This is a genomic window from Streptomyces atroolivaceus, assembly GCF_000717025.1.
Classification (GTDB): Bacteria; Actinomycetota; Actinomycetes; order Streptomycetales; family Streptomycetaceae; genus Streptomyces; species Streptomyces atroolivaceus.
This window is the reverse complement of record NZ_JNXG01000001.1, coordinates 573942-631612: the sequence shown is the minus strand read 5'-3', so window position 1 is coordinate 631612 and position 57671 is coordinate 573942. Positions and strand designations below refer to the sequence as shown.

Sequence of the window (57671 nt, the reverse complement as noted above, 5' to 3'; positions counted from 1 at the left end):
AGCCGAGACGGGGCAGTGCGCGCTGCACAGCCTGTCCCTGCGGGTCGAGGATCTCCGGCTTGAGCATGACGTCGACTACGACGCGTGCCACTGGCACTCCCGGTGGTGTGGTGCGGCTGTGTCTCCGAGGGGTTCCCCAGATCCCCGCGGGTCCTCTCAGCGTACCTGGCCAGAAATTCTACGCGGGTAGATATCGGAGGGCCCTCATCACGGCGAGATATCGACGGGCGGCGAAGCCCGGGGAAAATCCTGGGAAAAAATCTTCACCCTGATTGCCCGCGGGCACACGGAGGCAACACGCGGATGTAATAAGCCGGGCTTCACAATGCGACGCCCGCCGCTGTACAAATGAATACCCGGGAAAGCACGATTGCCCCGGAACAGTCGACAGCAGTCGATCCGTATCCGCCCAGCCGCCGGAAGGCCGGCATCCGCGCATGTCAGGCGCGACGGTGCCGTAGGAAAGGACCGATATCCGTGGCTCAGCGTGTAGTGGTTACGCTCTCCGACGACATCGACGGGGGAGAAGCGGCGGAAACGGTCACCTTCGCCCTGGACGGGAAGTCGTACGAGATCGACCTGAATCCCGCCAATGCAAAGAAACTGCGGAAGACGCTGGCCCCGTACGTGGCCGCCGGCCGAAAGCAGACAAACACCGGCAAGCGAGGCAGGGCTCCGGTGGCGTACCACCACACGTCTCTCGCGCCGGACCCCGCCGCCGTGCGCGCCTGGGCCCGCTCGCACCGGATGGAGGTGCCGGCCCGCGGCCGGATCCCCAAGAAGGTCTACGAGGCGTTCGCCGCAGCCAGTTGAGGGCGATGCCCGGAATGCTCCCTTCCGTTCCGGTGCCCGACGGGCCCCGCGGCGCCACCTCGGGGAGCCGACTTGCACAACACCCCTGCAGGTCGGCTAGAGTCTGGAGCACGCCGAAGGGCAAGGCCGAAAAGCCGGGTCCGACGCAGCGTGCGGGTGTAGTTCAGTAGTAGAACATCCCCCTTCCAGGGGGAAGGCGCAGTGTGCAATTCCTGTCACCCGCTCTGCACTGCCTTACCGGACCACTGAGTGGATCAGGTAGAGTAGTGAGCGCTCCACCGGTGAAAGCCGAGTGGCGGCAATGCGGACGTAGCTCAGTTGGTAGAGCGCAACCTTGCCAAGGTTGAGGTCGCCAGTTCGAACCTGGTCGTCCGCTCTTGATTCAAAGGCCCCGGTCGATATCGACCGGGGCCTTTGACGTTTCGGAATGTCGACGCATGACGTTTGTCATGAGCAGAGATGACACCGTGCACTGCTCACGACCGCGATCCGGCGGAAGTCTCGGGCCATGACCAGCGACGACTTTCCCCGGCCGGAACCGGGGCCCCGGAGCCGTGATCGGCCGCACGAAGCCCGGCGGCTCTGTGCGGGCGGCTTCGAGGCAGTGAGCGGGATCGCATTCCGGCACACGCGGCGGCCCGTCCCGATCTTCCTGGAGCCAGAATCCGTGACGGCGCTCCTCCCGGGCCGGGCGCCGACGCGTGCCGTGCGGGACAACGGCAGCGGCAGCGGCAGCGGCAGCGGCAGCGGCAGCGGCAGCGGCAGCGGACGGTACTCGCGGTGTCCGCTGTGCGACGGTGGTCCCGGACGGGATCCGCGAGGCCGAGCGGGATCCGCGTGGCCGGGCCCCGACGGGGCCGGGGGGAACCGAGGGGGATGCGGGCCGTGTGGATCCGGGCACAGGTGCTGAGCTGGAAGCGGCGCAGCGGCTTCGACAAGATCGATCTCTATACCCGTGGCACCCTGCACTCCGTGGTGTGGATGACCATCCTGTCCCAGGTGCTGCTGGCGGTGACGAGACCCGTGCGGGATTCCGGCGCACCCGCCGTGCTGATCGCCGGGACGGTGCTGGCCGCTGTGGGGCAGGGCCTCTGCGGGAGGACCCTGGTCGCCCGCGCCCTCGACAACTACCTGGGCGGGCCGCCCGTCGGCCGGCGGCTGATCGTGACCGGGGCCGTCCTCTTCCTCGCCAACGCCTCGGGAGTGCTCGCGCTCTGCTCGTACACCGGCGTCGAGCGGTTTCCCGAACTGCAGTTGGCCCTCGGCGCGGTGACCGTGCCGTTCATGACCTCGTTCGTCCTCCTGATGCCCGTGTGGACGGCCGCTCTGCTCCAGGCGGTCACCGTGGCCGGCATCAGCAGCGGTGTGGCGTCGGCCGGCGGGAACGACTCGTCCGTGCTCTCCACACTTCTCGGCGTGGCCTTCGGGAGCGCGCTGGTCTCGGTCACCGTCCGGCTGTCCGCCTGGTCACTGGACGTGATGTCGAAACTCCGCGACGCCCAGGAGGTGGAGACCCGGCTGGCGGTCGCCGAGGAACGGCTGAGGTTCGGGCGGGACATGCACGACGTCCTGGGGCGGAATCTGGCGGTGATCGCGCTGAAGAGCGAGCTCGCGGTCGAGCTGGCCCAGCGCGGCAAGCCCACGGCGCTGGATCAGATGGTCGAGGTGCAGCGCATCGCGCGCGCCTCCCAGCAGGAGGTCCGCGACGTCGTACGGGGCTACCGGGAGGCCGATCTCGGTACGGAACTGCTGGGAGCGCAGGGCGTTCTGCGGGCTGCCGGGATCGAGTGCGCCGTCCAGGGCCACGGCGGGGAGCTTCCCGCTCCGGTGCAGTCGGCCCTCGGCTGGGCCGTACGCGAGGCGGCCACCAACGTGCTGCGGCACGGCGACCCCCAGCGGTGCGACATCCGGCTGGAGACCTCGCGGGACGGAGTCCGGCTGGTGGTGGAGAACGACGGCGTGACTCCGGACAAGGCCGTTGTCACCGGGGGCGGTTCAGGTCTCCACGGGCTCCGGGAACGGCTGGCCGCGGTCGGCGGTTCGCTGGAGGCGGGGCCGACGGGCGAGGGCCTGTTCCACCTGACCGCGGCGGTCCCGCTGCCCTCGCCACGGAACACCGCACACTCCCCGCTGGAGAAGAGATGACACCCGCACCGGTCCCCGTCCGCGTCCTGCTCGCCGACGACGAGCACCTGATCCGTGGCGCCCTGGCCGCGCTCCTCGCGCTGGAGGACGACATCGTCCTGGTCGCCGAGGCCGCGACCGGACCGGAAGCGCTCGCGATGGCCATGGCGCACCGGCCCGATGTCGCCGTCCTGGACCTGGAGATGCCGGGGGCGGACGGTGTGAAGGTGGCCACATCACTGCGGGACGGGCTGCCCGGCTGCCGCACCATGATCGTGACGAGTCACGGCAGGCCCGGGAACCTGAAACGGGCGCTGGAGGCGGGCGTCCGGGCCTTCGTGCCGAAGACGGTCAGCGCCCGGCGGCTGGCCGAGATCATCCGTACCGTGCACGCGGGAAACCGCTATGTGGATCCGGAGTTGGCGGCGGACGCGATATCCGCCGGGGACTCCCCGCTGACCGCCCGGGAGGCCGAGGTGCTGGAACTGGCGGCGGACGGGGCGCCGGTCGCGGAGATCGCGGAGCGGGCGTCGCTGTCGCAGGGCACGGTGCGCAACTACCTGTCGGCCGCCGTCTCCAAACTCGGGGCGGAGAACCGCCATGCGGCGGTGCGTCTCGCCCGGCAGAGAGGTTGGGTATAGTAGGCAGCGCGCTGCGGCGCCTGCGAACGTAGCTCAGCTGGTAGAGCGCAACCTTGCCAAGGTTGAGGTCGCGAGTTCGAACCTCGTCGTTCGCTCCACACAAGAAGGCCCCGGTCCTCGTGACCGGGGCCTTCTGCCGTCACATCCCCTGGGCCGGCCAGCTCATGCCCGTCAGGAGCTCGTACGCGTCCAGGTACTTGGCACGGGTCGCGTCGACGATCTCCTGCAGCAGCGCCGGGGGCGGCTGCTCGCCGTGGCGGTCCCAGCCGGAAACCGGCGAGGTCAGCCAGTCGCGCACGAACTGCTTGTCGTACGAAGGCTGCGCCCGGCCCGGCTCCCAGGAACCGGCCGGCCAGAAGCGCGAGGAGTCGGGTGTCAGCACCTCGTCCGCGAGGATCAGCTCCTCACCGCCGTCCGCCGTGGGCGCGAAGCCGAACTCGAACTTCGTGTCGGCGAGGATGATCCCCCGCTCACGGGCGATGTCCCGGGCGCGGCCGTAGACGTCCAGCGTCGTCCGGCGCAGCACGGCCGCCGTCTCGGGGCCGACCTCGCGGGCGACCTCCTCGTACGAGACGTTCTCGTCGTGATCGCCGACCGCCGCCTTCGTCGCCGGGGTGAAGATCGGCGCAGGAAGCTCGGAACCGTCGACGAGGCCCTCGGGCAGACCGAGGCCGCAGACCGTGCGCGTCGCGTCGTACTCGGTCAGGCCGGAGCCCGTCAGATAGCCGCGCGCCACGCACTCGACCTGGACCATCCGCAGCGAACGGCAGATCAGGGTCCGGCCGGCCCAGTCGGCGGGTGCCCCGGCGGGGAGCTCCGTCGACAGCACATGGTTGGGGACGAGATCGGCGAGCTGGTCGAACCACCACAGCGACAGCTGGGTGAGCACGCGGCCCTTGTCCGGGATCTCGGTGGGCAGGACCCAGTCGTACGCGGAGATACGGTCGCTGGCGACCATCACGAGGTCGCCCGCCTCGTTCCGGTACAGGTCGCGCACCTTGCCGGTGTGCAGGTGGGTGAGCCCCGGCACCTGCACGGGCTCGGGCTTTTCTACGAAACCGGACACGCTGCCTCCGCGTAGGTTGATCCAGGAGTCGTTCCGATTGTCCCGCATGCGGAGGGGTCGCGACGCCAGGGGTCGGCCCGTGGACAGGGCGGTGCGGGGGACGAGCCCATGCCCGTGCGTCCCGGACGGCCGGTCGGGCGGGTTCCGCTTGTCGTTCGCCCCCCGGGCCAGGCCGCCTGCGGGGACGCGCATCGGTCCCGCTCGCCGACCGGCCGCCTGCCGGCCGCCGCTCCAGCGGTCCGCTGCGGATCCGGGTGGCTGCCCGTCTCCGCTTCTCAGTCCCGCTTGCAGATCCGGTCGAGCAGATTGGCCGTGGCCCGCTGGATACGGGAGTCGACATGACCCGGCCGGTCCAGGGCCGGGGACCAGGCGAAGGTCCCGGACGCGAAGACGAGCGCGCCCGAGGGTGCGCGGTACAGAGAGGTCTCCTGGTGCCTGGTTGCCCCGTCGCCGTCCGCGTACGGGGAGTGCGCGAGCAGCATGCGGCTCTCGTGCTCGGGCAGCGCCGTGCGCGGGAAGTAGCGGTCGGCCTCTCCGGCGACCAGCCCGTCGATCTCGTCGCCCTCGGCCGCGCCGGTGGATTCCCAGAGCCAGTGGCCGGCGTTCCGGACGACCATCGGGTGAGGTTCGGGGACCCGGCCCGCGTACTGGATGCCGAGCAGCTGCTGCTCCGGGCGGTCGATCTCACGCCACAGAGCGGACTTCCCCGGGCCCCGGCGCTTACGGCAGGTGAGAAGGCGGTCGGGGACGCCGGAGGGGGACGGGCCGAGGCCCACCTGCCAGTACATGGTGTTGGCCGAGAGGAAGACGAGCGAGGTCCCGGTGTCCCGGGCGAGCTCGGCGGTGCGGCGCATCGGCACCGACCAGTACTCGTCGTGGCCGGGGAAGACCAGGCCCCGGTAGCGGCTGGGGTCCACACGGCCGGCGTGCAGGTCCCGGGCGTCGGCGTACGCGAGGTCGTAGCCGTAGCGCTCGGCCCAGCGGATGAAGTCGTAGGCGTGGCCGACGTGGAGGGGCAGGCCTGCGCCCGCGTAGGGGCGGTCGAAGGAGATGGTGACGGCTGCGTCCTCCTCACCCAGCAGCCGGCCCTGCTCGTCCCAGGCGTGGTAGAGACTCGCGCCCGTGCGGCCGTCCTCCGGATAGAGGTTGTAGGCCTGCCAGGTGACGTCGGGGAGCAGGAGCAGCAGGTCCGCCGGGTGGTTGTCGCGGACCGTGAAGGGGACGTGCGAGCGATGGCCGTCGGCGGTGGTGAGTACGGCGACGTAGGCACCGACCGACCAGTAGCTGGGGATCTGCAGCCGCCAGGACAGCCACCAGTGGTGGCAGGAGACGGTCCGCTCGGCGGCCAGCGGTGCCGGCTGGACGATGCCGGAGAGGCGCGGGCTCGTGGTGATCTTGGCTGCGCCGTCGCCCGCGTAGTGCCCGATGCGGTAGACGTCGACGGAGAACTGCTGGGGCGGGTCCACGGTGATGTGGAAGTCGATCGCCTCGCCGGGTGCCGCGGCCCCCGGGGACACGAACCCCTTGATCTGCTGGTGCACGTCGTCGGCCGTACGCGTACCTCCGCCGGTGCCGCTGCGGCCGAGAGCGGGATCGGCGTACCAGGGGACGACCTGGCCGGTGTCGTCGAAGTACTTCTCGCTGCCGCGCAGCCAGGGCAGCGGGCCCTGGCCGAAGGGGTCGCTCACGGCATGCGCGAGGGCACCCGATTCCCATCGCCGGATCTGCTCCGCCCCCATCCCGCTCCCCTCCCTCGTCCCCCGGCATGTCTGTCGCGCCGGGATGCCGACACGCCCCCAGCACATCACATTACGCACGCGCTCCGTCACCGTTCGTCGCGATTCGATGGCACCGAAGCCTGATCTTCCAGGTATTGGGCGGACATAGAGGATATTTCGCCATCTAAGAGGACGGACGACCGTACAACTCGAAGGCGGCCGTCGCCTCATGCGCACCGTTCAGCCCAGGCGTACGGGTTTGTCGGTGCGCACTCCCACCGTGGTGAGCCAGGAGAGCAGCGGCTCCGCGTCCCCGTCCTCGACGAGGCTGAGTACGGGGGCGCCGAGGTCCGACCTGCGGCCGCCGTCGACCAGGAGCGCGGGCCCGTCGAGCCAGTCCAGCCCCGGCGCCGCCCCCGCGGTGTCCACGGCGGCGCAGCAGACCATCGCCACCACGTGGTCGGCGAGGAGTTCCGTGCCCGTACGGGGCGGCTGGAGGGGGAAGAGCGGGAGCGGTACCGGGCCCCAGAGGTCGAGTGGGTCGGCGCCCGTCCCGGCCGGGGCGCCGGCCCGGGGCCGCGGTGCCGCCATCTCCTCGTCGCGGGCGACGGCGGCGCCGATACCGGCCGCGAGCGCCTCGCTGTCGGCGCCCGGCGTGGCGAGGTGGTCGATCACGCGGGCCAGGGTGGGCACCGCGGAGCCGTCGGCGGACGGCGGCTCCGGCACCCCCACGGAGACGCCGGCGGCCACTCCCAGGGCGTCGAGCACCCGGTGCAGACGCGCGGCCTCCGTACGCCACTTCCGGTCCACGACCTCTTCCGGATACTGCTGCCAGTCGACCGGGGACCAGCCAGGCCCGGTCTCCGCCGGGCCTCCGTGGAAGAGCCGGGCCGCCAGCAGCGAGGCCGCCTCGTCGGCCGCTCCGGGCTCCTCGATCAGATCGCAGGCGGGGCGCTCACCCAGCCGGGAGGTGAAGCCCTCGGCCAGCCGGTCGCGCCGGGAGAGCTCCGTGAGCGCGGAGACGACCCCTGCGTCGAGCCGGGAGGGCCAGCGGCCCATCCGCCAGGCGGGCAACGCGACCCGGGTCAGCAGCCGGTCCCAGCCGGCGTAGGCCAGGCCGACCTGCTCCTGGGCGACGATCCGCAGCCCGTGGTCCACCTGCTGGGCCCGCCCCGACGCGGCGGCGGCGACGCACCGCTCCATCTCCGCCGCGTGACCACGACAGCCGCGCAGCAACATCCTGGCGATCCGCCCCACGAAGGCCGCGGGGACCCGTCGCACGAACCCCTTGCCGGGCTCGGCGGCGTCGGCGACCGCGGCGTCCAGGCCGCGGACGAAACGGCGGGCGGCGGCTATGTCGGGGTGCGCGGCCGGCTCGGTGCCCGCCACGACCGGGGCGAGGACCGCCCGCAGTTCGGCGACCCTCATCCACCACAGGAAGGGAGAGCCGATCACCAGCACGGGCGCCGCCCGCACCCGGCGGCCCCTCCGGGTGACAGCCGGTCCCTCGGGGCCCTTCACCCTCGGCCGGGCGGCGGGGTGTGTACGGTCCTCCAGCCAGCTGTCGCAGTCCGGGGTGAGCGCTATGGCCGACGGCGCCGGGACGTCGAGCCGGTCGGCCAGGTCCCGGACCAGCCGGTAGAGATCGGGAGCCGCGGCCTCGGTGAGAGGCACGGTCGGGCTGACCGCCGGCCTCGCGCGCGCCACCGCTACGGCGACCGCGGCGGCTGTCAGCAGAACCACGACGGCGATGCCCGTCACCGTCCAGCTGACCGTGGACCACACGCCCGGACCGATGCGTCCCTGGGCCCCCGCGACGAGCAGGACGACGGCCGCGCCTGCCGGCAGGATCGCCAGGGCCGTGGCTCTGCTGCGGATGCGCAGCAGAGCCAGGGCCCTGGCCCGCGCTGCGTGCGCACCCAGCTCCTCAACCGAACCGGTACCGGACACGACCGGACGTCACCCCCTCTGCCCCCGCGACGGTGTTGGTCACTCCCCCACTGTGGCACCCGTCACCGACAACGCAATGCCGGTGGGCCAAGTGCCCGAACGCTTGCGCCGCACCCTAGTTGGGGCCTCGGCGGGCGTCATCCGGATGGCCGAGTCGTCACCCGATGGAATGGCTTTGGGCAAAGCTGCTGACGCGTCGGTGTCCAGGCGTTCGGTGATACCGCGGCCCTCGTCCCCGTGACCGGAGACACGGTCCACCAGCCGGTTCAGGGGGGCCGGACACGCCTGTGCCCGGCGCCTCCGTCGAGGGCCGGGCACAGGGGGGTGGGTGGGTCTCAGGCCTCTGCGGCGGCCTTGCGAGCGATGTCCGTACGGTGCTGGGAGCCGTCGAGCCGGATCCGTCCGACGGCGGTGTAGGCGCGCTCCCGGGCCTGCGTGAGGTCCTTGCCGGTCGCCGTGACGGAGAGCACGCGCCCTCCGGCGCTGACGACGGCGTCGCCGTCCTGCCGGGTGCCGGCATGCAGGACGAACGCGTGCGGTGCATCCTGCGCCACCACATCGGCGAGGCCCTCGATCGGGTCTCCCGTGCGGGGGGTGCCCGGGTAGTTGTGCGAGGCGATGACCACCGTGACGGCGGCGTCGTCACGCCAGTTCAGCGCGGGTGCGACATCCAGGGTGCCGTTGGCCGAACCGAGCAGGATCCCGGCGAGCGGTGTCTTCAGCCGGGCCAGGACAACCTGGGTCTCCGGGTCACCGAAGCGGGCGTTGAACTCGATGACCCGCACGCCGCGGGAGGTGATCGCGAGGCCGGCGTACAGCAGCCCGGAGAACGGCGTACCGCGGCGGCGCAGCTCGTCGACGGTCGGCTGCAGGACGGTCTGCATGACCTCGTCGACCAGCTTCGGATCGGCCCACGGAAGCGGGGAGTACGCACCCATCCCGCCGGTGTTCGGGCCTTCGTCGCCGTCCAGGGCGCGCTTGAAGTCCTGGGCGGGCTGGAGGGGGAGCACCGTGGTGCCGTCGGTGATCGCGAAGAGGCTCACCTCGGGGCCGTCGAGGAACTCCTCGATGACCACGCGGTCGCATGCCAGGGCGTGGGCACGCGCGGCCTCGACGTCGTCCGTGACGACGACGCCCTTACCGGCCGCGAGACCGTCGTCCTTCACGACGTACGGGGCGCCGAAGGCGTCCAGGGCCTCGTCGATCTCGGCGGGCGTCGTGCAGACGTAGCTGCGGGCGGTCGGGACGTTGGCACCGGCCATGACGTCCTTGGCGAACGCCTTGGAGCCCTCCAGCTGCGCGGCCTCACGTGAGGGGCCGAAGCACGGGATGCCGACGGCGCGGACGGCGTCGGCGACACCGGCGACAAGCGGTGCCTCCGGGCCGACGACCACCAGCTCGGCACCCAGCTCGGTGGCGAGGCGCGCGACGGCGTCACCGTCGAGCGCGTCGACCGGGTGCAGTTCGGCCACCTCTGCGATTCCGGCGTTGCCGGGTGCGCAGTACAGAGCGGTGACATCGGGGTCGAGGGAGAGAGAGCGGCACAGGGCGTGTTCGCGGGCGCCGCCGCCGATGACGAGGACCTTCACGGGGTGCAGCCTAGCCGCCGGGGGCGGGAGGCCTCGACGGGCGCCGCTCCGTGGACACCCCTCGGACGGTCCGGAGCGGGGAGCGCGCTACTCGTTGGTGAATTCCTCGACGACCGTGGCGCCCAGCTCGCGGACGATCAGGTCGTGCCCGGAGAGCGCGGAGTCGACCAGGTCGGGATCGTCCGCCTCCGCGGTGTCGTCCTCGGGCGCGACCGAACGCGGGGGCTCGGGCGCCGCGCGGTCGTACGAGGACGGCTCGGGCCGCCCGGACTGCTGCGCGGGGGGCTGCTGAGCCGGTGGCGGGTCCTGCGGGGCCGGGGCGGCCGGCCGGGGCTCGTAGGACGGGGCCGGCGCGGCGGGCGGGGGCTGGTACGGAGCGGACGGGGGCCTGCCGCCACCGCCGCCCTGCGAGGGCTGGCCGCCCCCGCCCGACGGGTCGACGACCGCGTCGACCCGCCACTGGGCGTTGAACTGCTCGGCGAGAGCCTGCTTGAGCACTTCCTCGCTGCCGCTGCTCGAAAAGGTGTCGCGGGCTCCGGCGTTGAGGAAGCCGATCTGCAGGGTGCTGCCGTCGAAGCCGGTGACCTGGGCGTTCTGGCTGAGCAGGATCCAGGTGAACCGGCGGCGGTTCTTCACCGCCTCCAGGATGTCCGGCCACATGTTCCGCACCTGGGCGGCGCCCTGCGCCATGTCCTGCCCGCCCGCAGCGGGCGCCCGCTCGGCGGGGGCAGGGACCGGGGCCGGGGCGTGCGGGGCGGGCGCCTGAGCCTGCGGTACGCCGCCGCCGGGTGCGGAGGCGGTCGGCCAGCCGCCGGGCCGGCGCTCCGCTTCCGCGCCGCCCGCTCCGGCTGCCGCGGGCCAGGCGCCGGGGCGCTGGCCTGCGGGCGCCGGTGGCTGCGGTGCCGGTGGCTGCGGTGCCGGTGGCTGGGCGGGTGCCTGTTGGGCCGGTGCTCCCTGTGGTACCGCGGGCCGGGGCTGCTGGACAGCAGGCGGGGCCGAGGACTCGGCGGCCACCGGTGCGGCCACGGGGACGTCGGCGGGCGCACCGCCCGGAATCTCGCCCCGGGCCGCCGCGCGTGCCGCGGCGGGGCCTCCGGGCATCCCGACACCCGCGCCGTGCGCCTCCGGCCCCGGTACGTACCCCACGGCGGGGCCGGGACCGGCAGCCGCGGCGAAGGACGCGCCGCGCTCCAGCCGGTCCAGCCGGGCCTGGAGCGAACGCTCGTCGTCGAAGGCGGCGGGCAGCAGCACCCGGGCACAGATCAGCTCCACCTGGAGCCGGGGCGAGGTCGCCCCGCGCATCTCGGTGAGCCCTTCGTTGACCAGGTCGGCGGCGCGGCTCAGCTCCGCGGCACCGAAGACGGACGCCTGGGCCTGCATCCGCTCCACCACGTCGGCGGGCGCGTCGATGAGGCCCTTCTCCCCGGCGTCCGGCACGGCGGCCAGAATCACCAGGTCACGCAGCCGCTCCAGCAGGTCCGCGACGAAACGCCGGGGGTCGTTGCCGCCCTCGATCACCTGGTCCACGACCTCGAACGCAGCCGCCCCGTCGCCCGCCGCGAACGCGTCCACGACGGAGTCCAGCAGGGACCCGTCCGTGTAGCCCAGGAGCGAGGTCGCCATGGCGTACGTCACACCGTCGTCGGCGGCGGAGGCCAGCAACTGGTCCATGACGGACATCGAGTCACGCACGGACCCCGCGCCGGCCCGCACCACGAGCGGCAGCACGCCGTCCTCGACGGAGCTGTTCTCCTTGCCGCAGACCTCCGCGAGGTAACTGCGCAGCGTCCCCGGCGGAACCAGCCGGAAGGGGTAGTGGTGCGTACGCGACCTGATCGTGCCGATGACCTTCTCGGGCTCGGTGGTCGCGAAGATGAACTTGAGATGCTCCGGCGGCTCCTCGACCACCTTCAGCAGGGCGTTGAACCCGGCCGGGGTGACCATGTGCGCCTCGTCGATGATGTAGATCTTGTACCGACTCGACGCGGGCCCGAAGAACGCCTTCTCCCGCAGGTCACGGGCGTCGTCCACACCACCGTGGGAGGCGGCGTCGATCTCGATGACATCGATCGAGCCCGGCCCGTTGCGCGCGAGGTCCCGGCAGGACTGGCACTCCCCGCAAGGTGTCGGCGTGGGCCCCTGCTCGCAGTTCAGACAGCGGGCGAGGATGCGCGCACTGGTCGTCTTTCCACAGCCACGCGGCCCGCTGAAGAGATACGCGTGGTTGACCCGGTTGTTCCGCAGGGCCTGCTGCAGCGGGTCAGTGACATGCTCCTGACCGATGACCTCGGCGAAGGACTCGGGGCGATAGCGGCGGTACAGCGCAAGGGACGACACACATACGAGGTTATCGGGGCGGACCGACAACCTGCCCCGCCCCGGCCCGGGCGCCCGGCGGGACACCACACCCCGGACACGCAAGGGCCCCCCACGCACCCGCCAGAGCCAACCTACCCTTGCTGCCTTCCGGCCCTGGGGGAGTTCAGTCAGATAGCGCCACGTGAGGGGCTGACGCCCACCTTAGCCGATCCCCGCCCCCTGCCGTCCACCCGCTCCCCGCCCGCACCCTCCTCGAGGACGGTCCGGAGTGATCTCCGGGGAACGTGTTCGCGAGCACCCTCCAACGTCTTGTATTGTTTGCCGCGGAGGATTCGCCTAGTGGCCTAGGGCGCACGCTTGGAAAGCGTGTTGGGGGCAACCCCTCACGAGTTCGAATCTCGTATCCTCCGCCATTGCTCTCACCGGGCAATACGTTGAAGGGCCCCACCGTTCGCGGTGGGGCCCTTCGGCGTTGTCTCACCCCTCGTTGTTCTGGTCTTTGTCCATAGGGGCGTTCGGTGCGGGCCCCCAGATGGCGTCTGCGAGCTTCTGCGCCACTTCCTTCAGCATGGCGTCGGGCACGTGCAGGTACCGGGCGCGCATCCGCGAGGACGTGCCTGCCTCCCAGCCCATGATCTGGTCGATCACACGGTCCAGGATGCCGAGCAGCATGAGGACGGTGGCGGCGGTGTGACGGGCGTCATGCAGCCGCGCGTCACGTACCCCGGCGGCCTCCAGCAGCTTCTTCCAGTCGTGATAGTCGGTGTTCGGGCTAAGCGGACCACCGAGGGGCTTCGTGAACACGTAGTCGGACTCGGTCCACAGGTTGCCGGCGGTCTTGCGCTCCCGCGCCTGGACCACCTTGTGCTTGCGCAGCATCACGACCAGGGGGCCCGGCAGGGGAACGGCTCGGCGGCCGGCGCGCGACTTGGTGTTCTTCGTCTCGCGCCGCACCTGCTTGCGGTCGGGGCAGTAACCGGCCTTCCTGCCACAGGGGGCTGCCTCCTTGCACCCGTGCTCGTACTTGGGGCGCAGCCGGTTCCGGCGCAGCTTCAGGTACTCGTGGTCCAGGTCTACATCGACCCAGCGCAGCCCCAGCGTCTCCCCCTGTCGCAGGCCGAGAGCCAACGCCAGCATCCAACGGGCGCTGTTGCGACGCTTGTTCACCTCAATCAGCAGGCTCTTCACCTCCTCGACCGAGTAGGGGTCGATCTCCTCTTCCGGCTCTTCCACCCGCGGCGGCTTGGCCAGGGCGGCTGCGTTCTTCGCGGCGTGGCCACGGCGGACCGCCTCGCCGAGGGCGGTACGGGCAGTGCGGTGGGCCTGGTGAGCGGTGGCTGCCTTGCTGCCGTTCTTCTGCATCCGGCGGTACAGGCTCTCCAGGTGTTCCGGTTCCAGGCGGTCGATGCGGTGCTTGCCGATCCCGGGTACAAGGTGCACGCGAACTGCTACTTCGTACCCGTCGTAGGTGTTCTCGCTGACGACGTCCTTGGCGATGTTCTCGACCCAGTGCCACAGCCACTTCTCGACTGTCCACAGCTTGCCGGGCTGCTGTGCAGTTCCCTGGTCGCGCTGCTTCTCCAGCCGCTTGACCTCTGCGGCCAAGGCGTCCTCGGTCGGGCGGGTGATGTGCCTGCGGTAGGGCTCGCCGTTGTCCTTGTAGCCCATTGGCACCCGGGCGTGCCAACGGCCGTCCTTGCCGAAGTAGACGGCCGTTTCGCCGTTTGCCCGGCGAGTGCGCTTCTTCTCCGCCACGGGCGGTCTCCTTCGAGTTCAGGTGTGAGCACGGGACGCCGCCCGGCGGGGGTGGCGTCCCGTGTGTGGGGTGGTTCAGGCAGCGTGTTGCTCGGCTCGGCGGCGTGCGAGGTACGCGGCCGGGGCGTCGGCGGGGATGCGGCGGAGGGTGCCGATCGTCAGCGATTCCAAAGCGCCCGAGCGGATCAGGGCGAAGCAGGTGGTCCGGCCGACGCGGAGGCGGCGCGCGGCCTCCTCCACGGTGAGCAGGATCAGCGTCGAGTCGTCCGCCGCCTGGGATGCGGCTGCATGGATCTGGTGCACGGGTTCGCTCCTTGGCGGTGAGGTAGCGCGCGATGTGTCCGAGGCTGTGATTTCTGCGTCATCGCGTCATCCGCGTCACTCGTGGCGGTGACCTGCGGTTATGTGATGACGCAGAGGGTTTGGGGTGCGTCATCGGTGACGCAGGCGTGCGTCATGGGGTGACGCAGGTGACGCTGGGTGACGCAGCCGAAGCCGTTCTGCGTCACCTCGATCGCCGCAGCTCAGAGGTGGTTTCGGGGCCTGTGGTGACGCGGGTGACGCAGCCTTCTCTTTCTTAAGAGAAAAGAGAGGGGGTGTCTGGTGTGATGTGGTGCGGCTTCGAGCGTGAAGTGGGGAGCCGCTTCGCGGCGCGACCCTCGGGCGGCGTTCCGCCGAACAGCAAGAGGAGCACCCGCCACCATGGCGCGTGGTGCTCCTCTTGCTTGTCCGTACCCCCGGTCTCTGGCGCGGGTCAGAGCGACTGTTGCTCGTGGGTCGGCAGGGCCGGGCGTCGGGTCATTTCGATGTACCGGCCTGCTTTGGTGCGGCCCCAGTCGACGAGGACGCCCCGGGCGGCGAGGGTCGGCTGGAGACGCTTGAGGCGGTCGGAGAGGACTTTCCCAGTTGTGGGCCACCCTTTGGGCAGCGGACGGCAGTCGTCGCCGCTGTAGAGGCCGCTGAGGAGGTGCAGCCACTCCGAGGACGTCATCCGCGTCTCGGTTCCCGGGTCGAGGCCAGCGGCGTGCTTCAGGACGGTCTGCGCGAGGAGATCCCCTTCGATGACGTCGTCGTTCAGCTCGTCCAGGCTGCCGCGGTAAGCGGGGAGCGCCCGGAGGCTGGTGGCCGTGTCGAACTGCGCGCACAGGTGCGCGAAGTCCGCCATCCGCAGATCACTCGGAATGTCCGCCTCAGCAGCCCGGACCTTGACCGCCAGGTCGAGGACAGAGCCGAGAATCACGGGCAGTGCCGCTTCGAACTCCCGCCACAGCTCCGCTTCGGTCCGACGCACCCTCGGGCGTTCCAGACGCAGCGGCAGAAGGCGTTCGGCAAGGTCGGGGCGGATGACGCCGACGTCGATCCCGGTCAGCAGGAGCGGGCGGCGGTAGCGGGAACGGACGACATCTCCGTCACTGAACAGGGCCCGCTTGATGCTCTCGGCACCGGTGACGATGCAGCACATGAGGTCGGACAGGTCCGGGGCCAGGTGCGAGAGGTTGTCCAGCGCGGTGACCCATCCTGCGGCGACGGCCGTGATCAGGTTCTCTTCATCCTTCGGCGCCCGGCGCAGGTCGCCGGTCATACCCTCGATGATCCGCACGAGCATCCGGCCGGCCGTGGACTTCCCCGCTCCTTGCGGGCCGGTGAGGAACGGGGCCGGGACGGGGACAGAGGGGCCGAGGCAGCCGATGAGCCAGGCCAGGGCCAGGCTCTCGGTGTCGGCGGTGGCGAAGTTCGTCAGCCGCAACAGCTGGTCGATGCCCTTGCCCTCGGTGTCCCGTGCGGGCATCGGGAGTTCTCCGGTGAGCTGGGTACGCCGCCAGCACACCTCACGCGGGTCCGGAACCTTGATCTCCCACCCGTTGGGGTGGATGCGGACGGACAGCCCGTCGTCGCGCCCCAGGTCCAGCCACGTCGCCCCGTCGAACCCAGGGGCCACCCGGATATGGGTGGGCTGCACGTCCTGACTCAGCGCGAGTGCTTCGATCAAGTCCAACGCCTCCTTGAGGGAGGTCCCGTTGAAGACGCCGACCCCGTCGTTGAAGAGGTCGACCATGAGTTCCTGCCGGTGGCTGCCCGTGGTGCCCTGGGAGCGGATCGGGCGGGCCACGGGGTGGCCGAGCCGCTGGGCGTAGACGGTTCCCTCCGTGGTGCGGAAGTACCGAAAGTGCGACTGCGCGTACTCGGTGATGACCTCACGCGCCGGAGTCTTCTCGTCCTCGGACATGACTCACATCCCCAATGCAGCAGAGGCGTTGGACCACGCATCCGAGCAGTGCCGGGCGCTCTCGCCCCTGGCCTGGGCGGCGGCGAACAGCCGCGCCGCGTGGGCCTCGGTGAGGCACCCGCACCGGCCGTGGGCGGACAGCACAGCGAGGAACGTGCAGTACACGGTCGCGTGCACCCCGCTGGCCGCCTCGGCGATCCGCTCCTCAGCCATCGCGATGCCCCGCTCCAGATAGACGGGTGTGCGGTGACGGCACCCCCCGCCCCCGGCGGGCATGGGGGCGGTGACGGGCCGGACCGGTGACGGCTTCTTGACGACCAAGGCCCGCACGACGTCGGGTAGGGCGGTCATGGTGCCGGTGCCGGGCCCGAGCCATCGGGCGTAGGACATCGTGGACTTGACGTCCACGCCGTCGCGGACGGCGTTCGCGGACTGCATGGCGCCCCGGTAGATCCAGTGCTCGCCGCGTGTCGTGGGCACGGTGCGGGTGGCGGGGAGCGTCTGGCGGGCCCAGGCGATGGCGGCGGCGTGGTCGAGGTCGACGACGGTGAGGCCGGTGCCGCCGGGGTGGTAGGCCACCGCAGCGGTCTGCGTCCAGGCCGACGCCCATGCGGGCCCGGTGAGGGTGGCGGGGTCGGTGGTGGCGGCGGCCCAGGCGTGGCAGGGGCGGGGGCACTGGCACGGCCCAGCCGTCTTCATGGTCGGCCGGCCGCCACAGGCGTTGTCCCGGCAGGCAGGGCAGTTCCCGAACGGGAGCTTTCCAACTCGCAGCGGCAGGACCGGGACGTTTCGTGTGGCCAGGATGAGGGCGGTGGTCAGGAGGGGGTTCATGCTGCGGCCTCCTTCTCGTAGGTGAGGAACTGCTGGCCGATCCATTGGGTGTACGCGGGGGGCACGGCCTGGCGGGCTTCGGTCTTGTTCATCCAGGTGCAGCCCATGGCGTCGGCGTAGGCGCGCTCGCCTTTGTGCTCGAAGGCCAACAGGCCCTTGTGGTGCCAGCAGGGCGGGAGCAGGTCCCCGCCGCCGCCCCAGGACGTTTCGAAGGCGCGGTGGCGGCGGACGTTGAGGCCGAACTGCGACCCGCACAGCAGGTAGTCGGGGCGCAGGGCGCCGCACCAGGACGCTTCGGGGACGTTCTCGATGACCCAGGGGCGGCCGGTGGACTGCATGGCCTGGCGGCCGGCCGGGATGAGGTTTTCGTGGTCCTGCCGGTTGCCGCGCCAGGCGGTGACGCGGGCGAAGTACTGGCAGGGCCAAGACCCGTGGATGAGGTCGAACCTGGAGCCGTGTTCGGCGACGTAGTCGACGGCGTCGGCCTGGACGAACTCGAAGGGGTAGTTCGGCATCGGGTTGGTGTCGACGCCGACGATGTCGTATCCGGCGAGGTAGTAGCCCATGGACAGGCCACCGGCTCCGCAGCAGGCGTCCAGGAGCCGTAATCCGTTGGGCTTGCGCAGGGGCAGGACGCGGGCATTCACGCAGCCACCCCCGCCGGTCGGGCGGCGGTGAGCAGGGAACGGCCGATGTGTTCCGAGAACGCCGGGGGGATGGCTTCGGTGAGTTCCTCGCGGACGTCGGTCCACGTGATGCCCATCGAGGTCTGCATCTCCGGCACGGTGGCTTTGCCGCCGCCGGCGCCGTACGGGGCGACGTAGGGGCCGTCGCGGTAGACGCCGTGGCGGTAGCCGCGCACGTAGCCGCGGTGCTTGGGGTGTTCGGGCTGTGGCATGCTCCAGCCGCCGAGCTCGAAGTTTCGGTGGCGCAGGACACCGAGGTGGAACATCTCTCCGCACAGCCACACGTCGCGCCGTACGGGGGCTTTTCCGTTGGGCTGCTCGATGACGTACGGCAGGCCGGACGCGTCGAGCAGGGTGCGGAGTTCGGGGATGAGCTGGACGTGCTTACGGCCCCAGCCGCGTGAGGCGTTGGTGCCCACGGTCAGGGCGCATCCGGCCTGGCAGGGCGGGGAGGTGTGCACGGCCGCGTACTGCTCGATCTCGCCGGACGCGATGAGGGCGGCGAGGTATTCGAGCGCATCGGCCCGGTGGAAGGTGAAGGGGTAGTTCGGGCGGTCGACGATGTCCACGCCGGTCACCTCGAACCCGGCACGGTGATAGCCCATGGCCGCGCCGCCGGCGCAGCAGAAGAGGTCCAGTAAGCGGGGCTGGTGGCCGGGTGCTCGCCGGATCGGGACAGGTTGAGTCATGCTGGATGTCTCCAGTTCTCTGATGAGGATTGCTGGACGAGAGCGGCCCCGGATCATTGGCGTGAGACAGGGGCCGCTCTCGGCGTAGCTAGCTGTGGAAGTGGTTGCGCTTGATGACGGCCTTGCGGATGTTCACCGTCGTGGGCCCGTGCCGGCGGCCGGCGGTGAGGACCTGGATGGCGATGAAGCCGCCGAAGATGACGGCGGCCAGGATGATGAGCTGCTGGACCAGGGCGGCCAGTGCGGCGATGAACGTGGTCAGCAGGACCAGTCCGCCGCAGACGGCACCGAACCCGATCCCACCGAGCGCGATGTTCACCGCCGCGCGGGAGACGACCGGCTTGGCGGTGACCGGCTCGGGCCGGGTGTGGTCGATGGCGTAGCCGGTGATCACCCGCCCGTCCGGCAGCACGATCGACGCAACCGACGGGACGCCACCGTGCTGCACCGGGACGACCGGAGCGGCCGGGTAGGGCGCGATGGGGGTGGGCTGGTGGATGGTCACGGCCTGCTCGGCGGCCCGGTGATCGGTGTTCTCGGGGAACATGCGGAATCCCTTCCTCTGCTGGTTCAGGGAGGCGGACGCAACCCCTGCGGGAGGCGCGTGGAGAGGGCTTTAAGGGTGCTGATCTGGGGCGACTCCCTGCCTCCCTGAACATCATTTGTGCAGGTCAGGTCCAGGGAGGCGGGTCAGGGAGGCTGTCAGGGAGTTCTCCCTGCCTCCCTGACCCGCCAGGGATGCGCTCCCTGCATTCAGGAAGCGGAAGCGGAACCGTCGGTGTCCCGGTTCGCGAGGGCGCGGGCGATGCGCTCACGCCCGATGACCATCCGGCCGTCAGACTTGTACGGCTCGGCGGCTGTGCCGTCGAGGACCCGCTTGAGGTCGGCGTGCGTCCAGCTCCCGTAGCTGTCCTCGGAGAGCACCGCGAGGCGCTGCAGCACGTCCTGGGTTAGGACCCGGTTCGTGTCGCCGATGACGGTGGCGATGTCGGCGAGCGGGTCCCGCTCCTCGTCCCGCTCGATGACGTGGAGGGTGGTGACGCCGTCGCGCATGGCCCGGGCGCGGGCGGTGATGAGGGCGGCTTCGTCGGTGTCGATGAAGTGGGTGCGCACGGTGATGGATGCCTGGCCGGCCTGGATCGCGATGCCGTCCGAGGCGACGACGAGGGTTCCCTTGTCGAGCCCCGGGCGGAGCAGGTTCGGTGCGGCCCCGCCGTCGACCGCCTTGTCCCCGAGCGCCATGCGGGCCTGCGACTCGGTGCCGAGCGCGAGGGATGCACGGGTGTGGGCGCCCTCGCGGACCAGCTTGGGCAGGTTCTGGTCGGTCGGGTCCTGGGTGCCCTGCCACAGGGTCACGTTCACGGCCCGGCCCTGGTTGTGAATCTTCCGCGCGGCCATGAAGTACCGGGAGGTGGCCTTGGACCCGCCGTACGGTCGCTTCTCGCTGTCGACGACCGGGCACATGAACGCCACCTGCGCCTCGTCGACCAGCAGCACGAGCGGCGGGAATACGGTTCCGGGCGCGGCCTGCAACCGGCGCTCCATCTCGCTAACGCCGCCTTCCAGCATCTCGGTCGCCTGGACGACGTGGTCGTCGGTCGGCCCCTGGATCAGCACCGTGGCCAGGCCATCGAACATGGCCCAGTCCCCGGCGCCCTTGAGGTCGGCCAGCCGGAACTCCACGGACTTGTCGAGCGCCAGCCACAACGCGAGGGCCCGCAAGGCTGCGGTCTTGCCCTGGTTGGACAGGCCGGTGATGAGGAGGTGGCGCTGGTAGAGGCTCAGTGCTGCGGCGTCTCCGCGCAGGTCTTGGCCCCACGGGGCTTTGCCGGTCTTGTAGTTCGCGGTCAGGTCCTGGTCGGTGGTCAGAGGGGACGGGCCGATCGGCTCGTCCAGCGCTCCACTGTCCGCGACCCAGAGCCGGACGGTGCGGGCGGCCTGCGGGATCGTGATGAACACTTCGTGCTCATGGCGGGCCAGGTTCTCGGCGAGCTTGCGGCGCCGGTTCTGCACCTCGTTGGTGGAGACACCGGAGGGCAGGGTCACATCCACTTCGACCCCGCATCCGGCAATCCGGATCGGGCCCAGCATGGAAGCGCCGGCATCGCCCATCTCCTTGATCGCGGTCCGCAGCGGAGCGATGCCCAGATTCCGCAGGGCGAGCACCACGATGGACGGAGTGATCGGCTCGCCCTCACCGGAGCGGGCGTTGGTGGGCAGGGCCCACTGGGGTGCTGCCTGCTGGTTCTTGCCCACGGCCCAGAGGCCGAGCAGGACGGCCCACGGGCCGATGGTGACCAGGGGGCCCCAGGTCACGGTGATGATGAAGACGATCCAGCGGACCAGTTCGATGAGCGCCATGGTGGGGGCGCCGATGTCGGTCCAGTCCTTGTTGGCGACGGCGAGCATGATGCCGAGGAGCAAGAGACCACCGGCCCCGATGCCGAGACCGGCCGCGATGCCTTTGGCCGCGTCCATGGGTGCGGTGAGCAGGTCCATGCGGCGGCGGTGGCGTTCCTGGCGGAAGCGCTGCCCGCGCTCTTCCCACTCGGTGGCGGCCTCCAGGTTCCCCGCGGCTTCCGCCGCCCGAAGCATCCGCTCATACCGGGAGGCGGTACGGCCCTCCCACGTGCGGCGGGCCACGATCCTGGTTCCGCCGAGGACGTAGAGCCCGTGGCGGGCAGTGGCACGGCAGGCGGTCTTGGTGTGCTCGTGGGTGGCCACCGTGCGGATACCGCGTGCCGATCGCACCCACAGGGGCACAGGGGACGTTTCAGGGGCCGCAGTTGCTACAGCAGCCGTCTCGGCCGGAGCAGCCTCCATGGGGGCGGGGGTGGTCTTTTCGAAGAGGGGAACGACGTTGTCGCTCATGACGGAACGACTCCTGACTGCCCCAACCTTGGGGCAAGGAAGTGGGTGGGGGTTGGTGGCGGGTCAGGCTGCGGCGGCGGGGACGAGGCGACCGGCGAGGTACTCGAAGCCGTAAGCCTCTTTCTCCTCGGCCTCCAGCTGCCGGTCGATCTCACGGCTCTGCCGGCGTGACAGGCGCTCGACACCGAGGTCGTGCCGCAGACCGGCGACGAGTCGGTCACGGACGCCCTTGCGGCTGGTCTGCATCGCGTGGACCAGCTCGTGCACGAGGGTGATGGCGAACGTGGCTTCGTTGGGGTGCTGGTCGACGTTGATGACGACCAGGACCCCGCCGTCGGCGAGCGGGATGGACCGCCCTGCGACGTCCCGGGCGTGCCGCTTCGCGTCACGCAGCGCACGGGCCTGGACCCGCTTGTCGGTGCATCCGGCGGTCTCCCACTCGGCGGCCGTGGTCACCTCGGCCAGGTTCCGCTCTCCGGTGAGGACGACCTTCACGTCAGGCATGCGGCCGGCCACCGCCCGGTCCACGATCCGCACGGCTTCGACGGTCAGGCGCTTGGCGGTGCGCAGGGTGGATCCGTAGCCGAAGAGCTTGTGTGTGCTGACGTCCAGCTTCACTGCAACTCCGTCTCTTGCCGCAGTTCAGGCGGCGGATTCAAGGTCTGAGCAGGGCACGCACATGCCGAGGGACCGCGGGATGCAGTACCCGGCATCACGTCGGCAGTTGGGGCAGGTCCGGCGGGCCCGCATGGCCGCTTCGAGCGCAGCCATGCGGGCGGGTGTCATCGGCCGTACAGGCTTGGCCCGGTCGACGCGGTAGAGGTAAGCGACCAGCGGGCCCCGACGCCGTCGGGGCCGCTCCAGCTGCGCGGCCACGTCCTGCCCGCCGGGCCGAAGACCGAGGGCACGGAGCTGGCGGCGGGTGGCATAGCCGTCCGGGGCCAGGCGCCACCGGTAGACAGGCAGCGTCGCCATCACGCAGCCACGCGCTTCCACGCGGCCCGCAGCCGGACCTCAGATGCCGAGTGACCAGCAGTCCGGAACCGTGACGCCATCTCCCGATAGGACAGAGCCGGTGTCTCGCTGTGACGAATCTGGTCGACGAGCGCGTCCAGCGCGTCATCGGTGAGGGCACCGGCCGACTCCAGCGCGAACGCGGAGACCGGCTCCGTGGGGCCCCAGACGGGGAGTTCCCAGCGGGGTGTGACGCCAGGTGTGACGCGGGTCGTCACGCTGGTCAGGGCCCGTCCGGTGTCCTCACCCTCCCTTGCCGATTCCAGCGTGGACCAGGCCCGGGACAGGGTGTCAGCGGTGCGCGCTTGGACGCGTGCGACGCGGGCACCGGCCTGCGTCACGGCCGTCAACCGCGTCTCCTCCGTGGCAGCCTCCGACCGGAGCCGGGCACGGGCAACCGCGGCTTCATCGCGGGCTTCCTGCTGAATGCCCTGGATCGCGTCCAGCGCCTCACCTGTGAGCGCAGTGCGCTCCCACAGCCCGTGCACGAGCCAGAGTGCTTTGGCAGCGATGGGGAGCCAGGCGACGGCCAGCCACGCGCCGGCCGATTCCTCGGTGAGGGCGTGGGCGATCAGGACGCCGGTGGCGATGAGGCCGAAGGACCAGCCGACGGCGGTGACCGGGGTGGAGTGGTCGCCTTGCGCGGCGAGCCGGCGTTCGTAGGCGAGGGTGGCGAGCCATCCGCCGTCGATCCCGAGACCGACGACCACCGCGACCGGCCACGGCATCGCCGTGCCCAGCCACATCACCACCACGGCCAGAGTGAGGACCATGGACACCGCCGTCATCCCGACGGCGGGCAGAACAGTCTTGGCGTTCACGCCGCACCCCCGAGGGTGAGGAGCGCGGCGAGGACGAGCAGGGCACCGCCCGCGCAAGTCAGGTCGACCGCACGGCGCAGGCCGGTGAACTTGGTGACCGCCAACCGGGACAGACCCGCCACGGCAACGCCCAGGTCGCTGGAGAGGGTGGTGGGGATCTCCTCGGCGGTGAGCGTGGCCCACAGCACGAAGCCGTGCCGGCCGTTCAGGTTCGGGCGCACCGACCGCAGCAGCAGACCAGCCGCCGCGACCAGCAACCCCATCCCGACACCACCCACGAGGATGGCGGGGAGGTTCAGGGGGGCGTCCTTGGCGACGGTCCAGGCACCGGCCAGCAGCGCGCCGACGAAGGCGAGCAGCAGACCGGTCTTGGTGTCGGTCCGGGCGATCTCGGCCTTCACCTCCGCGTGGGCGGCGGTGAGCGCCTGTGCAGGGGTGAGGGTGCTCATGCCCCCACCCCCGGAACCTGCGCCGTGGCCTGGTTCGCCAGCACGCGGCGAGCGGCCAGCACCTTGCGGCCGGCCCGCCGGATCCGCCGCTCGTCCAGCTCGCTCGCCGGGCGGTCGATGGTCATGATCTGCGCGTCCAGCAGCTCGACCTCCGCCAGGATCAGCGGCATCTCCTGCTCGATCGCGTCCAGCTCAGCGGCCGACGGCTCGATGTCGAGTGACTCGGCCGTAACGAGGGTCTGAAGTGCAGCGATGGTCTTCATGGGTCGTTTTCTCCTCACAGGGTGGACGGCCCGAACAGCGGCCCCGGTGTTCGAGCACCGGGGCCGCGCGCCGTCATGGTCGTTCGTGGGCTACGAGCGACCACGGCGACCCGGCACCGCAGCCCGCCGGAGAGGCAGGCCCGAATGCCGGGCACCGTGAACGCTGGTGCTTCGGTTCTCCTGATATCGCGCGGCGCTGCTCGTTCCGAGGAGGTCCGAGATCCCGGAAGTCGTCGCAGTTTCGAAGGTGTGCCGTGCGGTTCTTAGAGCCGATGGCGTTCCCCGGTCAGGGGGTGTGGGCCCCGGTGTGAAGGGGGCCGTTTCTCGGTCGGCTGGTCTCCACTCGCCTCGGCCGGAACGGTCACGGCCGTCGTGCTGCGGTGGATCACGCTGTTGAGTTTTGGCGTGACGGAATCGGCCCCCTCCGGAGATTCCGGGTCGGGCGATGGCCACAACAAGAGACTGGACCGGTGGACCGGTCCAGTCAAGCGAAGGATCTGCGTGCCGTCACGCCGGCGTGATGAAAACTGCAGGTGGGGAGCACTTTCTGGACAACCAAAAAAGCTGAACCGGTGGACCGGTCCAGCCTCCCCTGTTGCTGGTGTTGCGCCTACATGGCGTAGGTGTCCACCTGTTCGAAGAACGAGGACGGCGTTACGCCCTCCTCGCAGACCAGCGGCTTCCCCTGGTCGTCATACGCCGTGTGCAGAAGCACGGCCACCGGTGCCCCCTGCGTCACCTGCAAGCGGTCCGCCTCCGTCTCCGAGGCAAGGCGCACGGTGGTGACGTCCACGCCTTCGGCCGGGCCCCGCCCGGTCTGACGCCGGACGTAGCGCGTTGTGCCTTCGGCGATTGGGTTGGTGTCGGCAAGGCGTGGTGCCACCTCCGCGATATCCGGGGGGAACCACGCCTCAACGCAACTATTCGGGGTTCCGTCCGGGAGCTGGAGGACGCGAACGCGTCGAAGCGCCTTGGTCCCGGGGGAGAGGCGGAGGGCGGCGGCGACGTGGGCGGGGGGTTCCGCCCAGTCAGGCGTACCGACGCGCAGGAACGGCATGCCGCCCAGGATGCGCGCCGACCCTGCGCGGCGAGCGCCGGCAGGGCGCGCCACGGGAGTTTCCGTGACGACGAACCCGGTTCCCTGCTTGGCCACGACCACGCCGTCGTTGCGCAGCACGTCGACGGCCTTGATGGCGGTAGCTCGTGACACATCCCACTGCTCGGCAAGCTCGCGGCCCGACGGGATCGTGTCCCCGGGAGCGATCTCACCAGCGGCGATGCGGGCGCGCAGGAACTCTGCGATCTCTTCGTACTTCAGGACTGCCATGGTTTCCCCTATTTCCTGCGCTGGACTGGTCCACCGGTACACACGATACTGCGAGCATGTCGAATCTCGAATTGGCTCCCTCCGTGATGCGGTTCTACGGCGAGACAGTGAACGAGGATGACCGCCTGCGCAGCTCGGCAGACGGACGTATGGAGCTGGCCAGGACTCAAGAGCTCCTCCGACGCTTCTTGCCTCCCGCGCCGGCGCGCGTGCTCGACGTGGGAGGGGGAACCGGGATTCACGCTGAATGGCTGGTGAAGGACGGCTACGAAGTCACGCTCGTGGACCCCGTGCCCCGCCATGTCGAGAGCGCCGCGGCCGTGTGCTCAGCGATCGTGGCGGATGCCCGCGATCTGCCCCAACCGGACGGCAGCTTCGATGTAGTGCAGTTGCTTGGGCCGCTCTACCACCTCCCCGACCTGGACGACCGGCGTAAGGCGCTGGCGGAAGCACGCCGTGTGGTGAAGCCGGGTGGGTTGATCGCTGCTGCTGCGATCAACCGCTACGCGTCGCTCTTCGAGCACGTCACGTACGCACACCTGCACACCGAGCGGATTCACGACTCCGTCTCCAAGATTCTTGAGACGGCCGTCTACGACGGTGTACGAGGGTTCACCCTGTCCTACTTCCACCGCGCCGAAGAGCTTGTGGCGGAGCTGACCGCCTCCGGCCTGACAGATGTGCAGGTCTTCGGTATCGAAGGGCCCGCGTGGTCCCTGGTGAAGGCGGCTGAACAGCAGCCGGGCGAGGGGCCCACGGGCGATCTGATTGCCTCTGCGATGGCAGCAGCCCGCATGGCTGAGCCGTACCCCGAACTTCTCGCCGCTAGTTCGCATCTATTGGCGGTAGGGAAGGCTCCCAGCCGATAGTGACGGCCGGCATCAACAACAAAAAAGAAGCTACAAAACCCACTTGCCATTCCGACCGTCAGCCCCGGACGGCAAAACTACGTTTTGTCCATGTCGACGAATCGCGCGTAGTGACCCTGGAACGCTGTAGTGGTCACAAAGGTGGGTCCGTTACGGTTTTTCGCGACAATAAAGTCTGCCTCTCCGGCGCGAGGGCTTTCACGCTCATACGCGTCTTCACGGTGCAGAAGAATGACTACATCGGCAAAATTTTCTAGGCAATCTGGAATGTCGTGCAGTTCCGGGCGCCGCCCGCGATATCCGGTCGAGATGCGTCCAACTGGGTAGAGTGCAATCACAGGTAGATTCAATTCTTTAGCCATCTTGCGTAGCTCGCGCACCATGATAGCCAAACTGCGATCATGGTCTCCTGCACTTTCTGAGGCGTCGAGATAGAGGAGGTCGAGACTGTCGATTACTACCAGTTTTAGATCATGAAACGCCTCAAGGCGGCTGCATGACGCCCTAAGCTGATTGATTGTGTAGCCAGGTTCTTCCACCATATAGATAGGAGCCGCCGCAACCGATGGCATCACTCCGGCCAGGCGCGTCCAGTCTTCGTCTCTCATGGCACCCGATCGCATGTGATGGATGGCGACGCGTGCCTCTGCTGACAGAATTCTCATGTTAATTTCGACGCGACTCATCTGGAGTGAGACAAGAAAGCTACTGCGCGGTTGGGCAACTGAACATCGGCGAATAAAATCTAGCCCCAACGTGGATTTACCCATGCCTGAAGCACCGGCTACGATTACTAGCTCGCCCGGCCGGAACCCGGAATTGAGCGCGTCGAAATCTCGAAATCCCGAAGGCACCCCGATAATAGATCCGCCAGCGGCTTCTACCTCATCCAGAGTCTCTTCGAGACTGTCACCAATTGGCGTGCTGCGCTCACGCACCATGGAAAATAGTTCACCCTCAAGTACGTCGAGCAAATTTTGCGCATTCAAATCGCTTCGGGTCTCCATACTTTCGGCCATTTCTGCAACTTTGCGACCGAGTGCACCAATTCGAGTTCCCAAAGCGTTATCTGAAATGATCTCCGCATGGTGACTTGCTTCGCTAGGGTTGTCCGCCTCTAAGAGTAGAGTCGAAATGTACTGCTCCGAATCGATGTCGAAGTTTGAATGAGAATTTAGTTTGTTGGCAGTCTCTTCGATCGACACCTCGCGACCTTCGGCATACAACTCCAGTAGTACATTATAGATTTCCTTGTGTAGATCGTTACTGAAGTCCGAAACTCGCAATATTTCAACAACGTCGGCTATGGCGTCTTTTGACTGCAACATGCAGCTAAGGACTTTTCGTTCGTTTGCATTTTCCATTTTTACTGTAGATTGTGCATTCCTTGGGGCTTGAATGCGCCTTCCCGTTTCCGCTGATGCGAGTGGGACTTCCGGACTTTCGATTCCTAGTTGATGACGGTGGGCGGCTTCGCGGAATTGCATTAGTTGTGCGATTAGCTCCTTATAGTCGCTTCCAGTCTTGCTGTCAACATTTCCTTCCTTGTGCAGCCAAAGCGTGAGGCTGATTAGCTGGCGCGGGCTAGGGAGTTGCTTTCCGTTAAGAATTTTTCCGACTGCTTGATAGTTCAGCGTGGCTGGAATCGAATCATCGTCCTTCAGCCCAACAGAAATCTGGCGGAGCCCCGGTCGGCCAGCAGCCACATAGGTCTCGTGGAGCGCGGCAAGCATTTTGCGGTGCGCGCCAGGTGGCACCTCTGTCTCGCTCGGCATCGCCAACCCGCGCTTCCCTCGCGCTCTCGCCACTGACTGTCTCCCGTGAGTGTCTCGAAGTGTTTTCGCTGCACTGTCGCACGAAGTTACGTCGCAGGTCAGGGACTTGAGGAAAATTGAAAGTGTCCGCTTGTGACGCAGAGTGAACACCTGCTTCGGGGAGACACCGACGCTGGAATCACCGAACTACCGAAGGGGGAAACCATGCGTCGCCGTGGGAAGCAGCCCGCCAGTTGCAAGGGGGGGCGCAAGCTTGTTCAAGATGTGAGGGCGGCAGCTGTCGTCACGACAGTCCAAGTGCTCCTGACCATCTCTCTTAGCGAGCTAGCAGGAGTAGTGCTGACCTGGACTAGGTGGTAGTGAGCCGAGCTTGTAGGCGCTGACATCAGCTTCTGACATCAACGTCCAGACACGCCGGAGCACATCCGCGTGCCTCCGTGCGACCGGAGGGCATGGCGACGGCCTTGAGGAGAGCGCTTCAGGGCTTCTGCATCAGGAGCGCACCCACCTACGGATCAGATGGGTTACGGACTGGTGGCCCGAAGCTCCCCCGCTTGCACCGGGGGAGCTTCGGCGTTGCGGCACTCGGAGTGAGGGCGCAGAACATCTGCGGAGATCTTGGGGAGCAAGCCCGGATGCCGGCGGGCGCTCGTAAGCTCCCCCCATGACTGGGGTGGAGATCATGGCAACCGGGGCTGGTGACAGGGCTTGGTCCTTCCTTATCGCGGGCGAGGACCGGCAGTTCCAGGGGAACACGGGCTACGAAGACGTCGTGGAGGAGTCCTACAGCTACGACTCGACCGTGGGGAACCATCTCCGCGTTGCCGTCGGGGACCTGGTGGTCGTACGGAGCGGGCGTGAAGCCCTTGGCGTCGGTTTCGTGGAAGCATTGGAAGTGCTGCCAGGCCTGGAGAAGCTGCGTAGTCGGTGTCCTCAATGCGGCAGCACGGGCTTCAAGGAGCGCACCACGGAGCGGCCCCGATTCCGGTGTAGTCCCTGCACCACCACGTTCGACGAGCCGACAGTCGAGATGCTGCGGGTCACGGGCTACAGAGCTCACTACGGAGGAACTTGGCAACCTCTCGAAGGCTGCCTGGACAAGACGCGGTTGGCAGAGCTCAGCCTGAGCAAGTCCGACCAGCAGTCCATCAGGGCCATGGATAGGGAGCGAACTCTGGAGGCGGTGTCTTCGAGAGGTGTCCGGCTCCCCAGGCAACGGCGAACCTCAGGTGCCGATAGGCCTCATCCATTCGAGCTGCCGGGAGGTCGCCGGCGAACGACAGCCGCGGCTCGACGAGGGCAGGACGCTTTCCGCAGGGCCTTGATCCGTGAATACGGGTTCATCTGCGCCATCACAGGCGCGGCGCCAGCAGAGGTCCTGGAAGCTGCGCATCTCCGCCCATTCGCCAACACGGAGCGGCACCGTGTCGAAGAGGGACTGATGCTGCGCTCGGACATCCACCGACTCTTCGACAGCGGCCTGCTCACCATCGCGCCCGGCCTGGCCGTGTGCGTCGCACCGAGCCTGGCCGGCCACACTCTGTACAGCACCCTGGAAGGAGCTCCTCTGCACATCTCGGAGGACGCCCCGGTGGATCGTGAGGCGATCGCAGAGCATTATTCAGCGACCATCGCCACTTGGTGAAGCCCGGAGCAGTAACCGCACGGCCAACCTGCGCTGCTGCTCTGTGCCCCGCTCCAGCCCGGACGTCGGCCGCTCGCCTGACAACTTGGGTTGCTGAGCGGCGAACCACGATACGCCCGAGGCAGTATGCGGGTGCGGATCAAGTGTGCCTCCGGCGAGGGCGCTAAAACTCCTGGATGGAGGGGGCTTCGTAAGCGGGTGTGGGCCGCCGGTTGTAGAGGTGGGAACTTCATCCCGTCTGCCATCGACCCAGCGAGAGCCGAACAGACACGGCATCGGGCGTCCAGGTGAAGGCAGACGGGATGGAAGTTGAGGTGCCGGTGGAGGGGCGCCTCCCGCCGACGGCCCTCCAAGTACGAGCTCTCTCCAATATGAGCCCGGCGCCTCAGATACAACGTTTCGTCCTAAAACGGCCTCACGCAGTCGCCTCTGGGGCTAGGCTGGCCTGATTATGATGCTGCTCGTCCGTTGAACACTGGTAGTCCCAGGAGGAGTAATAGTGCAGGGTAGCGCCCCCCAAACCTTCACCATTGCCGAGTTCTTGAAATGGAATGACGATGATGAGTTGAACCTTAATCCGATATTTCAGCGCGGCCCGGTATGGTCCCCACCTGCACGCAGCTACCTCATCGACTCGATCATTCGCGGGTATCCCATTCCGAAACTTCTCCTTCGCACCAACATCGATAGAGATACGCGGCGAACAATTCGCGATGTTGTAGACGGTCAGCAGCGACTCAGGACCATCATTGAGTTCGCCGCAGGGAAGTTTGCATTGACGACAAAGGCTGGCGAGTACCGAGGGAAGCGATATGCAGACCTCAGCGACGACGAGAAAGACGACTTCCTCGCTTACAAGCTCACATGCGAACAGTTGCTCAACGCGAGCGACGATGACGTACTGGAAGTATTTCTCCGCATTAACTCTTATGCCGTACCAGTTAACGGGCCAGAGCTACGGAACGCGCGATTCGATACCGACTTCTCCTCACACGTGAAGCAACTTTCTCACGCGGTTCGCGACGTATGGGACCTTGGCGTAATCTCACGCCGCGAGCGTGTCCGAATGGTGGACCACTCGACCGTTGCCGAGCTGGTCGGCTATCTCATCAACGGCGTCGGCGAAGGAGCAGACTCCAATATCACTAAACTTTACGAGCAGCATATGACCACTACCGCGGCGTCACTCCCTGGCGAGGACCTGTTCGTAGACGTCATTTCGACAGTTGAAGACCTCCTTCAGGAATTCCGCGGCGAAGCAATTGTCGGCCGCCCTCACTTCCTCATGCTGGCTGCCGCAGTGATGTACGCCAAGGGAAAGCTCCCAGACGGGCGTCTCGACTTCACGCGCGTCGAGGATGCAAGCGAGATGCTTCGGGATCGCACCCAGATCATCAAGGCTATTGGCGACCTCAACACGGCGATCGAAACACCTACCGAGGACCTTGACCCCAGAGCCCTTCCCTTCATCGAAGCGCGCCAAAGCAGTCAGCGAATGCCCAGCCGCCAGGCCCGCTTCGAATACTTCTGCCACGCACTTGCCGGAAAGTCATTTTACGACCTCTAGGGGGAGTTGTGCCTACGCAGCCCCTAAAGGCAATTAGTGCTAATTTCGCTCAAGAGGCAGACGAGATCGAGGCGGCATTCCATTCGACTGCAACTAGCGGCATCGTCAACTCCTACAAGGTCCCCTACGCTCCAGCCGTAGAAGGGTGCATCACCTCACTATGGGACGCTTGGGGAAGGTTCAATCGGGCAGTCATAATTCTAAGCGCTAGCGGTGACGTCCAGGGGATTTTGGGTGCCACCTACAGCCCTGGCCAACCACGTACCGAGCATCAGGCAATTCGAAAACTTGCGGCAGACGCCCCTCTCCGATCGAATCGAATCAAGCTCCTTGGGGGCGAGCCGATATGGTCTGCCCCGGAGATGCTGCTTGACGTCTGCCAAGCTCTAGACCTAGCCGCAGTCCACCCACTTCACGCCGCCGTGACATCCCACACTCTGACCCTGCCATACAATCAGTCGACATCAAACCCGATCGTCGAGATTCGAGCAGTTCGAAACTACTGTGCTCACAAGAGTGACGACACGTATCGAAAATTGCGTCGCTTCTTTCGACCCGGCATGACCAGTGTTCACGCTCATGCGCGGCAAAAAGTAAGTGGAATTCCGCGGTTTGTTCATTGGGTCGATTGCTTGAAAGTCATCGCCGAGGCCGGAGTTAACTAGCCTATTCTCCGACCCGGCGGACTTACCGGGGCGTTCCTGGGTGCTCTACCTGTGGACAACGCCCACCGCCACGGAGCCGGGTTGAGCTCAGCAGCCGTGAGGCAAGGGGACCGAGCAACCGGCGGCCGTTGTCCTGTTCTTTGTTCAGTCCGCCCGTGTCCGCCGAGGTTCAACGTCGTTCGCCGCCTCTCGCTGAGCTGCAGAGCGGCCGCACATGAACGCTCGCGAACAGCCACTCGCACAGTTGGAAAGCGTGTTGGGGGCAACCCCTCACGAGTTCGAATCTCGTATCCTCCGCCATTGCTCTCACCGGGCAATACGTTGAAGGGCCCCGCAGCTTGCTGTGGGGCCCTTCGGCGTTGGTGATTCCAGTTCTGGTCTCATTCATTACCGGCATAAGGAATATTTCGACAATACGCTTCGTCGTGCTCCGGTCCGCTGGTTGCGCCCACGTCGCCCCCAGCCGGGCGTCCACCCCTTCGCCGCCGCCCGCCCTTCCTGGCAAACACCGGCCAGGTTTTCCCCGGCAGCCCACGTCCCGCCACGACCGCCTGACCGCCGGCCTGGCGGCCTGGCGGCCTGGCGGCCACGAGACCGCGCCGGTAAGGAGCTGCCGTGCGCGGCGACCGGAAGATGATCGCGTGGCTCGACCTCGCAGCCCGGGGTGAAGCCGAGGTGGTCACGTCTCCGATGACGCTGGTCGAGGCGTACGACGGCAGAACCACCCAGAAGCGCTGGGACTGGGTGCACTGGGTGCATTCCCGGCTCGACGTCGCCTGCATCGGGAAGGACGAGGCCCGCCAGGCCCGCCGCCTGCTGACAGACGCCAAGCTGCAGGGCCACGAGTACGCGACCGACGCCATACTCGCTGTCGTCGCGCGCCGGCAGAAGGGGCAGGTCACCGTCTTCACCTCGGACGTGGACGACCTGGAGAGGCTGGTCCCGGGGTCGACCGTCGTCAAGAAGGTATGACCCTGCGCTCCGGTCTCAGTCCTGCCCGTCGTCTGCTGGGATCAGCCCCAGCTCGCGTGCAGCATGCGGCTCCTCCGCATGCCGTGCTCCGTCCGACGTGGGTGGTGGGGCGGGAGAGATCTTCGGAAAAGGTCTCGATACCGCTCATTGCACCGTTGCTCAGCCCGGACGGGCTCCCCCCGTAGCGCGGTCCGGAGCCCCTACGCGTCGGAGAGCAGTGCGTCGTACGGGGTCGAGCGCTGACGGCCTGACATGAAGGCGAGGAAGTCCCGCACGAACGCGCTCCGGGAGTATCGCCCTTCGGCGTCCACGACGGATCGCGCGAAGCCTCTCCTGAACAGGGCCCGGTACTCCTCGGCGTCGATGAACTGGTCGCCGTCCGTGTCGGTGACGCCGAAGAGGACCTCGGCGACCCTGATCAGCGCCGGGCCGGCCAGGGACGGGACGGCTGCCGCGTACTCCTCCTCGCTCACCCGGCCGTCCCCGTCGCTGTCCAGGGCCGCCTGGAGTTCTCGCCACCACGCGGCGAACGCGTCGTACAGCCGGGTCTCCTCCGGCTCGTCGAGATCGAGACGGGAGCAGAGCTCCCGCGCCATGGCTGCGAGATCGGGCCAGTCCAGGAAGCCGTCCCCGGTCTGGTCGAGCACCTCGCTGAAGAACTCGCGGGCACTGCGCCGGCTCTCGGCCCCGCCCGCGGCGCCCGTACCGTCCTGCTGGGCCGGTACGGGCGTGATCAGCCGGAGCAGTGCGCCGGCCCGCTTCATCCGGGCGCGCAGGGCACTGAGCGTCTCGGCGTAAGGGCCGTCGCCGTCCGGTGACAGCTGGAGCAGGCTGACGAAGTTCTCGGTCCGGATCCAGTCGTCGGGCAGGGCGCGGGCCAGGCGGGTGGCCATGTAGGCACTCTGCATCAGCGTCTGGGCACCGGGAACCTCCGGCAGTCCCGCCCGGCGGCGGAAGGCCTCCGGGAGGGAGGCCACGGTGATGGTGCCGAGCACCGGCCCTGCCAGCGCGCGACCGGTCGCCCAGACCGTGGGCAGGCCTGCGAACAGCGGCGGCGCCGGCAGATGTTCGAAGAGCCTGAAGAGGATGATGCGCAGCGCCTCCGTGTTCTGCAGTTCCTCCGCGACCATGCGGTCGAAGTACTGCCAGAACTCGGGCAAGGTGGGCGGAAGGTGGCCCGCCTCTTCCCCCAACGCCGCCAGGAAGGCGCGGAATTCGGCGTAGAGCTGCTCCATGGTGGCCTGGTCCAGGGGCTGCCCGCTCAACCGGCACATGGTGACGGAGCTCTCGAAGAGCGTGGCGACCACCCACGCCCGCACCTCGGGGTCCATGGCGTCGTAGGGCCGGTTGCCCGCGTCCGTGCCGCTCAGCCGCGAGTGCAGGCGGTTGAGCCGCGCCGCCTCCCGCTGCCGTGTGTGTTCGTCGGCTCCGAACATGCGCTGCAGACTCACCAGGGTGTTGTGGAGCCGTCGCCACGGGTGCACGACGAAGGAGGAGTTGTCGGCCAGTGCCGCGCCGATCTGCGGGTGGGCGGCTTCCAGCACCGTGGCCCTGACGACGGCCAGTGCCCAGCGGGGATCGTTGAAGAAGCGGTGGAACTGCGACCCGGGGCCGAAGAGGGATTCGGCCGGCGGTTCGGTGGCCTGGCCCCGGTCCTCGTGTGGGCCCGAGGCACCGGGACCGGTCCGCGTGAACTGGTTGCTGTCCGTGTTCTTCACTTCTGGAACTCTCCGTTCGCCTGCGGCGTCACTCCGCCGAAGCGGCGGTCGCGGCTCCGGTAGTCGTGCAGGCACTCCAGGAAGTGCGGCGCACGGAAATCGGGCCAGAGCACCGGCGGGAAGATCCACTCGGCGTAGGCCACCTGCCAGAGCATGAAGTTGGAGATGCGCTGTTCGCCGGAGGTACGGATGACGAGATCCACGTCAGGCGTGTCGGGAACAGGCAGGTGCGCGGCGAAGCACGCCTGGTCGACGGATTCGGCGGGCACCCCGGCGCGGATGAGGGACCGCGCCGCGGAGACGATGTCCTGACGCCCGCCGTGGTCGAACGCCACCGTGAGCGTCATGCCCCGATTGGCCTCGGTGAGTGTCATCAGGTCGGCGAAGTCCTGGGCCAGGGGGGCGGGGACCCTCGGATCCCCGGCTCCCAGGAATCTGCAGCGGATGCCCCGTGCGTGCAGCAGCGGCGCGTGTTTGCGCACCACGCGCCGCACCAGACGCATGAGGAAGTCGATCTCCTCGCCCGGGCGTCGCCAGTTCTCGGTGGAGAAGGCGTACAGGCTGAGCCACTCGACCCCCGCCGACCGCGCCGCCTCGATGACGTCGATCACCGTCGTCTCGGCCGCCCTGTGCCCCGACGTACGCGGCAGGGAGCGCTGCTGCGCCCACCGGCCGTTCCCGTCCATCACGCACGCGACATGGCGGGGCACCGGGCGTTGCCGCTCCTGGCCGGACGGGCGGCGTGGTTGTGCCGGAACCGTCGGGGAGGTGGGGGCCTTCGGCTGCGTGCCGAGGGTGCCGGCCGTCGTACCCCCCGCGTGCGCCTGGCGGCCGGCCCGTCCTGCTCCACCGGGTGTCATGAAGCGCCCCCTTCGACTCGCGTCCGCAGTCCGTGCCGGAGCCTGGCCCCGGCAGGGCGGGGCATCCCCCGCTGCTGCGCCCCTCCAGCAGAGTGCCGGTACCGGGCCCACGGCGCACCGCGATGCCCGCATGTTCACCCGTAGAACGTCAGTCGGAGCTCACACCGGTCTCAAGCAGGCGGACGCGGGGGAGGACGAGGCCCTGACGGCCTGAGGGCTCCCGGCGGCACGGGGCCGTGCGGTCACAGGTACGCGGTTCTGTCGCCGCACTCGCCGTCCCGCACGACCGCCGGGGGGCAGGGCACGGCGGCGGCGTGGGTGCGGACGCCGCGGAGGGCCTCTACGGGAGTGGACGACCGCCCGATGCGCATCGAGCGGTCGTCCACGACTGCCGGGACCCGCGCCGGAGCGGCCAGGCGTCGGCTTCCTCATCCGACCCCGACGGTCGGAGAGTGGTTCAGGCCGCGAGGGCCACAGGGGCACCGGGGGCGACATCCGGGTAGGCGTCGACGACCAGGTTGAGCTGGCGCTGCATGTACCAGACGTTCAGGCCGAAGACGAACATCAGCCACATGCTCGTGGCCGGGCTGCACGTCACCGGCAGGCCGGCGGCGCGCTGCGCGTTCGCGATGGCCTTGCCGGTGTTCTTGAAGGAGATCAGCGGGGCTATCACGGTCCACCCAAGGAAGAGCAGGACCAGCATGCTGCCCGCCGGCTTCAGGGTCTGGCGCCGGTCGAACTCCTGCAGCTCGTTGTGGATCTTGTAGTACCAGACCAGCTGGTAGATCCCGAGGGTGATGAGGGTCAGGCCCAGCCACACGGCGACGGGCCCCCGGCGCTTCATGGCCTGCCCCGGCAACTGGGCGGCGCCGGGTGCGACGACACCTCCGGCCTGGCTGGGAACGCTCGTGCTGAGCGCCGTGTCGGGCTGTGTCTCTGACATGTGCTGGGCTCCATCTGCTGGTTCTGACTTCAGGCGCAGCAGCATGGCACAAGTGAAGGTTTGGTGAAGGCAGTTCGGGGGTGGTTTGGAATTCGTCATGGTGTTGTGATCATTACGCCGCCCCACAGAGCCGCCCAGAGGGCTTGTGGAGCGCGGGAGTTGAGCCGTCTGCTGCGGTTCGTCCCCCACAGGGCGCGTACCCCCGGCGGAGGGCGGGGTCCATCGAATCCCTCCACGAGCCCGGCCCCGTGCGTGCCGACCGGACGTGCGTCTCACGCCCGCCCCGGGGAAGCTCCCTCCACCCCAGCAGCAACGGCCGGGGGGCGCGGGGGATCAGCGCAGTTCGCGGATGCGGATCTGGTTACCGGCGGGGTCGCGGAACGCGCAGTCGCGCACCCCGTACGGCTGCTCGGTCGGCTCCTGGACGACCTCCGCGTCGCCGGCCTGCAGCTTCTCGAAGATGCCGTCGAGGTCCCTGGTGGCCAGGAGGATCCAGCCGTAGGTTCCCTTCGCCATCATCTCGACGACGGTGCGGCGCTCATCCTCGGTGATGCCCGGGTCCGCGGCCGGCGGGGCCAGGAGGATGGATGTGCCGGGCTGGCCGGCGGGGCCGACCGTGATCCAGCGCATCGTGCCGGTTCCGACGTCGCTGCGGACCTCGAAGCCGAGCGTGTCGCGGTAGAAGGCCAGGGCTGCGTCCGGGTCGTCGTGCGGGAGGACGCTCGTATTGATGGTGATGTCCATGGCGCTCACGCTAGCGGCGGCTCGGCGGCGCGTGCTTCTCGATTCCTGACCGGTCTCGTCACCTGTTTCGCCACGCACGGCGGCACGCCCGCGGTCCCGCCCGCCGCCTGACGCCGGTAGGCGCTGGGTGGCATGCCGACCAGCTCCGTGAAGCGCGTGCTGAAGGTGCCCAGCGACGAGCAGCCGACCTCGAAGCAGACCTCGGTGACGCTGAGGTCCCCACGACGCAGCAGCGCCATCGCGCGCTCGATCCGCCGTGTCATCAGGTAGCCGTACGGCGACTCGCCGTAGGCGATCCGGAACTGGCGGCTGAGGTGTCCGGCGGACATGTTCACGCCCCGCGCGAGAGCCTCGACGTCCAGCGGCTGTGCGTACTCCCGGTCCATCCGGTCGCGGACGCGGCGCAGCAGCGCCAGGTCGCGCAGATGCTGCGCCTCGGTGGGTCTGCTCGTCACGTCCGTGATGGTGCCACGCCCGCCCGGAGCAGCCCAGCGCATTCAGCTCGACCGGCCCTCGCACGGCCGGGGGTACGGGCGCACCTCACCCTGACGTCTTCTCCCACTCGAAACCGTCCGGGTCGGTGAAGGGGACGCTGTCGCTGTCGAGCACGATCCGGTGCGATCCGGCCCCGTCGGGCGCGACCCCGGCGTCCTTGGCCAGGGCACGACGGCCGTAGAGCGCCAGCGTGACAGGGGCCGACGGGGTGGCGAACTCGACGTACTTGCGGCCGAAGCTCTTGCCCACGGTGAGACCGCGGCCGACGTAGAAGCGCTTGCTCGCGAGTACGTCCTCCACGCCCAGCAGGAGCACGAAGCGGTCGATCTGCCGGGTGTCGGGCCCCTTGTCCTTCTTCGCCGAGGTGGCGATCTTCCACAGGGCCCCGTCGGGAGCCCGTACGACACCGCCGTAACCCCAGAAGGACTTCGTCGCGGGCTTCACCGGCGTGGCGCCGGCGTCGAGGGCGGCGTCGATGAGGCCGTTGACGGTGGACGGCTGCGGGACGGTGAGCGACAGCGTGTAGCCGCGGAACCCGGAGGCCGGCGCCTCCGTGGCCCGCACACGCAGCCGGGTGCCCAGACCGAAGGCGGTGGCGTAGAACTGTTCGGCGGCGGTGGGGTCGGTCGCCTCGAGGGTGACGGATGCGAGGGAAGTCATGGAACGAAGCTATGGCGGCTCCGTGCCACGTGCTTCTCGATTCCTGACCGGTCCGGCCGGCGGGCCCGTGCCACCCGCGCCCCCGGCCCGGTACCGCGTGCACGACGGCCCACGGTGGCCGACGCGGGACGCCACGGCGGTCCCCGACGTGGGCCCGGTCCCCGCGTCGCCGCGGTGCTCAGAGGTCGAGGGCGAGGCCCCTGCTCACGCGGTTCGCCGAGGCCAGCAGGCTTTCCGTGACGTGTCTGGTGCGGTACATCCGGTCCGCCCGGAACGAGACCCCGAGCGAGCCGAGCCTGTTGCCGCTGTGGACGGGGACCGCGATGCACGTCGTGCCGAGGTCGTACTCCTCCCGGTCCATCATCACCGGTGCCGACGTCGATGATTCGAGCTGCCGGATGAGCTCCTCCCGGTGGGTGATCGTGCGCGGTGTGAGGTCGGCGAGGGCGTGCCGTGCCAGATAGTCGCGGCGTGCTTCGTCGTCCAGCTCGCGCAGGACGCACTTGCCCAGGGCCGTGGCGTGCCCGGCGTCCTTGAACCCCACCCAGAGATCGACCTTCGGCGCCTTCGGGCCGTCGACTATCTCGGCGATCCGGATCTCGCCGTCCTCGTAGAAGGTGAGGTAGGCGGCGGCGGACAGGTCGTCGCGCAGCGCGGCCAGAGCCGGGCGGATCCGGTTGACCAGGTCCTGGGCGGAGTGACCGCCGTGCAGTTTGGCGCCGAGGACGTAACCGCCGTCGTCGAGCCTGCGGAGATAACCGTCCTGTGTGAGGCTCCGGAGGAGTTCGTGCGCCCCGTCCAGAGGAAGCCCCGCGTCCCGCGCCAGTCGCTCGGCGGGCGCGCCACTTTCGTGCGCCCCCACGGCCTCCATCAAGCGGAACGCGTGCTGGACGGATGTGATGGGCGCGTGGCCTGCTCGGTCACCCATTCCACAAGCGTGGACCCGTTGCCCGGAGAGGGCAAGGCGGAACCGCGGGACGCCGGCCGGAGGACTCTCCGGCCGGCGTGCTCCCTCAGTCCTCGCCCTCCAGGTCGCCCTCGGTCTCCAGGAACACCTGGCGCAGGGCTTCGAGCACCGCCGGGTCGGGCTTCGCCCACATCCCCCGGGACTCGGCTTCCAGGAGGCGCTCCGCGATGCCGTGGAGGGCCCACGGGTTGGCCTGCTGGAGGAACTCGCGGTTCGCCGGGTCCAGGACGTACGTCTCGGTCAGCTTGTCGTACATCCAGTCCGCGACCACGCCCGTCGTCGCGTCGTACCCGAAGAGGTAGTCGACCGTCGCGGCGAGCTCGAAGGCACCCTTGTAGCCGTGGCGACGCATCGCCTCGATCCACTTCGGGTTGACCACCCGGGCGCGGAAGACCCGGGACGTCTCCTCGACCAGGGTGCGGGTGCGCACCGTCTCGGGGCGGGTCGAGTCGCCGATGTACGCCTCGGGGGCGGTGCCCTTCAGCGCGCGTACGGTCGCGACCATGCCGCCGTGGTACTGGAAGTAGTCGTCCGAGTCCGCGATGTCGTGCTCACGGGTGTCGGTGTTCTTCGCCGCCACCGCGATCCGCTTGTACGCGGTCTCCATCTCGTCCCGGGCCGGGCGCCCGTCCAGCTCACGGCCGTAGGCGTAGCCGCCCCACACGGTGTACACCTCGGCGAGGTCGGCGTCCGTACGCCAGTCGCGGGAGTCGATGAGCTGGAGCAGCCCCGCGCCGTACGTCCCCGGCCGGGAGCCGAAGATACGGGTGGTGGCGCGCCGCTCGTCGCCGTGGTCGGCCAGATCGGCCTGCGTGTGGGCCCGTACGAAGTTCCGCTCGGCGGGCTCGTCGAGGGAGGCCGCCAGGCGCACGGCGTCGTCGAGCAGGCCGATGGTGTGCGGGAACGCGTCGCGGAAGAAGCCGGAGATGCGCAGCGTGACGTCGATACGGGGGCGGCCCAGCTCCTCGTACGGGATCGCCTCCAGGCCCGTGACCCGGCGGGAGGCGTCGTCCCAGACGGGGCGGACGCCGAGCAGGGCGAACGCCTCGGCGATGTCGTCACCGGCGGTGCGCATCGCGCTGGTGCCCCACAGGGACAGGCCGACGGAGGTCGGCCAGTCGCCGTTGTCGGTGCGGTAACGCTCCAGGAGCGAGTCGGCGAGGGCCTGGCCGGTCTCCCAGGCGAGGCGGGAGGGGACCGCCTTCGGGTCGACGGAGTAGAAGTTCCGGCCGGTCGGCAGGACGTTGACCAGGCCGCGGAGTGGCGAACCGGACGGACCGGCGGGGACGAAGCCGCCGTTCAGCGCGTGGACCGCGTGGTCGAGCTCGTCGGTCGTCGCGGCGAGGCGGGGCACGACCTCACGTGCCGCGAAGTCCAGGATGTCCGCGACGGCCTGCGGGTGACCCGCGGCCACACCCGTGACGGCTGCCGGGTCCCAGCCCGCGTCGTCCATGGCCTGGACGAGCGCACGGGCCTGCTCCTCGGTCGCGTCGGCGGCGGTGCGGGTGGCCGCCGACTCGTCCAGGCCGAGCGCCTCGCGCAGGCCGGGCAGTGAGGCCGTGCCGCCCCAGATCTGGCGGGCGCGCAGGACGGCGAGAACGAGGTTCACGCGGTCCTTGCCGGCCGGGGCGCCGCCCAGCACGTGCAGACCGTCGCGGATCTGTACGTCCTTGATCTCACAGAGCCAGCCGTCGAGATGCATGATGAATTCGTCGAAGCCCTCGTCCTCCGGCCGGTCCTCCAGGCCCAGGTCGTGGTCGAGCTTCGCGGCCTGGATGAGGGTCCAGATCTGGGCGCGGACGGCCGGGAGCTTGGCCGGGTCCATCGCCGCGATCTGGGCGTGCTCGTCCAGGAGCTGTTCGAGGCGGGCGATGTCGCCGTAGCTGTCGGCGCGCGCCATCGGCGGCACGAGGTGGTCGACGAGGGTGGCGTGCACGCGGCGCTTGGCCTGGGTGCCCTCTCCGGGGTCGTTGACCAGGAACGGGTAGACCAGCGGCAGGTCACCCAGCGCGGCGTCCGGACCGCAGGCGGCGGACAGGCCGGCGTTCTTGCCTGGGAGCCACTCCAGGTTGCCGTGCTTGCCGAGGTGGATCATCGCGTCGGCACCGAAGCCGTTGTCGTCGGCGGACGCGGCGATCCAGCGGTAGGCGGCCAGGTAGTGGTGCGAGGGCGGGAGATCGGGGTCGTGGTAGATCGCGATCGGGTTCTCGCCGAAGCCGCGCGGCGGCTGGATGAGGATCAGCAGATTGCCGCGGCGCAGGGCCGCGAGCACGATGTCGCCCTCGGGATTGCGCGACCGGTCGACGAACATCTCGCCGGGCGCCGGGCCCCAGTGCTCCTCCACGGACGCGCGGAGTTCCGCGGGCAGCGTGGCGAACCAGCGGCGGTAGTCGGCGGCGGGGATCCTCACCGGGTTGCGGGCCAGCTGCTCCTCGGTGAGCCACTCCTGGTCGTGGCCGCCCGCCTCGATGAGCGCGTAGATCAGCTCGTCGCCGTCGCCGGAGACCAGACCCGGGATCTCTTCCTCCGGGCCGAAGTCGTAGCCCTCCTCGCGGAGCCTGCGCAGCAGGGCGACGGCGCTGGCGGGGGTGTCGAGGCCGACCGCGTTGCCGATGCGGGAGTGCTTGGTCGGGTAGGCGGACAGGACGAGCGCGATCCGCTTCTCGGCGGCCGGAATGTGGCGGAGCCGGGCGTGACGTACGGCGATCCCGGCGACCCGGGCAGCCCGCTCCGTGTCGGCGACGTACGCGGGCAGACCGTCCTCGTCGATCTCCTTGAAGGAGAACGGCACGGTGATCAGGCGCCCGTCGAACTCGGGTACGGCGATCTGGGTGGCCGCGTCCAGCGGGGAGACGCCCTCGTCGTTCTCCTCCCAGGCGGCGCGCGGGCTGGTGAGGCAGAGCGCCTGGAGGACGGGTACGTCGAGACCGGTGAGGGCGCCCGCGTCCCAGGACTCGTCGTCCCCGCCGGCCGACGCGGTGGCGGGCTTGGTGCCGCCCGCGGCGAGGACCGTCGTCACGATGGCGTCGGCCGCGCGGAGTTCGTCGATGAGCTCGGGCTCGGGCGAGCGGAGCGAGGCGACGTACAGCGGGAGGGGGCGGGCGCCCGCGTCCTCCACGGCCGTGCAGAGCGCCTCGACGAACGCCGTGTTCCCGCTCATGTGGTGGGCACGGTAGTAGAGCACCGCGACCGTCGGGCCGGTGACGTCCCTGGCGGTCCGTTCCAGCGGGCCCCACGCGGGAGCCGGGGCGGGCGGCTCGAAGCCGTGGCCGGTCAGCAGCACGGTGTCGGAGAGGAAACGCGCCAGCTGCTCCAGGTTGGCGGGGCCGCCGTGCGCGAGGTAGGCGTGCGCCTCCGCCGCGATGCCGATGGGCACGGTCGACGCGGCCATCAACTGGGCGTCGGGGGCCTGTTCACCGGTGAGCACGACGACCGGCCGGCCGGTGGCCAGCACCTGGTCGAGCCCCTCCTGCCAGGCACGGACACCACCGAGGAGACGCACGACGACGAGATCCGTGCCCTCCAGGAGCTGCGGCAGGTCCTCGACGGAGAGCCGGGACGGGTTCGCGTAACGGAAGCCGACCGGGCCGCCGGAGGCACGGGCGCTGAGCAGGTCGGTGTCGGACGTCGACAGGAGCAGGATCATGCGGCGTCAGTCCTTCCCCGGGGTGTCCACGCCCCGGGCGGTGTCGGATTGGGGTCTCGGGCGGAGCCGGGACCTCGGGGATGGGAGTTCCTGACTCGCACGGCCGGATGGCCGGGCTCACAGTGGCGGGACCGCGCCGGAATCTCACCGGGCTTCCTCCCATGTCGCCGTATGGCGATGGCGGACCCAACGGACCGCCGCTAGGCATAGTAGGCGGCGGGTGGGGGGTCCTGACCAGACGGCCCCCGCCCTGACCGGGGCGGTGGCGGGTGTCCCGTAGGTCACAGTGACCGTCGGGGTGTACCACGGTCACGGTCGGTATGCTCGCCGCCATGTCCGCCTCCTCCCTTCCGTCCCGGTCTCCGGGCGATGCGTGTGCCCGGAGCAGCGGTGACGCCTGCCCCGGCGCGCTGCGCCTGCACCGGGCGGACGACGGTGCGCTGGCGCGGATCCGGATACCCGGCGGGGTGCTGACGCCCCGCCAGGCAGAAGCACTCGGGTGTGCCGCCGAACGTTTCGGTGACGGTGAGCTGCATCTCACCTCCCGCGGAAACGTGCAGCTGCGCGGACTCGCCCCGGACTGCGGTGCGGGACTGGCCGGGCTGCTGGACGACGCCGGACTGCTGCCCTCCGAACGCCATGAACGCATACGCAACGTGGTCGCCTCCCCCCTGTCCGGCCTCGACGGCCTCGGGGCTGCCGACGTCCGCCCCTGGCTGACCGGACTGGACCGCCTCCTGTGCGCGAGCGACGGAGCGACGGAGCTTTCCGGCCGTTTCCTGTTCGCGCTCGACGACGGCCGGGGTGACGTGGACGCCCTCGGCGCCGACCTCACCCTGCTGGCCCACGGTGCCGACGGCGCCCTGCTGCGCATCGGGGACGGCGACGCCGTCCTGCGCGTCCCCTCCACCGAGGGGCCCCGCGCCGCGCTGACCGCCGCCGAGGCCTTCCTCGACTCCGCCCGGGACACCGGCGCCTGGCGGGTCAGGGACCTGCCGGAGGGCACGAGGGACGCGCTTCGCGCCGACGTCGCCCGACGGCTGCGGCAGACCGGCATCGCCGCCACCCCGGACCGCCGCCCCCTCCCCCTCGAAGCCCTTTCCCCGGCACCCGGCCCCGTTCCGGGCAGCCACCGCGACACCGCGCTCTCCGTCGGCGTACCGCTGGGGCGGCTGGACCCGGTTCAGTGGCGGCTCCTGTCGGGCGGCGGGGAACTGCGCCTCACCCCGTGGCGCGGGGCCGTCGTCACCGGGATCGGGCCCGGCCGTGCGGGCCTCCTGCTGCGCGGCCTCTCCGAGGCGGGCCTCATCACCGGACCGGGCTCCCCGTGGGCCGGTGTGGGGGCCTGCATCGGGCGGCCCGGGTGCGCGAAGTCGCTCTCGGACGTGCGGGCCGAGGCGGGGGCCGCCGTCGGACCGGCCGGACGGCTCCCTGTGTACTGGTCCGGGTGCGAACGCCGTTGCGGCCATCCGCACGGGGAGTGGATCGACGTGGTCGCCACCGCCGGAGGGCACCGGATCTCCCACGTGCGGGGGGACCGGAGCGCCGGGTCGGTGACGGTCCGGGACGACCCGGACGCGCTCGCCGCAGCCGTGGCGGCGGCCCGGGGCGCGCGCACCTGACCACCCCGTGTCACCGACTCCGCCCCCACTGCCCTACCTGTTCCAACTGCCTGACCACGACTGCCTGACCACGACTGCCTGACCTGTCCGACCTGTCCGATGAAGAAAGCGACAGCACTGTGCACCAGTACGAGAAGGACGGACCGGCGATCTACCGCCAGTCCTTCGCCACCATCCGCGCGGAGGCGGATCTGGCAGGGCTGCCCGCCGACGTGAGCCAGGTCGCCGTCCGTATGATCCACGCCTGCGGCATGGTCGACCTCGTACGCGATCTCGCCTTCTCACCGAACGCGGTGGCCGACGCCCGCGCGGCCCTGCGCTCCGGGGCGCCGATCCTGTGCGACGTCGCCATGGTCGCCAGCGGCGTCACCCGCAAACGGCTGCCCGCGGACAACGAGGTGATCTGCACCCTGTCCGACCCCGCCGTTCCCGGTCTGGCCGCGAAGCTCGGCACCACCCGTAGCGCCGCCGCCCTGGAACTCTGGCGGGAACGCATGGAGGGCGCGGTCGTCGCCGTCGGGAACGCGCCCACCGCGCTCTTCCGGCTGCTGGAGATGATCGAGGAGGGCGCACCGCGCCCCGCCGCCGTCATCGGTGTGCCCGTCGGTTTCATCGGGGCCGCCGAGTCCAAGGAGGCCCTGGCCGCCCACCCGTCGGGTCTGGAGCACCTCGTCGTACGGGGCAGGCGCGGTGGCAGCGCCATCGCCGCCGCCGCCCTCAACGCGATCGCCAGCGAGGAGGAGTGAGCGTGCCCGAGCAGCAGCAGACCGACGGCATCGGAAGCACCGGAAGCACCGGAGGCACCGGAGGCACCGGACGGCTCTACGGTGTCGGGCTCGGGCCGGGCGACCCGGCCCTGATGACCGTGCGGGCCGTGCAGATCATCGGCGAGGCGGACGTCATCGCGTACCACTCCGCCCGGCACGGCCGCTCCATCGCCAGGTCGATCGCGGCACAGTACATCCGCGCCGACCACATCGAGGAAGCGCTGGTCTACCCCGTCACGACGGAGACCACGGACCACCCGGGCGGCTACCGGGGCGCGCTGGACGAGTTCTACGCCGAAGCCGCGGCCCGCCTCGCGGTGCACCTCGACGCCGGGCGCACCGTCGCCGTGCTCGCCGAGGGCGACCCGCTCTTCTACGGCTCCTACCAGCACATGCACAAGCGGCTCGCGGACCGCTACGACACCGAGGTCATCCCCGGTGTCACCTCGGTCAGTGCCGCCGCCGCCCGGCTCGGTACCCCGCTCGTCGAGGGCGAGGAGGTGCTGACGATCCTGCCGGGCACCCTTCCGGAGGAGGAGCTGACCGCGCGTCTGGCGGCCACGGACTCCGCCGTGGTGATGAAGCTGGGGCGGACCTTCCCCGCCGTCCGCCGCGCGTTCGAGGCGTCCGGGCGGCTGCCCGAGGCGCGGTACGTCGAACGCGCCACCATGGCGGGGGAGCGCACCGGCGTCCTGGCGGACACCGACGCCGGCTCCGTGCCGTACTTCGCGGTCGCCGTGCTGCCCAGCCGGATCGACGCGCCCCGGCCGGAGCGGGCCCCCGGTTCCGGCGAGGTCGTCGTGGTCGGTACCGGGCCGGCCGGACCGCTGTGGCTGACGCCCGAGACACGCGGGGCGCTGGCCGCCGCCGACGACGTGGTCGGCTACACGACGTATCTGGACAGGGTCCCGGTGCGGCCGGGCCAGCAGCGCCACGGCTCCGACAACAAGGTCGAGTCGGAGCGCGCCGAATTCGCCCTCGACCTCGCACGCCGGGGGCGCCGGGTGGCCGTGGTGTCCGGGGGCGACCCCGGGGTCTTCGCGATGGCGACGGCCGTACTGGAAGTGGCCTCGCAGGACGCCTACACGGACATCGCGGTGCGGGTGCTGCCCGGGGTGACCGCGGCCAACGCGGCCGCCGCCCGGGCGGGTGCGCCGCTGGGTCACGACTACGCCACCTTCTCGCTCTCGGACCGGCTCAAGCCGTGGGAGGTCATCGCCGGGCGGCTGCGCGCGGCGGCCACGGCCGACCTCGTGATGGCGCTGTACAACCCCGGCTCGCGCAGCCGGACCTGGCAGGTCGGCAAGGCCCGCGACCTGCTGCTGGAACACCGCTCCCCGGACACGCCCGTGGTGCTCGGCCGCGACGTCGGCGGGCCGGCGGAGAGCGTGCGGACGGTGCGGCTGGCCGATCTGGACCCGGCCGAGGTGGACATGAGGACGATCCTCATCGTCGGTTCCTCGCAGACCCGGTGGGTACGACGGGGCGACGGAGAGCAGATCGTCTGGACGCCTCGCCGCTACCCGGAGGACTGACGAGGCCGTCGCGGCGGAGCTCCGTCGCGACGCACGCGGCGGAGCGGCGCACACGGCCGAGAGGCGACGGCGGAGCGGCGCACGCGGAGGAGCGGCGCCACAACAGCCCGAAGCGGCACCACGACACCCCGGCGACGGACGCGCGCCCGCCCCGGACGGCGGCCGTCGCGGCGGCGGCCGCCGTCCGGGGCGGCCGGTCAGCGGTCCCTGACCCAGGCGGCCATCTTGCCCATGGACCGTGCCGCTTCGGCCAGGCTCCGGGCCGCCCGGTCGAGTTCCTCCGCGAGCCGCGCCGCCTGCTCGGCCTCCTCCGCGAGCCGGGCCGCCTCAGCAGCCTTCCCCGCCTCCGCGGCGGAGTCGGCATGCGCGGCGAGGCTCGGCGGCGCGTTGACCGCTGTCCCCCGGTACCCGATGGGGCCCTCGTTGTACCGCTGGTAGTAGCCGCTGAAATCGACCGGCCCGACGCCCGCGAACCGCACGCCGGAGAGCTGTATCTCGTCCGCTCCCCCGTTGCCGATGATGTCGAGCCGATAGCGGGTGAAGGGGCCGGCCGGGGCCCCGGTGATCCGGAACGTCCTGGCCTCGAAGCGCCGGGTGAACGCCTCCCCCGCCCGGGAGTCCAGCCGGGTCCAACGGTCACCGTCCGTCGAGCCGTAGAGCAGCCAGTCCCGGGGGTCCCGCTGCGGGAAGTCGTTGGCCGAGGTCAGCGTGTACGAGGTGAGGGTGACGGGGCGCTCGAGCCGGAACTCCACCCAGGCCCGGGCGTCGCCCGCCAGCCACTTCTCCTGCGAGGAGTCGAGCAGATGTTCCGCGATCTCCCCGGCGGCGACGTACTCGTCGCTCGCGCCGACCACCGACGCGTCCGCGGTGACGTCCGCCGGGGAACTCGCCCCGCCCGGACCGATGCGCAGCCCTGCCACACCGGAATTGCCCCGCTGATCACGCCAGGTCACCCGCTCCACGGGCCCCGATCCGTCGTCCACCAGCAGCCGCAGCTCGCCGGAGCTGTGCCAGCCGCCGCCCCACCCCTCCTCCGTCCCGAACCGGTGCACGTGTGCGTCCTCGGTGCCCTCCGGGAAGGCCCAGCGCCCGGCGATCCTGCCGCGGAACTCCGCGAGTGTGCCGTCGGCTGCCCGGTGGTGCCCGTGGAAGTCGGACATGTTCGACTGGAAGCTGATCGCCGACTCCGCGCCGTCCGCCCCGCGCCACCCCAGCTGCGCGGGCAGCGACTGTTCGCCCCGGTCGACGTGGAACAGCAGCCGGGGGCCGGGCTCCCACGACGAGGTGAAGGGCTCGCAGCGCTCGGTCGTGTAGGCGAAGACCGTGTTGCGGGCCGCGTCCGCCGCCATCGCGCGCTCCGAACGACCGCGCTCGTAGACGGAGTCGAGCGTGACGCGGTAGAGCCAGAGCATGCTGCGCGCGTCGTCCGCCGTGCGTATCTCCAGGGTGTTGGTGCCCGGCCGCAGCGACCTGCCCGGTACCGCGAACACGTTGTCCTGCGGCAGATCTCCGCCTCCGGGCACGGTGAGTCCACGGACGAGCGGGTACTCGTTGACCACCAGGTCGACCGGGGCGTATCCGGGAGAGCCGCCCAGCTTGGACACCAGGGCGGTCACCTTGAGCGTCGCCTCACCGATCTCCTCCTCGGCGTCCACCTCGAATTCCAGCGTGACTCGGGCCCCGGCGCTCATCGCCAGGTGCGAGGAGCCGGCGTGGCACGCCTCGTACGCCGTGCCGCAGTTGGACACACGAGCCGGCGCGACGGAGAAATCGGCGAACGTGGGCTGCATGCACGGCTCCTGAGGTCACGTCACGCCCGATGCGCAACGCCGGTGAGTGGGTCGGTCCCCACGCTAGTGACGCCCACTGACAATCCGGCCGGGCAGGTGGCCCGGGCCCGTTGTCGGACCCCCGTGCCACGATGTCCGTCATGAGCACTCCCGTACGCCACATGCCTCCTCTGGACGCCGATGAGCGGACCTCCCTGGAGAGCTGGCTCGACTTCTACCGCGTCACGCTCGACCGGAAGTGCGAGGGCCTGACGGACGGACGGCTCCGCGAGCCGGCTGCCGCGCCGTCGCCGATCACCCTGCTGGGCCTCCTCCAGCACGCCGCGGAGGTCGAGCGGAACTGGTTCCGCCGGGTTCTCGCCCAGGAGGACATACCGCCGATCTACGATCCTGAGGCCGGTCCGGAGGGCACCGACGGAGGGTTCGACTTGGCCGAGGACGCGACGTACGGGAAGGCGCGGGCCGTCTGGCAGTCGGAGATGGACCGCGCCAGGGAGAACTGCGCGGGCCGCGCCCTGGACGACACCTGCCCCTTCATGGGGGGCCGGGTCACCCTGCGCTGGATCTACACGCACATGATCGGCGAGTACGCCCGCCACTGCGGTCACGCCGACCTCCTCCGCGAGCGCCTGGACGGCCGTACAGGCGTCTGACCGGCCATGCGGCGGGTCCGATGGCGTCTGGACCAGCCACGCGCCGGTCGGACGGCCGTACGGGTCTCCGAACCCGCCACACGCCGGGTGCGACGGCCATACAGGCGTCCGAGCCAGCCACGCGCCACCGGATCACAGGCTCGTGAGGTCCCGCAGCAGCGTGAGGTCCCGCAGCAGGACGAGGGCCTCCTCCGGCGTCCCGGCCACCGGCACCCCCGGGGGGACCGGCGGGCGGGCGACCACCACCACCGGGATCCCGGCCTCGCGGGCGGCGGTGAGCTTCGGTGCGGTCGCCTCACCCCCGCTGTCCTTCGTGACCAGGACGTCGATGCGATGGAGCCGGATCAGCTCCCGCTCGCTCTCCAGGGAGAACGGCCCGCGGTCCAGCAGGACCTCCATCCGCGCCGGATGCGGGGCTTCGGGGGCGTCCACCGAGCGCATCAGGAACCACAGCGACTCCAGCGCGGCGAACGCCGCCAGTCCCATGCGTCCCGTGGTCAGGAAGACGCGCGACCCCAGCTCCGGCAGCAGCTCCGCCGCACCCGCGAGGGAGTCGGTGATGTGCCACCGGTCTCCCTCGGCGGGCACCCAGCCGGGCCGTCGGAGGGCCAGCAGGGGAACATGGACAGCGGCGGCTGCCGAGGCCGCGTTGAAACTGATCGTTCCGGCGAAGGGATGGGTGGCGTCGATGACCGCATCCACGTGGTGTACGCGGAGCCACTCGGCCATGCCCTCGGCCCCGCCGAAGCCGCCGACGCGTATCCCACCGGGCGGCAGCACCGGCCGGGCGACACGGCCCGCGAGTGAGCTGGTCACCCGGACCCCGTCCGTGGCGTCCAGCGACTCCGCGAGCCGGCGGGCCTCCGTCGTGCCGCCGAGGACGAGTACGTGCAAGGGCATCGGATCGGTCCATCCATGAGCAGTGAGGCGCAGGGCGGGCGCACCGCCCAACTCAAGCACACCGGTCTGCGGCCGGGGTGGACGACCGGGGCCTGCGCGACGGCGGCGACCACGGCCGCGTACACCGCCCTGCTGACCGGCGAGTTCCCCGACCCGGTGAGCATCACCCTGCCCAGAGGCCAGACCCCTGCCTTCGCGCTCGCGGTGGAGGAGCTCGCCGACGGGCGGGCCACGGCGGGCGTGGTCAAGGACGCGGGTGACGACCCGGACGTCACCCACGGCGCACTGGTGCGGTCCACCGTACGGCTGCTGCCGGCCGGGTCCGGAGTGGTGTTCAGAGCCGGGCCCGGCGTCGGGACGGTGACGCTTCCCGGCCTGCCGCTCGATGTCGGGGAGCCCGCGATCAACCCCGTCCCCCGTCAGATGATGCGGGACCATGTCGCACGGGTGGCTGCCGAGCACGGCGGCACCGGCGACGTCGAGATCACGGTCTCGGTGGACGACGGCGAGGAGATCGCACGTTTCACGTGGAACATCCGCCTGGGCATCCTGGGCGGCATCTCGATCCTGGGCACCACGGGCATCGTGGTCCCCTACTCCTGCTCGGCCTGGATCGACTCGATCCGCCGCGGGGTGGACGTGGCACTCGCGGCCGGACACCGGCATGTCGCGGGGTGCACGGGCTCGACCTCGGAGAAGACGGTGGTGGCCGAGTACGGGTTGCCGGAGATCGCCCTGCTGGACATGGGCGACTTCGCGGGTGCGGTGCTGAAGTACGTGCGCCGTCACCCGGTGGAACGGCTCACCGTCTGCGGCGGGTTCGCCAAGCTGTCCAAGCTGGCCGCCGGCCACCTGGACCTGCACTCCGGCCGCTCCCAGGTGGACAAGCCGTTCCTGGCACGGCTGGCGCGGCAGGGGGGCGCGAGCGAGGCTCTGGCCGCGGAGATCGAGGTCGCCAACACCGGCCTCGCCGCGCTGCAGCTGTGCACCGCGGCCGGGGTGCCGCTGGGCGACCTGGTCGCGGTGGCTGCCAGGGATCAGGCGCTGTCCGTGCTGCGGGGGGCGCCGGTGGCTGTGGACGTGATCTGCATCGACCGGGCCGGGGCCGTCGTGGGGCGCAGCGGGCTGCGGTGAACGGACGGCGGGGCGGCAGCCGCCCCGCCCGGCCGTCAGCAGGTGTGGCGGTCCCGCTCCGGGGAGTACAGGTGGCTGTCGCGGAACTGCTCCGCGCCCAGAGTCCGGCCGACCATGATCACCGCTGTCCGGATCACTCCCGCAGCCTTCACCTGCCCCGCGATCGAGTCCAGCGTGCCGCGCAGGATGATCTCGTCCGGGCGCGAGGCCATGGCGACCACGGCGGCGGGGCACTCCGCGCCGTAGTGCGGCAGCAGCTCGTCGACCACCCGGTCGACGTATCGCGCCGCGAGGTGCAGGACGATCAGCGCACCGCTGCGGCCCAGCGTGGCCAGGTCCTCGCCCTCGGGCATCGCCGTGGCCCGCTGGGCGATCCGGGTGAGGATCACGGTCTGCCCGACCGTGGGCACCGTCAGCTCCCGCTTGAGCGCCGCCGCGGCCGCGGCGAACGCCGGCACCCCGGGCACCACCTCGTACTCCACGCCCGCCTGGTCGAGCCGTCGCATCTGCTCGTTGACGGCACTGAAGACCGACGGGTCGCCGGAGTGCAGACGGGCCACGTCCTGGCCCGCCTCATGGGCGCGCACCAGCTCGGCGGTGATCTGGTCGATGTCGAGCAGAGCCGTGTCCACGAGCCGGGCGTCCGCCGGACATTCGGCGAGCAGTTCGCGCGGCACCAGGCTGCCCGCGTACAGGCAGACCGGGCTGGCCGCGAGGACACGGGCACCGCGCACGGTGATCAGGTCGGCGGCGCCGGGGCCCGCGCCGATGAAGTACACGGTCATCTGTCGTCTCCTGGAGCGTGCGGGGTTTTCTGTACGGACCACTGGGTGACGGGCATGGCCTGACGCCATCCGGTGAACCCCCCGACGGGCACGGCATGGGCGACCGCGAGGCGGACCAGGTCACCACCGAGCCGCCGGTACCAATCGGCGAGCAGCGCCTCCGACTCCAGCGTGACCGTGTTGGCGACGAGTCGGCCGCCGGGGGGCAGCGCGTCCCAGCAGGCATCGAGCATCCCCGGCGCGGTCAGCCCGCCGCCGATGAACACGGCGTGGGGCACGGGCAGACCGGCCAGGGCGTCCGGTGCGCGGCCGGTGACCACGCGCAGCCCGGGGACGCCGAGCCGGTCGGCGTTACGGGCGATGCGGCCCGCCCGGACCGGGTCGCGTTCCACGGTGACGGCGCGGCAGGACGGGTGGGTCCGCATCCACTCCGCCGCGATCGATCCGGAGCCGCCGCCGATGTCCCACAGGAGCTCGCCTGGGGCGGGCGCGAGTACGCCGAGGGTGGCTGCCCGGACATGGCGCTTGGTGAGCTGGCCGTCGTGCTCGTAGGCCTCGTCGGGGAGCCCGGGTACGGCGCCGAGGCGCAGGGTGCCCGGGGTGCTCCGGCACTCCACCGCGACGACGTTGAGCGGGTCCCCGGCCGGGTGCTCCCAGGTGTCGGCGATGCCGTACAGGCAGTCCTCGGCCGGTGAGCCGAGCTGTTCGAGCACCCGCATCCGGCTGGGCCCGAAGCCGTGCTCCCGCAGCAGGGCGGCCACGGCGGCGGGCGTGGCGGCGCCCGCGGAGAGCACCAGCAGGCGGCGCCCGTCGTGCAGCGCGCCGGCCAGCCGGGCCGCGGGACGGCCGACGAGGGTGACGGTCTCGGTGTCCTCCACCGGCCAGCCGAGCCGGGCGCAGGCGTACGACACCGAGGACGGGTGCGGCAGCACCCTCAGCGCCCCGGCGCCGAGCTCCTCGGTGAGGGCGCGGCCGATGCCGTAGAACATGGGGTCGCCGCTGGCCAGGACGGCGGTCCTGCTCCCCGCGTGTTCGGCCAGCAGGCCGCGCACGGCGGGCCGCAGAGGTGAGGGCCAGGACACCCGCCGGCCCGCGCACTCCGGCGGGAGCAGCCCCAGCTGGCGCTCACCGCCGATCAGGACCTCCGCGTCCAGGAGCACCGCGCGTGCGGTGCCCGGAAGGCCGGCCCAGCCGTCGGCACCGATGCCCACGACGCTCACGGCGGAGACGGGCGCCGGGACGGCGGGCGGTGGTGGTGCGGGGGACACAGCGGTACCTCGGGGTAGGCGGGACAGCGCAGCCGAACTCTACGGGGGCCGCTTCCGGACCCACGCGGCGGAGTGATTTCGGAGGAGGACCCCGCGTGGTGTCGAGAAGCGGTCGCAGGCTCCGACGTCCCCTGTGAGAGTTGCCCACAAGGGGCGGCGTCCGAGAAGCCGAGGAGCGACACCATGAAGTGCCTCGTGATGGTTCAGGGCTCGCAGGCCGACTACGAGGCCATGGCCGGCAAGCCGTCGGCCGGGAGCCCTGCTTGGAGTGAGAAGGACGTGAAGGCGATGTTCGCCTTCATGGAAGGGCTCAACAACGATCTGGCGGAGTCAGGCGAGATGGTCGACGGCCAGGGCCTGACCGAACCCGCCCGGACCCGTGCGGTGCTGCCGGGCGCGGACGGCCGGCCGGTGATCACGGACGGTCCCTACGGGGAGACCAAGGAGCAGCTCGCCGGGTACTGGGTGCTCGACTGCGCGAGCCTGGAGAGGGTCACCGAGATCGCCGCACGCATCCAGGAGTGTCCGCAGCCGGAGGGTGCGCCCGTCTATCCGGTGCTGATCCGTCCGATCGACGACGGCGGGGAACCGGGCTCCCCGGAGTAGGACGCCCGCGCTCCGCCGGGAAGGGCCGTGTGAACGACACGCCGACCGGCATCGAGGACCTGCTGCGCCATCACGCGCCGCAGGTCCTCGGCGCGCTCGTACGCCGCTACGGCCACTTCGACACGGCGGAGGACGCCGTCCAGGAAGCGCTGATCGACGCGTACCGGCAGTGGCCGGTACGCGGGCTGCCCGACAATCCGCGCGGCTGGCTCATCAGGACCGCGTCCAGACGGCTGACGGACCAGCTGCGCAGCGAGTCAGCACGGCAGCGGCGGGAGGAGAAGGCCGCCGCGCTCACGCCCCGCGACGCCTTCACGGCCCCGCCGCCCGGCGAGAGCAGGGCTCCCGCCGCCGACGACACGCTCACCCTGCTCTTCCTCTGCTGCCACCCCGAGCTGTCCCCAGCCGCCCAGATCGCGTTGACCCTGCGCGCCGTCGGCGGTCTGACGACGGCCGAGATCGCCCGCGCCCACCTGGTTCCCGAGGCGACGATGGCGCAGCGGATCAGCCGGGCGAAACGGAAGGTGCGCGGTGTGCCGTTCCGGCAGCCGGGCCCCGCCGACCGCGACGGCCGGCTCGCCGCGGTGCTCCAGGTGCTCTACCTGATCTTCAACGAGGGGTACACCGCGACGTCCGGCAGCGATCTGCACCGCGCCGACCTGGCCCGTGAGGCGATCCGGCTGACCCGTGCCGTGCGCGGGCTGCTGCCCAGGGACGGGCGGGTGACCGGACTGCTGGCCCTGATGCTGCTCACCGAGGCCCGAAGCCCCGCCCGCAGCGGACCGCACGGCGAACTGATCCCGCTCGACGAGCAGGACCGGGGCCTCTGGGACACGGAGGCCATCCGCGAGGGCACCGCACTGGTCGAGGAGGCCCTGTCCGAGGGGCCTGCCGGTGCGTACCAGCTACAGGCGGCTGTCGCGGCGCTCCACGACGAGGCGGGCCGCGCCGAGGACACCGACTGGCCGCAGATCCTCGCCCTGTACGACCTCCTCGTGCACCGCGCCCCCGACCCGATGGCGGAACTGAGCCGGGCGGTGGCACTCGCCATGGTGCGGGGCCCCCGGGCCGGGCTGGCGGCCGTAGCCGCGCTGGAGGAGCGGCTGGCCGGCCACCACCGGCTGGATGCCGTACGGGCCCACCTGCTGGAAAGGGCCGGCGACCACGAGGCTGCTCGTGCGGCATACCGGCGGGCGGCGGCCCTCACCCTCAGCGCACCCGAAGCCCGCTATCTGCGGATGCGGGCTGCCCGGCCGGAGCCGCCGCCAGCCGGGGGCGCCGGGTAGGTATCGCACCGCGGGGCGTCCCACCGAGTCGCCGAACCCGGCCTCTCTCGCGATCATCGAAAGCATGACCAAGAGCGACAACGGCAAGGCCCGCACCGTCCGGATCGCCCAGGAGCCCGACGCGGACGAACTGCTGGGCCGCAGCCCGCTGGCCGCCCTCGTCGGCATGCTGCTCGACCAGCAGGTACCCATGGAATGGGCGTTCACCGGCCCGCTCACCCTCGCCCGGCGCATGGGGTCGGACGATCTGGACGCCGGCGAGATCGCCGCCTACGACCCGGACGCCTTCACCGGACTGTTCACCGAGAAGCCCGCCCTGCACCGCTATCCCGGTTCCATGGCCAAACGGGTGCAGCAGCTCTGCCGGTACCTGGTGACCGAGTACGGCGGACAGGCGGACGCGGTCTGGAAGGACGCCGCCACCGGGTCCGACCTGCTGAAACGGCTCATCGCGCTGCCGGGGTTCGGTACCCAGAAGGCGCAGATCTTCCTGGCCCTGCTGGGCAAGCAGTTCGACGTACGTCCGCCGGGCTGGCGGGAGGCCGCCGGGGCGTACGGCGAGGAGGGCTCGCACCGGTCGGTGGCCGACATCACCGGCCCCGAGTCGCTCGCCGAGGTGCGGGCGTACAAGCAGCAGGCGAAGGCGGCGGCCAGAGCGGCGAGCCGGTCCAGGTAACCGCACCTGCCCGGGAACGCCCTCGGCTGCCCACAGACACCGGCCGGCCCGCCCGGCCCTTCCCCCCACACCCGTTCACCCCGGAAGGACTCCCGTGCACGCAACCCGTCGCAGAGCCGTGGCCGTCGTGGCCGCCACCGCCCTGTCCGCACCGCTTCTCCTCGCCGCGTCCACGGACGGCGGGCACGCGTCGCCGGACCCGGCCGGGGACGCCGCCGAGCTGTCCCGGCACCTGGTCGCGAGGTCGTCCGCCGAGGACGCGTACCGGCATCTGGAGCGCTTCCAGGCCATAGCCGGCGCTGCGGAAGGCCACCGCGCGGCAGGCTCGGCGGGCCATGACGCCTCCGCCGAGTACGTCCACCAGCTGCTCCGCGAGGCCGGTTACCGGGTGGGCTACCAGGCGTTCGACTTCACCTACACCGAGCCCCTCGCCGAGAAGCTCTCGGTGGTCTCCCCCACGCCACGTGACGTCCCGATCAGGGCGATGACGTACACCGCCTCCACCGAGGAGGGCGGGATCACCGCGGACCTCGTCACCGTCCCCGCCGACGAGACCACCGGCTGCGAGGCGTCCGACTACTCCTCGGCCGGCTTCACCGGCAGGATCGCCCTGATCAAGCGGGGCGGCTGCTCCTTCGCGGAGAAGCAGGCGGCGGCCGCGGTGGCGGGCGCGGCAGGCGCGGTGATCTACAACAACACCGAGGGGGCGCTCTCCGGAACCCTGGGCGGAGTCGAGGCGGGCAGGATCCCCACCGGCGGGGTGACCCGGGACGAGGGGGAGAGCCTCGTCGCGGATGTGGCGAAGGGCGAGGTGAAGGTCTCCCTCGAGATCCGCGAGTTCCGGGAGGAGCGCACCACCCGCAACGTCGTCGCCGAGACCCGCGGAGGTGACGACGCGAGGACGGTCATGCTCGGCGCCCACCTCGACTCCGTCACCGACGGCCCCGGCATCAACGACAACGCGTCCGGCTCGGCCGGGCTCCTCGAAGTCGCCCTGGAGCTGGCCGCGTCCGAGCGTGCGCCCGCCAACAAGGTGCGGTTCGCCTGGTGGTCGGCCGAGGAGAGCGGCCTGCTGGGCTCGGAGGCGTACGTCGCGAAGCTCACCGACGCGCAACGCGGGAAGATCGCGCTCTACCTCAACTTCGACATGATCGCCTCGCCGAACGGCGCGCAGTTCGTCTTCGACGGCGACGACTCCGACGGTGTGGGCGCGGGGCCGGGCCCCGAGGGATCCGCCCAACTGGAGCACGACATCAACGCCTTCCTGGACAGCAAGGACAAGCCCCACACCGGCACGGACTTCAGCGGGCGATCCGACTACGGGCCCTTCATCGAGGCCGGCATCCCGGCGGGCGGCACGGACACGGGTGCCGAGGGCCTCAAGACGGCCGCACAGGCCGAGACGTTCGGCGGAACGGCCGGCATCGCGTACGACCCCTGCTACCACGCCGCCTGCGACGGCCTGGACAACATCGGCACGGGGCACTTCGACACCAACATCGACGTGATCGCCCACGCGGTGGGCACCTACGCCCACGACCTGGGCTCACTGGCCCGTCCGGTCCCCGCCGCATCCGCCACCGGGGAGCCCCGCGACGGCGGCGGCCTGCGCAGGGGACACGCGCACGGCGTCACCGAGTAACGCGCCACGAGCACCGCGCTCCGCGGGCGGGCCGGCGACCCGCCCCCGCCGCGGAGCGACACACCGGGGTTTCATCCGGCCGACACCGTGCGGCTGCCGCACCGCCACCAGGCGGTCTCGGGTGAACGCGGACGGGCCCGCCTCTCAGACAGGACGGGCCATGCGGCGATTCACGGCGTTCATCCCGTTTCGGCCGCCACTCCAGTCCTGTTCCCTGGCTGCGCCCGGTGGCCCTTGCCCGGTAGGCTTTCCGTGTGATCTTCAAGCGCATCGGAAATGGGCGGCCATATCCCGACCACGGCCGGGAAAGCACCCGACAGTGGGCGGA

At 70.3% G+C, this 57671-nt stretch carries 50 protein-coding genes, 4 tRNA genes, 1 other RNA gene and 1 riboswitch (2 of these 56 cut by a window edge); of the genes, 21 read left to right on the top strand and 34 right to left on the bottom strand.

Translation table 11 applies throughout. The features are described from left to right. On the bottom strand, positions 1-91 hold the beginning of the coding sequence (purS, locus tag OO67_RS02815) for a phosphoribosylformylglycinamidine synthase subunit PurS (RefSeq protein ID WP_033296931.1). It extends 161 nt beyond the left edge of the window; 91 of the gene's 252 nt are visible here — the first part of the coding sequence; it begins with the start codon at positions 89-91; the stop codon falls past the left edge of the window. A 386-nt stretch (positions 92-477) separates the two neighbouring features. On the opposite strand from purS, the gene OO67_RS02810 reads away from it, so the two are divergent. The 6 genes from OO67_RS02810 to OO67_RS02785 all read left to right on the top strand — a co-directional run bounded on the left by OO67_RS02810 (position 478) and on the right by OO67_RS02785 (position 3676). Beyond that, positions 478-813, top strand: coding sequence for a histone-like nucleoid-structuring protein Lsr2 (locus OO67_RS02810; RefSeq protein ID WP_078597576.1), 336 nt, complete (start codon positions 478-480; stop codon positions 811-813). Between the two features lie 152 nt (positions 814-965). Continuing rightward, positions 966-1037 (top strand) — tRNA-Gly (locus OO67_RS02805). Positions 1038-1116: 79 nt separating this feature from the next. Next, positions 1117-1189: transfer RNA gene (locus OO67_RS02800), tRNA-Gly, on the top strand. A gap of 500 nt (positions 1190-1689) precedes the next feature. Beyond that, entirely contained in the window at positions 1690-2958 is a 1269-nt protein-coding gene (locus tag OO67_RS02795) for a sensor histidine kinase (protein WP_244300006.1), read from the top strand. After that, on the top strand, positions 2955-3578 hold the full coding sequence (locus OO67_RS02790; protein ID WP_033296929.1) for a response regulator transcription factor: 624 nt from the start codon (positions 2955-2957) through the stop codon (positions 3576-3578). Before OO67_RS02795 ends, OO67_RS02790 begins: the two co-directional genes overlap by 4 nt. Before the next feature lie 22 nt (positions 3579-3600). Further along, positions 3601-3676 (top strand) — tRNA-Gly (locus tag OO67_RS02785). Between the two features lie 41 nt (positions 3677-3717). Here the strand turns inward: OO67_RS02785 and OO67_RS02780 are convergent. The 6 genes from OO67_RS02780 to ffs all read right to left on the bottom strand — a co-directional run bounded on the left by OO67_RS02780 (position 3718) and on the right by ffs (position 12413). Beyond that, positions 3718-4644, bottom strand: a complete 927-nt coding sequence (locus OO67_RS02780; RefSeq protein ID WP_033297029.1) for a phosphoribosylaminoimidazolesuccinocarboxamide synthase — start codon at positions 4642-4644, stop codon at positions 3718-3720. A gap of 275 nt (positions 4645-4919) precedes the next feature. Next, positions 4920-6383 (bottom strand): N,N-dimethylformamidase beta subunit family domain-containing protein, encoded by a 1464-nt coding sequence (locus OO67_RS02775; protein WP_033296928.1) that lies wholly within the window; start codon positions 6381-6383, stop codon positions 4920-4922. Positions 6384-6602: 219 nt separating this feature from the next. Further along, the gene (locus OO67_RS02770) at positions 6603-8312 is read right to left on the bottom strand and encodes a M48 family metalloprotease (RefSeq protein ID WP_033296927.1); all 1710 of its coding nucleotides are present in this window, start codon (positions 8310-8312) and stop codon (positions 6603-6605) included. A gap of 335 nt (positions 8313-8647) precedes the next feature. Continuing rightward, positions 8648-9901 (bottom strand): phosphoribosylamine--glycine ligase, encoded by a 1254-nt coding sequence (gene purD, locus OO67_RS02765; protein ID WP_033296926.1) that lies wholly within the window; start codon positions 9899-9901, stop codon positions 8648-8650. An 87-nt stretch (positions 9902-9988) separates the two neighbouring features. After that, on the bottom strand, positions 9989-12238 hold the full coding sequence (locus OO67_RS02760) for a DNA polymerase III subunit gamma and tau (RefSeq protein ID WP_033296925.1): 2250 nt from the start codon (positions 12236-12238) through the stop codon (positions 9989-9991). Positions 12239-12318: 80 nt separating this feature from the next. Beyond that, an RNA gene (gene ffs / locus OO67_RS35940) (signal recognition particle sRNA small type) lies at positions 12319-12413 on the bottom strand. Positions 12414-12545: 132 nt separating this feature from the next. Here ffs and OO67_RS02755 point away from each other — a divergent pair. Next, positions 12546-12633, top strand: a tRNA-Ser gene (locus OO67_RS02755). 64 nt (positions 12634-12697) lie between these two features. Here the strand turns inward: OO67_RS02755 and OO67_RS02750 are convergent. From OO67_RS02750 to OO67_RS02685, 14 genes are all read right to left on the bottom strand, one after another. After that, a complete protein-coding gene (locus OO67_RS02750; RefSeq protein WP_033296924.1) occupies positions 12698-13975 on the bottom strand; it encodes a tyrosine-type recombinase/integrase in 1278 nt (425 codons plus the stop codon). Between the two features lie 75 nt (positions 13976-14050). Beyond that, entirely contained in the window at positions 14051-14278 is a 228-nt protein-coding gene (locus OO67_RS02745; protein WP_051709077.1) for an excisionase family DNA-binding protein, read from the bottom strand. Between the two features lie 451 nt (positions 14279-14729). Beyond that, positions 14730-16202 carry a hypothetical protein gene (locus OO67_RS02740; RefSeq protein WP_033296923.1) on the bottom strand — a complete coding sequence of 491 codons (1473 nt, stop codon included), beginning with the start codon at positions 16200-16202 and terminating at the stop codon, positions 14730-14732. Between the two features lie 3 nt (positions 16203-16205). Then, positions 16206-17033, bottom strand: coding sequence for a bifunctional DNA primase/polymerase (locus tag OO67_RS02735; RefSeq protein ID WP_033296922.1), 828 nt, complete (start codon positions 17031-17033; stop codon positions 16206-16208). After that, positions 17030-17680, bottom strand: a complete 651-nt coding sequence (locus OO67_RS02730) for a DNA cytosine methyltransferase (protein ID WP_033296921.1) — start codon at positions 17678-17680, stop codon at positions 17030-17032. Before OO67_RS02730 ends, OO67_RS02735 begins: the two co-directional genes overlap by 4 nt. Continuing rightward, positions 17677-18408: a DNA cytosine methyltransferase gene (locus OO67_RS02725; RefSeq protein ID WP_033296920.1), complete on the bottom strand. Its 732-nt coding sequence runs from the start codon at positions 18406-18408 to the stop codon at positions 17677-17679. The genes OO67_RS02730 and OO67_RS02725 overlap by 4 nt, the downstream gene beginning before the upstream one ends. An 88-nt stretch (positions 18409-18496) precedes the next feature. Beyond that, positions 18497-18955 carry a hypothetical protein gene (locus OO67_RS02720; protein ID WP_033296919.1) on the bottom strand — a complete coding sequence of 153 codons (459 nt, stop codon included), beginning with the start codon at positions 18953-18955 and terminating at the stop codon, positions 18497-18499. A 206-nt stretch (positions 18956-19161) separates the two neighbouring features. Further along, positions 19162-21279 carry a cell division protein FtsK gene (locus OO67_RS02715; RefSeq protein ID WP_033296918.1) on the bottom strand — a complete coding sequence of 706 codons (2118 nt, stop codon included), beginning with the start codon at positions 21277-21279 and terminating at the stop codon, positions 19162-19164. A 63-nt stretch (positions 21280-21342) separates the two neighbouring features. Next, positions 21343-21897 carry a hypothetical protein gene (locus OO67_RS02710; RefSeq protein ID WP_033296917.1) on the bottom strand — a complete coding sequence of 185 codons (555 nt, stop codon included), beginning with the start codon at positions 21895-21897 and terminating at the stop codon, positions 21343-21345. Positions 21898-21921: 24 nt separating this feature from the next. Then, positions 21922-22254, bottom strand: coding sequence for an RRQRL motif-containing zinc-binding protein (locus OO67_RS02705; protein WP_033297027.1), 333 nt, complete (start codon positions 22252-22254; stop codon positions 21922-21924). Continuing rightward, positions 22254-23114 (bottom strand): hypothetical protein, encoded by an 861-nt coding sequence (locus OO67_RS02700; RefSeq protein ID WP_033296916.1) that lies wholly within the window; start codon positions 23112-23114, stop codon positions 22254-22256. Before OO67_RS02700 ends, OO67_RS02705 begins: the two co-directional genes overlap by 1 nt. Next, complete coding sequence (locus OO67_RS02695) at positions 23111-23563, bottom strand: Pycsar system effector family protein (RefSeq protein WP_033296915.1); 453 nt, start codon at positions 23561-23563, stop codon at positions 23111-23113. Before OO67_RS02695 ends, OO67_RS02700 begins: the two co-directional genes overlap by 4 nt. Next, positions 23560-23826, bottom strand: coding sequence for a DUF6284 family protein (locus OO67_RS02690; protein ID WP_033296914.1), 267 nt, complete (start codon positions 23824-23826; stop codon positions 23560-23562). Before OO67_RS02690 ends, OO67_RS02695 begins: the two co-directional genes overlap by 4 nt. Positions 23827-24436: 610 nt before the next feature. Then, positions 24437-25153: a GntR family transcriptional regulator gene (locus tag OO67_RS02685; RefSeq protein ID WP_033296913.1), complete on the bottom strand. Its 717-nt coding sequence runs from the start codon at positions 25151-25153 to the stop codon at positions 24437-24439. Between the two features lie 56 nt (positions 25154-25209). Between OO67_RS02685 and OO67_RS02680 the strand changes: the two genes are divergently transcribed. Beyond that, positions 25210-26022, top strand: a complete 813-nt coding sequence (locus tag OO67_RS02680) for a class I SAM-dependent methyltransferase (protein WP_033296912.1) — start codon at positions 25210-25212, stop codon at positions 26020-26022. Between the two features lie 77 nt (positions 26023-26099). Here the strand turns inward: OO67_RS02680 and OO67_RS36175 are convergent, their stop codons facing one another. Next, on the bottom strand, positions 26100-27797 hold the full coding sequence (locus OO67_RS36175; protein ID WP_078597574.1) for a replicative DNA helicase: 1698 nt from the start codon (positions 27795-27797) through the stop codon (positions 26100-26102). 664 nt (positions 27798-28461) lie between these two features. On the opposite strand from OO67_RS36175, the gene OO67_RS02675 reads away from it, so the two are divergent. The 3 genes from OO67_RS02675 to OO67_RS02665 all read left to right on the top strand — a co-directional run bounded on the left by OO67_RS02675 (position 28462) and on the right by OO67_RS02665 (position 32646). Then, positions 28462-29442 carry an HNH endonuclease gene (locus tag OO67_RS02675; protein WP_033296911.1) on the top strand — a complete coding sequence of 327 codons (981 nt, stop codon included), beginning with the start codon at positions 28462-28464 and terminating at the stop codon, positions 29440-29442. A gap of 499 nt (positions 29443-29941) precedes the next feature. Beyond that, complete coding sequence (locus tag OO67_RS36170; RefSeq protein WP_157841648.1) at positions 29942-31009, top strand: DUF262 domain-containing protein; 1068 nt, start codon at positions 29942-29944, stop codon at positions 31007-31009. A 1280-nt stretch (positions 31010-32289) separates the two neighbouring features. Then, positions 32290-32646, top strand: a complete 357-nt coding sequence (locus OO67_RS02665; protein WP_244300004.1) for a type II toxin-antitoxin system VapC family toxin — start codon at positions 32290-32292, stop codon at positions 32644-32646. Between the two features lie 200 nt (positions 32647-32846). Here the strand turns inward: OO67_RS02665 and OO67_RS02660 are convergent, their stop codons facing one another. From OO67_RS02660 to cobN, 8 genes are all read right to left on the bottom strand, one after another. Next, the gene (locus tag OO67_RS02660; RefSeq protein ID WP_078597570.1) at positions 32847-34364 is read right to left on the bottom strand and encodes an oxygenase MpaB family protein; all 1518 of its coding nucleotides are present in this window, start codon (positions 34362-34364) and stop codon (positions 32847-32849) included. Beyond that, entirely contained in the window at positions 34361-35224 is an 864-nt protein-coding gene (gene uppS / locus OO67_RS02655; RefSeq protein ID WP_078597568.1) for a polyprenyl diphosphate synthase, read from the bottom strand. Before uppS ends, OO67_RS02660 begins: the two co-directional genes overlap by 4 nt. 457 nt (positions 35225-35681) lie before the next feature. Further along, a complete protein-coding gene (locus OO67_RS02650; protein ID WP_033296908.1) occupies positions 35682-36167 on the bottom strand; it encodes a DUF4234 domain-containing protein in 486 nt (161 codons plus the stop codon). Between the two features lie 333 nt (positions 36168-36500). Beyond that, positions 36501-36911: a VOC family protein gene (locus OO67_RS02645; RefSeq protein WP_033296907.1), complete on the bottom strand. Its 411-nt coding sequence runs from the start codon at positions 36909-36911 to the stop codon at positions 36501-36503. 5 nt (positions 36912-36916) lie between these two features. Beyond that, on the bottom strand, positions 36917-37366 hold the full coding sequence (locus OO67_RS02640; RefSeq protein WP_033297024.1) for a helix-turn-helix transcriptional regulator: 450 nt from the start codon (positions 37364-37366) through the stop codon (positions 36917-36919). An 85-nt stretch (positions 37367-37451) separates the two neighbouring features. After that, positions 37452-38066, bottom strand: a complete 615-nt coding sequence (locus OO67_RS02635) for a VOC family protein (RefSeq protein WP_033296906.1) — start codon at positions 38064-38066, stop codon at positions 37452-37454. A 178-nt stretch (positions 38067-38244) separates the two neighbouring features. Continuing rightward, a complete protein-coding gene (locus tag OO67_RS02630; protein ID WP_033296905.1) occupies positions 38245-38994 on the bottom strand; it encodes an IclR family transcriptional regulator in 750 nt (249 codons plus the stop codon). Between the two features lie 85 nt (positions 38995-39079). Further along, entirely contained in the window at positions 39080-42679 is a 3600-nt protein-coding gene (gene cobN / locus OO67_RS02625; protein ID WP_033296904.1) for a cobaltochelatase subunit CobN, read from the bottom strand. A gap of 65 nt (positions 42680-42744) precedes the next feature. Continuing rightward, a riboswitch (cobalamin riboswitch) is annotated at positions 42745-42893 on the bottom strand. A 106-nt stretch (positions 42894-42999) separates the two neighbouring features. On the opposite strand from cobN, the gene OO67_RS02620 reads away from it, so the two are divergent. The 3 genes from OO67_RS02620 (at position 43000) to cobJ (ending at position 46603) form a co-directional block, all read left to right on the top strand. Then, positions 43000-44301, top strand: coding sequence for a nitrite/sulfite reductase (locus tag OO67_RS02620; RefSeq protein ID WP_033296903.1), 1302 nt, complete (start codon positions 43000-43002; stop codon positions 44299-44301). Between the two features lie 119 nt (positions 44302-44420). Beyond that, the gene (locus OO67_RS02615) at positions 44421-45047 is read left to right on the top strand and encodes a precorrin-8X methylmutase (protein ID WP_033296902.1); all 627 of its coding nucleotides are present in this window, start codon (positions 44421-44423) and stop codon (positions 45045-45047) included. A gap of 29 nt (positions 45048-45076) precedes the next feature. Then, the gene (gene cobJ / locus OO67_RS02610; RefSeq protein ID WP_033297023.1) at positions 45077-46603 is read left to right on the top strand and encodes a precorrin-3B C(17)-methyltransferase; all 1527 of its coding nucleotides are present in this window, start codon (positions 45077-45079) and stop codon (positions 46601-46603) included. Between the two features lie 197 nt (positions 46604-46800). Here the strand turns inward: cobJ and OO67_RS02605 are convergent, their stop codons facing one another. After that, entirely contained in the window at positions 46801-48393 is a 1593-nt protein-coding gene (locus OO67_RS02605; protein WP_033296901.1) for an alpha-1,2-mannosidase, read from the bottom strand. Positions 48394-48533: 140 nt separating this feature from the next. Between OO67_RS02605 and OO67_RS02600 the strand changes: the two genes are divergently transcribed. Beyond that, a complete protein-coding gene (locus OO67_RS02600; protein ID WP_033297022.1) occupies positions 48534-49046 on the top strand; it encodes a DinB family protein in 513 nt (170 codons plus the stop codon). A 132-nt stretch (positions 49047-49178) separates the two neighbouring features. Here OO67_RS02600 and OO67_RS02595 read toward each other — a convergent pair whose 3' ends face one another. Beyond that, positions 49179-49946, bottom strand: coding sequence for a cobalt-precorrin-6A reductase (locus OO67_RS02595; RefSeq protein ID WP_033296900.1), 768 nt, complete (start codon positions 49944-49946; stop codon positions 49179-49181). Between the two features lie 15 nt (positions 49947-49961). On the opposite strand from OO67_RS02595, the gene OO67_RS02590 reads away from it, so the two are divergent. Beyond that, positions 49962-51080: a cobalt-precorrin-5B (C(1))-methyltransferase gene (locus OO67_RS02590; RefSeq protein WP_033296899.1), complete on the top strand. Its 1119-nt coding sequence runs from the start codon at positions 49962-49964 to the stop codon at positions 51078-51080. 35 nt (positions 51081-51115) lie between these two features. Here OO67_RS02590 and cobM read toward each other — a convergent pair whose 3' ends face one another. Then, entirely contained in the window at positions 51116-51865 is a 750-nt protein-coding gene (cobM, locus tag OO67_RS02585) for a precorrin-4 C(11)-methyltransferase (protein WP_033296898.1), read from the bottom strand. Further along, a complete protein-coding gene (locus OO67_RS02580; RefSeq protein ID WP_033296897.1) occupies positions 51862-53133 on the bottom strand; it encodes a bifunctional cobalt-precorrin-7 (C(5))-methyltransferase/cobalt-precorrin-6B (C(15))-methyltransferase in 1272 nt (423 codons plus the stop codon). The genes cobM and OO67_RS02580 overlap by 4 nt, the downstream gene beginning before the upstream one ends. Positions 53134-53316: 183 nt before the next feature. Here OO67_RS02580 and OO67_RS02575 point away from each other — a divergent pair, with 183 nt between their 5' ends. From OO67_RS02575 to OO67_RS02555, 5 genes are all read left to right on the top strand, one after another. After that, positions 53317-53739, top strand: a complete 423-nt coding sequence (locus tag OO67_RS02575; protein WP_033296896.1) for a YciI family protein — start codon at positions 53317-53319, stop codon at positions 53737-53739. A 29-nt stretch (positions 53740-53768) separates the two neighbouring features. Next, positions 53769-55025: an RNA polymerase sigma factor gene (locus OO67_RS02570; protein ID WP_033296895.1), complete on the top strand. Its 1257-nt coding sequence runs from the start codon at positions 53769-53771 to the stop codon at positions 55023-55025. 64 nt (positions 55026-55089) lie between these two features. Further along, on the top strand, positions 55090-55701 hold the full coding sequence (locus tag OO67_RS02565; RefSeq protein WP_033296894.1) for an HhH-GPD-type base excision DNA repair protein: 612 nt from the start codon (positions 55090-55092) through the stop codon (positions 55699-55701). Between the two features lie 94 nt (positions 55702-55795). Then, positions 55796-57343, top strand: coding sequence for a M20/M25/M40 family metallo-hydrolase (locus OO67_RS02560; RefSeq protein ID WP_033296893.1), 1548 nt, complete (start codon positions 55796-55798; stop codon positions 57341-57343). A gap of 254 nt (positions 57344-57597) precedes the next feature. Continuing rightward, positions 57598-57671 carry the 5' portion of a type II toxin-antitoxin system VapB family antitoxin gene (locus OO67_RS02555; protein ID WP_003955420.1) on the top strand. 223 nt of this gene lie beyond the right edge of the window, so the window shows 74 of its 297 coding nt (coding positions 1-74); it begins with the start codon at positions 57598-57600; its stop codon lies beyond the right edge, outside the window.

Excerpts from the sequence above, each read along its gene's own strand:
- OO67_RS02715 (WP_033296918.1), bottom strand. The coding sequence starts at position 21,279 with ATGAGCGACAACGTCGTTCCCCTCTTCGAAAAGACCACCCCCGCCCCC.
- OO67_RS02740 (WP_033296923.1), bottom strand. The coding sequence starts at position 16,202 with ATGTCCGAGGACGAGAAGACTCCGGCGCGTGAGGTCATCACCGAGTAC.
- OO67_RS02775 (WP_033296928.1), bottom strand. The coding sequence starts at position 6,383 with ATGGGGGCGGAGCAGATCCGGCGATGGGAATCGGGTGCCCTCGCGCAT.
- OO67_RS02795 (WP_244300006.1), top strand. The coding sequence starts at position 1,690 with ATGCGGGCCGTGTGGATCCGGGCACAGGTGCTGAGCTGGAAGCGGCGC.
- OO67_RS02590 (WP_033296899.1), top strand. The coding sequence starts at position 49,962 with ATGAGCAGTGAGGCGCAGGGCGGGCGCACCGCCCAACTCAAGCACACC.
- OO67_RS02695 (WP_033296915.1), bottom strand. The coding sequence starts at position 23,563 with ATGAGCACCCTCACCCCTGCACAGGCGCTCACCGCCGCCCACGCGGAG.
- OO67_RS02705 (WP_033297027.1), bottom strand. The coding sequence starts at position 22,254 with ATGGCGACGCTGCCTGTCTACCGGTGGCGCCTGGCCCCGGACGGCTAT.
- OO67_RS02720 (WP_033296919.1), bottom strand. The coding sequence starts at position 18,955 with ATGTTCCCCGAGAACACCGATCACCGGGCCGCCGAGCAGGCCGTGACC.
- OO67_RS02685 (WP_033296913.1), bottom strand. The coding sequence starts at position 25,153 with ATGGCAGTCCTGAAGTACGAAGAGATCGCAGAGTTCCTGCGCGCCCGC.
- OO67_RS02635 (WP_033296906.1), bottom strand. The coding sequence starts at position 38,066 with ATGACTTCCCTCGCATCCGTCACCCTCGAGGCGACCGACCCCACCGCC.
- OO67_RS02690 (WP_033296914.1), bottom strand. The coding sequence starts at position 23,826 with ATGAAGACCATCGCTGCACTTCAGACCCTCGTTACGGCCGAGTCACTC.
- OO67_RS02600 (WP_033297022.1), top strand. The coding sequence starts at position 48,534 with ATGAGCACTCCCGTACGCCACATGCCTCCTCTGGACGCCGATGAGCGG.
- OO67_RS02605 (WP_033296901.1), bottom strand. The coding sequence starts at position 48,393 with ATGCAGCCCACGTTCGCCGATTTCTCCGTCGCGCCGGCTCGTGTGTCC.
- OO67_RS02595 (WP_033296900.1), bottom strand. The coding sequence starts at position 49,946 with ATGCCCTTGCACGTACTCGTCCTCGGCGGCACGACGGAGGCCCGCCGG.
- OO67_RS02725 (WP_033296920.1), bottom strand. The coding sequence starts at position 18,408 with ATGACTCAACCTGTCCCGATCCGGCGAGCACCCGGCCACCAGCCCCGC.
- OO67_RS02575 (WP_033296896.1), top strand. The coding sequence starts at position 53,317 with ATGAAGTGCCTCGTGATGGTTCAGGGCTCGCAGGCCGACTACGAGGCC.
- OO67_RS02650 (WP_033296908.1), bottom strand. The coding sequence starts at position 36,167 with ATGTCAGAGACACAGCCCGACACGGCGCTCAGCACGAGCGTTCCCAGC.
- cobN (WP_033296904.1), bottom strand. The coding sequence starts at position 42,679 with ATGATCCTGCTCCTGTCGACGTCCGACACCGACCTGCTCAGCGCCCGT.
- OO67_RS02675 (WP_033296911.1), top strand. The coding sequence starts at position 28,462 with ATGACTGGGGTGGAGATCATGGCAACCGGGGCTGGTGACAGGGCTTGG.
- OO67_RS02680 (WP_033296912.1), top strand. The coding sequence starts at position 25,210 with ATGTCGAATCTCGAATTGGCTCCCTCCGTGATGCGGTTCTACGGCGAG.
- OO67_RS02620 (WP_033296903.1), top strand. The coding sequence starts at position 43,000 with ATGCTCGCCGCCATGTCCGCCTCCTCCCTTCCGTCCCGGTCTCCGGGC.
- OO67_RS02565 (WP_033296894.1), top strand. The coding sequence starts at position 55,090 with ATGACCAAGAGCGACAACGGCAAGGCCCGCACCGTCCGGATCGCCCAG.
- OO67_RS02645 (WP_033296907.1), bottom strand. The coding sequence starts at position 36,911 with ATGGACATCACCATCAATACGAGCGTCCTCCCGCACGACGACCCGGAC.
- cobM (WP_033296898.1), bottom strand. The coding sequence starts at position 51,865 with ATGACCGTGTACTTCATCGGCGCGGGCCCCGGCGCCGCCGACCTGATC.
- uppS (WP_078597568.1), bottom strand. The coding sequence starts at position 35,224 with ATGACACCCGGTGGAGCAGGACGGGCCGGCCGCCAGGCGCACGCGGGG.
- OO67_RS02790 (WP_033296929.1), top strand. The coding sequence starts at position 2,955 with ATGACACCCGCACCGGTCCCCGTCCGCGTCCTGCTCGCCGACGACGAG.
- OO67_RS02735 (WP_033296922.1), bottom strand. The coding sequence starts at position 17,033 with ATGAACCCCCTCCTGACCACCGCCCTCATCCTGGCCACACGAAACGTC.
- OO67_RS02630 (WP_033296905.1), bottom strand. The coding sequence starts at position 38,994 with ATGGGTGACCGAGCAGGCCACGCGCCCATCACATCCGTCCAGCACGCG.
- OO67_RS36175 (WP_078597574.1), bottom strand. The coding sequence starts at position 27,797 with ATGCCGAGCGAGACAGAGGTGCCACCTGGCGCGCACCGCAAAATGCTT.